Source organism: Scytonema hankhaensis NUACC26 (genome assembly GCF_045865695.1).
In the GTDB taxonomy this organism is placed as follows: domain Bacteria; phylum Cyanobacteriota; class Cyanobacteriia; order Cyanobacteriales; family Nostocaceae; genus Scytonema.
This window is the reverse complement of record NZ_BAACAP010000210.1, coordinates 1-57,671: the sequence shown is the minus strand read 5'-3', so window position 1 is coordinate 57,671 and position 57,671 is coordinate 1. Positions and strand designations below refer to the sequence as shown.

General features: G+C 41.5%; 51 protein-coding genes and 3 pseudogenes (1 of these 54 running past the window's edge). 29 read left to right on the top strand and 25 right to left on the bottom strand.

Annotation, left to right across the window (positions count from 1 at the left end; translation table 11 throughout):
• Positions 1-350, top strand: the 3' portion of a protein-coding gene (locus ACKTT2_RS26560; protein WP_407892205.1) for a metal-dependent hydrolase. It extends 700 nt beyond the left edge of the window; the window shows 350 of its 1,050 coding nt (coding positions 701-1,050); the start codon falls outside the window, past its left edge; its stop codon occupies positions 348-350.
• A gap of 220 nt (positions 351-570) precedes the next feature.
• Here ACKTT2_RS26560 and ACKTT2_RS26555 read toward each other — a convergent pair whose 3' ends face one another.
• On the bottom strand, positions 571-1,434 hold the full coding sequence (locus ACKTT2_RS26555; protein ID WP_407892203.1) for an HNH endonuclease signature motif containing protein: 864 nt from the start codon (positions 1,432-1,434) through the stop codon (positions 571-573).
• 106 nt (positions 1,435-1,540) lie between these two features.
• Between ACKTT2_RS26555 and ACKTT2_RS26550 the strand changes: the two genes are divergently transcribed.
• Together ACKTT2_RS26550 and ACKTT2_RS26545 are read left to right on the top strand one after the other, a co-directional pair.
• Positions 1,541-2,632 (top strand): ATP-binding protein, encoded by a 1,092-nt coding sequence (locus tag ACKTT2_RS26550; RefSeq protein ID WP_407892200.1) that lies wholly within the window; start codon positions 1,541-1,543, stop codon positions 2,630-2,632.
• Positions 2,616-3,860: an HlyD family secretion protein gene (locus tag ACKTT2_RS26545; protein WP_407892198.1), complete on the top strand. Its 1,245-nt coding sequence runs from the start codon at positions 2,616-2,618 to the stop codon at positions 3,858-3,860. The genes ACKTT2_RS26550 and ACKTT2_RS26545 overlap by 17 nt, the downstream gene beginning before the upstream one ends.
• Positions 3,861-4,003: 143 nt before the next feature.
• Here the strand turns inward: ACKTT2_RS26545 and ACKTT2_RS26540 are convergent, their stop codons facing one another.
• From ACKTT2_RS26540 to ACKTT2_RS26530, 3 genes are all read right to left on the bottom strand, one after another.
• Positions 4,004-4,969 (bottom strand): quinone oxidoreductase family protein, encoded by a 966-nt coding sequence (locus ACKTT2_RS26540; protein ID WP_407892196.1) that lies wholly within the window; start codon positions 4,967-4,969, stop codon positions 4,004-4,006.
• A gap of 82 nt (positions 4,970-5,051) precedes the next feature.
• Positions 5,052-5,252 carry a hypothetical protein gene (locus tag ACKTT2_RS26535; RefSeq protein ID WP_407892194.1) on the bottom strand — a complete coding sequence of 67 codons (201 nt, stop codon included), beginning with the start codon at positions 5,250-5,252 and terminating at the stop codon, positions 5,052-5,054.
• A 144-nt stretch (positions 5,253-5,396) separates the two neighbouring features.
• On the bottom strand, positions 5,397-5,636 hold the full coding sequence (locus ACKTT2_RS26530; RefSeq protein ID WP_407892265.1) for an aldo/keto reductase: 240 nt from the start codon (positions 5,634-5,636) through the stop codon (positions 5,397-5,399).
• 77 nt (positions 5,637-5,713) lie between these two features.
• On the opposite strand from ACKTT2_RS26530, the gene ACKTT2_RS26525 reads away from it, so the two are divergent.
• Positions 5,714-6,157, top strand: coding sequence for a helix-turn-helix domain-containing protein (locus ACKTT2_RS26525; protein WP_407892263.1), 444 nt, complete (start codon positions 5,714-5,716; stop codon positions 6,155-6,157).
• On the opposite strand, the gene ACKTT2_RS26520 is transcribed toward ACKTT2_RS26525, so the two are convergent.
• Positions 6,154-6,903 (bottom strand): SDR family oxidoreductase, encoded by a 750-nt coding sequence (locus tag ACKTT2_RS26520; protein ID WP_407892192.1) that lies wholly within the window; start codon positions 6,901-6,903, stop codon positions 6,154-6,156. The genes ACKTT2_RS26525 and ACKTT2_RS26520 overlap by 4 nt on opposite strands.
• A gap of 102 nt (positions 6,904-7,005) precedes the next feature.
• Positions 7,006-7,164: pseudogene (locus tag ACKTT2_RS26515) on the bottom strand (carboxymuconolactone decarboxylase family protein); the annotation flags it as partial.
• Positions 7,165-7,290: 126 nt separating this feature from the next.
• Between ACKTT2_RS26515 and ACKTT2_RS26510 the strand changes: the two are divergent.
• The 8 genes from ACKTT2_RS26510 to ACKTT2_RS26475 all read left to right on the top strand — a co-directional run bounded on the left by ACKTT2_RS26510 (position 7,291) and on the right by ACKTT2_RS26475 (position 16,590).
• Positions 7,291-7,575 (top strand): hypothetical protein, encoded by a 285-nt coding sequence (locus ACKTT2_RS26510; protein WP_407892190.1) that lies wholly within the window; start codon positions 7,291-7,293, stop codon positions 7,573-7,575.
• A 15-nt stretch (positions 7,576-7,590) separates the two neighbouring features.
• Positions 7,591-9,720, top strand: a complete 2,130-nt coding sequence (locus ACKTT2_RS26505; protein WP_407892188.1) for a putative bifunctional diguanylate cyclase/phosphodiesterase — start codon at positions 7,591-7,593, stop codon at positions 9,718-9,720.
• 49 nt (positions 9,721-9,769) lie between these two features.
• Entirely contained in the window at positions 9,770-10,000 is a 231-nt protein-coding gene (locus ACKTT2_RS26500) for a hypothetical protein (RefSeq protein ID WP_407892186.1), read from the top strand.
• 632 nt (positions 10,001-10,632) lie between these two features.
• Positions 10,633-12,072 carry an RtcB family protein gene (locus ACKTT2_RS26495; protein ID WP_407892184.1) on the top strand — a complete coding sequence of 480 codons (1,440 nt, stop codon included), beginning with the start codon at positions 10,633-10,635 and terminating at the stop codon, positions 12,070-12,072.
• A 379-nt stretch (positions 12,073-12,451) separates the two neighbouring features.
• Entirely contained in the window at positions 12,452-12,853 is a 402-nt protein-coding gene (locus tag ACKTT2_RS26490) for a hypothetical protein (RefSeq protein WP_407892182.1), read from the top strand.
• Positions 12,854-13,058: 205 nt separating this feature from the next.
• Entirely contained in the window at positions 13,059-14,393 is a 1,335-nt protein-coding gene (locus ACKTT2_RS26485) for an AAA family ATPase (RefSeq protein ID WP_407892180.1), read from the top strand.
• 7 nt (positions 14,394-14,400) lie between these two features.
• Positions 14,401-15,285: a hypothetical protein gene (locus ACKTT2_RS26480; protein ID WP_407892178.1), complete on the top strand. Its 885-nt coding sequence runs from the start codon at positions 14,401-14,403 to the stop codon at positions 15,283-15,285.
• A 75-nt stretch (positions 15,286-15,360) separates the two neighbouring features.
• A complete protein-coding gene (locus tag ACKTT2_RS26475) occupies positions 15,361-16,590 on the top strand; it encodes a glycosyltransferase family 4 protein (RefSeq protein WP_407892176.1) in 1,230 nt (409 codons plus the stop codon).
• On the opposite strand, the gene ACKTT2_RS26470 is transcribed toward ACKTT2_RS26475, so the two are convergent.
• A complete protein-coding gene (locus tag ACKTT2_RS26470) occupies positions 16,587-19,349 on the bottom strand; it encodes a GAF domain-containing protein (RefSeq protein ID WP_407892173.1) in 2,763 nt (920 codons plus the stop codon). The two genes, ACKTT2_RS26475 and ACKTT2_RS26470, sit on opposite strands and share 4 nt — an antisense overlap.
• Before the next feature lie 427 nt (positions 19,350-19,776).
• The gene (locus ACKTT2_RS26465; protein WP_407892171.1) at positions 19,777-20,292 is read right to left on the bottom strand and encodes a pentapeptide repeat-containing protein; all 516 of its coding nucleotides are present in this window, start codon (positions 20,290-20,292) and stop codon (positions 19,777-19,779) included.
• Positions 20,293-20,307: 15 nt separating this feature from the next.
• Here ACKTT2_RS26465 and ACKTT2_RS26460 point away from each other — a divergent pair, with 15 nt between their 5' ends.
• The gene (locus ACKTT2_RS26460) at positions 20,308-20,823 is read left to right on the top strand and encodes a YraN family protein (RefSeq protein WP_407892169.1); all 516 of its coding nucleotides are present in this window, start codon (positions 20,308-20,310) and stop codon (positions 20,821-20,823) included.
• A gap of 71 nt (positions 20,824-20,894) precedes the next feature.
• On the opposite strand, the gene ACKTT2_RS26455 is transcribed toward ACKTT2_RS26460, so the two are convergent.
• Entirely contained in the window at positions 20,895-21,284 is a 390-nt protein-coding gene (locus tag ACKTT2_RS26455) for a hypothetical protein (RefSeq protein WP_407892167.1), read from the bottom strand.
• A 226-nt stretch (positions 21,285-21,510) separates the two neighbouring features.
• Between ACKTT2_RS26455 and queA the strand changes: the two genes are divergently transcribed.
• Both queA and ACKTT2_RS26445 read left to right on the top strand, forming a co-directional pair.
• Positions 21,511-22,662 (top strand): tRNA preQ1(34) S-adenosylmethionine ribosyltransferase-isomerase QueA, encoded by a 1,152-nt coding sequence (gene queA, locus ACKTT2_RS26450; protein ID WP_407892260.1) that lies wholly within the window; start codon positions 21,511-21,513, stop codon positions 22,660-22,662.
• A 148-nt stretch (positions 22,663-22,810) separates the two neighbouring features.
• Positions 22,811-23,917: a tetratricopeptide repeat protein gene (locus tag ACKTT2_RS26445; RefSeq protein ID WP_407892165.1), complete on the top strand. Its 1,107-nt coding sequence runs from the start codon at positions 22,811-22,813 to the stop codon at positions 23,915-23,917.
• Between the two features lie 135 nt (positions 23,918-24,052).
• Here the strand turns inward: ACKTT2_RS26445 and ACKTT2_RS26440 are convergent, their stop codons facing one another.
• Entirely contained in the window at positions 24,053-24,748 is a 696-nt protein-coding gene (locus tag ACKTT2_RS26440; RefSeq protein WP_407892163.1) for a potassium channel family protein, read from the bottom strand.
• A gap of 42 nt (positions 24,749-24,790) precedes the next feature.
• Positions 24,791-26,125: a TrkH family potassium uptake protein gene (locus ACKTT2_RS26435; protein ID WP_407892161.1), complete on the bottom strand. Its 1,335-nt coding sequence runs from the start codon at positions 26,123-26,125 to the stop codon at positions 24,791-24,793.
• A gap of 145 nt (positions 26,126-26,270) precedes the next feature.
• Between ACKTT2_RS26435 and ACKTT2_RS26430 the strand changes: the two genes are divergently transcribed.
• The 8 genes and pseudogenes from ACKTT2_RS26430 to ACKTT2_RS26395 form a co-directional block, all read left to right on the top strand.
• Positions 26,271-27,113: a methyltransferase domain-containing protein gene (locus ACKTT2_RS26430; protein ID WP_407892159.1), complete on the top strand. Its 843-nt coding sequence runs from the start codon at positions 26,271-26,273 to the stop codon at positions 27,111-27,113.
• Positions 27,114-27,158: 45 nt separating this feature from the next.
• Positions 27,159-28,088 (top strand): homogentisate phytyltransferase, encoded by a 930-nt coding sequence (locus tag ACKTT2_RS26425; RefSeq protein WP_407892157.1) that lies wholly within the window; start codon positions 27,159-27,161, stop codon positions 28,086-28,088.
• A gap of 69 nt (positions 28,089-28,157) precedes the next feature.
• Positions 28,158-28,619: a tetratricopeptide repeat protein gene (locus ACKTT2_RS26420; RefSeq protein ID WP_407892155.1), complete on the top strand. Its 462-nt coding sequence runs from the start codon at positions 28,158-28,160 to the stop codon at positions 28,617-28,619.
• Positions 28,620-28,714: 95 nt separating this feature from the next.
• Positions 28,715-30,379 (top strand): uroporphyrinogen-III C-methyltransferase, encoded by a 1,665-nt coding sequence (cobA, locus tag ACKTT2_RS26415; RefSeq protein ID WP_407892153.1) that lies wholly within the window; start codon positions 28,715-28,717, stop codon positions 30,377-30,379.
• A gap of 109 nt (positions 30,380-30,488) precedes the next feature.
• A complete protein-coding gene (locus ACKTT2_RS26410; RefSeq protein ID WP_407892151.1) occupies positions 30,489-30,635 on the top strand; it encodes a hypothetical protein in 147 nt (48 codons plus the stop codon).
• 91 nt (positions 30,636-30,726) lie between these two features.
• A complete protein-coding gene (locus tag ACKTT2_RS26405; protein WP_407892149.1) occupies positions 30,727-31,581 on the top strand; it encodes a hypothetical protein in 855 nt (284 codons plus the stop codon).
• A gap of 50 nt (positions 31,582-31,631) precedes the next feature.
• Positions 31,632-34,328, top strand: a complete 2,697-nt coding sequence (locus ACKTT2_RS26400) for a two-partner secretion domain-containing protein (RefSeq protein ID WP_407892147.1) — start codon at positions 31,632-31,634, stop codon at positions 34,326-34,328.
• 90 nt (positions 34,329-34,418) lie between these two features.
• Positions 34,419-34,502: pseudogene (locus tag ACKTT2_RS26395) on the top strand (type II toxin-antitoxin system HicB family antitoxin); the annotation flags it as partial.
• Positions 34,503-34,508: 6 nt separating this feature from the next.
• Here the strand turns inward: ACKTT2_RS26395 and ACKTT2_RS26390 are convergent.
• Positions 34,509-34,943, bottom strand: coding sequence for a DUF6006 family protein (locus tag ACKTT2_RS26390; protein WP_407892145.1), 435 nt, complete (start codon positions 34,941-34,943; stop codon positions 34,509-34,511).
• Positions 34,944-35,125: 182 nt separating this feature from the next.
• On the opposite strand from ACKTT2_RS26390, the gene ACKTT2_RS26385 reads away from it, so the two are divergent.
• A complete protein-coding gene (locus tag ACKTT2_RS26385; protein ID WP_407892143.1) occupies positions 35,126-37,846 on the top strand; it encodes a CHAT domain-containing protein in 2,721 nt (906 codons plus the stop codon).
• A 38-nt stretch (positions 37,847-37,884) separates the two neighbouring features.
• Here the strand turns inward: ACKTT2_RS26385 and ACKTT2_RS26380 are convergent, their stop codons facing one another.
• The 4 genes from ACKTT2_RS26380 to ACKTT2_RS26365 form a co-directional block, all read right to left on the bottom strand.
• Positions 37,885-39,066, bottom strand: a complete 1,182-nt coding sequence (locus ACKTT2_RS26380; RefSeq protein WP_407892141.1) for a calcium-binding protein — start codon at positions 39,064-39,066, stop codon at positions 37,885-37,887.
• A 95-nt stretch (positions 39,067-39,161) separates the two neighbouring features.
• On the bottom strand, positions 39,162-39,899 hold the full coding sequence (locus tag ACKTT2_RS26375) for a peptidylprolyl isomerase (protein WP_407892139.1): 738 nt from the start codon (positions 39,897-39,899) through the stop codon (positions 39,162-39,164).
• 9 nt (positions 39,900-39,908) lie between these two features.
• On the bottom strand, positions 39,909-40,256 hold the full coding sequence (locus ACKTT2_RS26370; RefSeq protein WP_407892137.1) for a hypothetical protein: 348 nt from the start codon (positions 40,254-40,256) through the stop codon (positions 39,909-39,911).
• Between the two features lie 500 nt (positions 40,257-40,756).
• Positions 40,757-40,993 carry a hypothetical protein gene (locus ACKTT2_RS26365; protein WP_407892135.1) on the bottom strand — a complete coding sequence of 79 codons (237 nt, stop codon included), beginning with the start codon at positions 40,991-40,993 and terminating at the stop codon, positions 40,757-40,759.
• 381 nt (positions 40,994-41,374) lie between these two features.
• Here ACKTT2_RS26365 and ACKTT2_RS26360 point away from each other — a divergent pair, with 381 nt between their 5' ends.
• From ACKTT2_RS26360 to ACKTT2_RS26345, 4 genes are read left to right on the top strand one after another with little or no spacing between them, the layout of a single operon-like run.
• Positions 41,375-42,007: a helix-turn-helix domain-containing protein gene (locus ACKTT2_RS26360; protein WP_407892259.1), complete on the top strand. Its 633-nt coding sequence runs from the start codon at positions 41,375-41,377 to the stop codon at positions 42,005-42,007.
• A gap of 28 nt (positions 42,008-42,035) precedes the next feature.
• Entirely contained in the window at positions 42,036-44,789 is a 2,754-nt protein-coding gene (locus ACKTT2_RS26355) for a peptidase domain-containing ABC transporter (protein WP_407892133.1), read from the top strand.
• A 21-nt stretch (positions 44,790-44,810) separates the two neighbouring features.
• The gene (locus ACKTT2_RS26350) at positions 44,811-46,361 is read left to right on the top strand and encodes a beta-barrel domain-containing protein (RefSeq protein ID WP_407892131.1); all 1,551 of its coding nucleotides are present in this window, start codon (positions 44,811-44,813) and stop codon (positions 46,359-46,361) included.
• Positions 46,362-46,409: 48 nt separating this feature from the next.
• Positions 46,410-47,171 (top strand): peptidylprolyl isomerase, encoded by a 762-nt coding sequence (locus ACKTT2_RS26345; RefSeq protein ID WP_407892129.1) that lies wholly within the window; start codon positions 46,410-46,412, stop codon positions 47,169-47,171.
• Between the two features lie 261 nt (positions 47,172-47,432).
• On the opposite strand, the gene ACKTT2_RS26340 is transcribed toward ACKTT2_RS26345, so the two are convergent.
• The 4 genes from ACKTT2_RS26340 to ACKTT2_RS26325 form a co-directional block, all read right to left on the bottom strand.
• On the bottom strand, positions 47,433-48,161 hold the full coding sequence (locus ACKTT2_RS26340) for a DUF928 domain-containing protein (protein ID WP_407892127.1): 729 nt from the start codon (positions 48,159-48,161) through the stop codon (positions 47,433-47,435).
• A 78-nt stretch (positions 48,162-48,239) separates the two neighbouring features.
• A complete protein-coding gene (locus tag ACKTT2_RS26335) occupies positions 48,240-50,540 on the bottom strand; it encodes a CHASE2 domain-containing protein (RefSeq protein ID WP_407892126.1) in 2,301 nt (766 codons plus the stop codon).
• A gap of 28 nt (positions 50,541-50,568) precedes the next feature.
• Complete coding sequence (locus tag ACKTT2_RS26330; RefSeq protein WP_407892124.1) at positions 50,569-51,501, bottom strand: DUF1822 family protein; 933 nt, start codon at positions 51,499-51,501, stop codon at positions 50,569-50,571.
• A 187-nt stretch (positions 51,502-51,688) separates the two neighbouring features.
• On the bottom strand, positions 51,689-52,648 hold the full coding sequence (locus ACKTT2_RS26325; RefSeq protein WP_407892122.1) for a hypothetical protein: 960 nt from the start codon (positions 52,646-52,648) through the stop codon (positions 51,689-51,691).
• A 176-nt stretch (positions 52,649-52,824) separates the two neighbouring features.
• On the opposite strand from ACKTT2_RS26325, the gene coaE reads away from it, so the two are divergent.
• Positions 52,825-53,427, top strand: coding sequence for a dephospho-CoA kinase (gene coaE / locus ACKTT2_RS26320; RefSeq protein ID WP_407892120.1), 603 nt, complete (start codon positions 52,825-52,827; stop codon positions 53,425-53,427).
• 273 nt (positions 53,428-53,700) lie between these two features.
• Here coaE and iscB read toward each other — a convergent pair whose 3' ends face one another.
• The 5 genes and pseudogenes from iscB to ACKTT2_RS26295 all read right to left on the bottom strand — a co-directional run.
• Positions 53,701-55,074 carry an RNA-guided endonuclease IscB gene (iscB, locus tag ACKTT2_RS26315; RefSeq protein ID WP_407892118.1) on the bottom strand — a complete coding sequence of 458 codons (1,374 nt, stop codon included), beginning with the start codon at positions 55,072-55,074 and terminating at the stop codon, positions 53,701-53,703.
• A 285-nt stretch (positions 55,075-55,359) separates the two neighbouring features.
• Positions 55,360-55,680, bottom strand: coding sequence for a thioredoxin (gene trxA / locus ACKTT2_RS26310; protein WP_407892116.1), 321 nt, complete (start codon positions 55,678-55,680; stop codon positions 55,360-55,362).
• Positions 55,681-55,979: 299 nt separating this feature from the next.
• On the bottom strand, positions 55,980-56,669 hold the full coding sequence (locus ACKTT2_RS26305; RefSeq protein ID WP_407892114.1) for a Uma2 family endonuclease: 690 nt from the start codon (positions 56,667-56,669) through the stop codon (positions 55,980-55,982).
• 73 nt (positions 56,670-56,742) lie between these two features.
• A pseudogene (locus ACKTT2_RS26300) lies at positions 56,743-57,087 on the bottom strand (Uma2 family endonuclease); the annotation flags it as partial.
• Between the two features lie 4 nt (positions 57,088-57,091).
• Positions 57,092-57,671 (bottom strand): type II toxin-antitoxin system PemK/MazF family toxin (locus ACKTT2_RS26295; RefSeq protein WP_407892112.1); only part of this gene is annotated, 580 nt, incomplete at its 5' end.

Sequence of the window (57,671 nt, the reverse complement as noted above, 5' to 3'; positions counted from 1 at the left end):
AAGCGGGCAAAGAACCAGACTGTCAAATTATCATCGAGCAGATTACAGCGGATGTGGGTCAAGTGGCAATCACCAATGTCGAATCTATCACCTTAGACGACGAAAACTTAGGCTCATCCTTAAACCGCTTTTACCGTCCTGGGGTCTTGACTTTTGTCACTGGCGAAATTGCGATTGATGACCCCGAAGACATAAAACTCACCCCCGATCCCCACCAGTTCCCTTTTATCCGGCTGAGCGGTTCATCCATCAAACTAGAATCCGCCCCCCTTGGGTTTGTGATTCAAGTAGCAAAAAATCAATTTGCAACGGGTCAATTATCAATCAAGAGCATTACCAAAAATGGCTAAACCTTTACCACCACAAGTTCTCCAACCGGGAGGGAAAAAGACACCCGCATCATCCAACATCAAAACAGGAATAGTTCTGGGGGATAATGTTGTCTGGAATCCAGCTTCTCTACCCAACGCTCATGTAGTTTTGATTGGAGCATCGGGGAGTGGCAAAACCCAGACTCTTAAGGCGATTGCTTTCAGTAAAGCAATCGCCTGTGAACCACCTAGATTACTATTAACGCCCTGTCACATGATCCTTGATTTTTTCCCATCGCCTTTCTGTAAAGAAAGACTGCTGACGATACCATGCCGAGGCATCTTGAGAGTTTTTACTGAGATTACAAGAGGGGCAGGCAGGAATCAGGTTATCAATAGAATCTGCTCCTCCCTTGCAAACAGGCACAAAATGATCCAATTGACACTGAGTAGCCTTACCACAGTACGCACAGCAAAGCTCAAATTTAAACTTAAGCAAAGCCACATCTTCAGTCTTGTAAGGAATGCAAGGATTACCCACTTTTTTAGCGCGACGAACAGCAGTACCACGACGCGATCGCTCTCGATTCCACTCCACGTTTTTGCTTACGTAAGCCCTCTTAGCTTCTTTGCCTTTACCCTGATTGTAACGAGCGTACTTTGCCTTACCAACTGGAGATTTATCGTAACGCTTTCGAGCTACTTTTCCCTTTTCAGATTTTTTGTAGCGCTGTTTAGTTATCCTGAGACACTCTATGCAATGACCGTATTTATTTCTAAGGGAAAAACCCGTACTTTTGTAATCGTGTTGGTGTATACAGATTTTTCCCAAAAAATATCCGAGTGGAACTACGTCTGCTACAGCTTTTTTTCTTTCTTCCTCTTCTCTTATCTGTTGGAGTTTTTCCGCTCTTGCCTTCTGAACAATAAGTTTTTCGTAGCGTCTTCTGAACTCCCTTCCCTTGTCGCTTTCCCTATAACGTTTCTGGTAGATATAGTTGCACTCTACACAAATATCCCCCTTATTTCTCAGAGAAAAGCTAGTGTCTTTATAATTATGTCCTCTTACACACAGTTTACCCAAATACCATCCTTTTGGGAAAATTTCATCTACAATATCCATGTGATCTACTTAGTCAATATGCTAGGTTACCAGCCTCGGAGTGTTACCAGCACTGCCGAGGCAATTTTATTTTAACAAATTACTGTTCACTAATCAACAATAAATTATGTTTAAAAGTAAGCCATTACCTGCAGCAATTCTATCTCCTAAACCGAAAAATAGTTCTGCTAAAAAAGTTAATTCATCTGGAATACTTTTAGGAGAAAACGTGTATTGGAATCCTACAAGTTTAGCTAATGGACATATAGTGATTATTGGCGCTAGTGGTAGTGGGAAAACTCAAACGTTAAAATCTATTTCATATGAATTACCAAAGCTGTTTCCAGATATTCGCTTAGTTGTCATAGATTTTCATGGCGACTTGACGCTACCTTCAGAACTCTGTTACCCCCTAGATATGGAAAGTCCCCACGGGATTAATCCTTTGGTGCTGGACTTGGATACTAAAGGCGGGGGACCCAATTTACAGGCGATCGCAGTCGCTGCCATTTTAAAAAAAGCTTTACTATTGGGCGCGAACCAAGAAGGAGCTGTCATAGATATCCTTAACAGTTGCTACAAACAAGCTGGCATTGTCCAAGATGACTTTAATACTTGGGCTTTTGAACCACCTACCTTTGCTCTCGTGCGTAATGAGATTGAAAGCAGAATTAAGTCAGGGTGTAAGGAATCACAAAAACTAGGCTTGAAGCTGGCTGCCACTTTTCAATACGGTATCTTTGACCGTCCTCAGCCATCTTTAAAAGACTCAATCATCCGATTTAACTTATCAGCGTTAGGCAAGGTACCAGGGCTATCAGCTATTGCTGCTGAAGCACTGGTTAAGCAAATTTTGGATTCTCACCGCATCATGGGTGAAGTATCTGATAAAACACCGCGTACTTACATTTTTATTGATGAAGCAAAAGAAGTTAAACTGTCAAGGTCTGTAAAATTGGTTCTGGGGGATGGACGTAAGTTCGGTTTATCAATGGTTCTAGCGTCTCAACGAGACTCGGAAATTAGCGAAGAAGCGATCGCAAACTCCAGCACAAAAGTTGTTTTAGCAGTAGACCAGACAGAAGTTTCGAGAGTTGCAAAGCGTTTTCGATTTGCAGAAAGCTTAGTATCTGGGCTACAACCATTAGAAGCCTTAGTACGCATGGGAACGGAAGGACATCGATGCAGGGTGAAGCCATACTATGAACGAGTTAAATAACATTCTTTTTGTAGTCTTTGTCACTGGGTTAATTGCACTTGGAACATCACAAACATTATCTAATAGTGCTGCAAGGGCAACAAATTCAACGAAAACTTGGGACACTACGGCTCAATATTTAGTGTCCCCCTCTCAAGAGAATACAGAACCTGTTACAAAAGAGAACCGAAATCTCAGACTGGCGCTGACAGTCGATGACCCCAGTTTTCTCAAGGTAAAAGAGGGTGACAAGATAGGCATTGGTCAAATTTTGACAGACAACAGTATCGAGCGTAAGCGCTTGACTAAGCAGCGTCAATCCATAGCCTTGCAAATCCAAAACTTACAATCCAAAAAAATCCCCGAACCCATTGCCCCAAATCCACCATCACAAATTAATCCCGTACCACCAGCAAGCTACGCCGAAGAAGAAGCCGCGATCGCCCAAGCTCAGATGAAGTTAACTCAAGCCCTCAGCTTAGTATCCGCACGAACCCCTTTACTCAAAAGCGATAATTCAGAACGACGAGCGGAAGTAGAAAAATCTGATGCCGTCTTTCAGGTGGCGACTCAAAAAGTAGACGAGCAACGACAGCTCTTGCAGTCGATGAGCGATTTAAAATTACAGACTGAAATTATCCAGCACGAGCAAGCAAAACTTAAAGCCTTAGAAGGAGAGCAGGACCAAGCTCGCTCCTCCCTCGAACAAGCACAAGCCAAACTTAACGCTTCGGCAATTGACCAGCAACAACAATTACAACAGTTACAACTTGCCGTTCGCATTGCCCAATCGGAATTGGAATTAGCCCGCTCTCGGTTACTCGCCTCACAATCGCGCCGTCAGATGGTAGAGTATTCTGCCACCGTAGATGCAGCAGAACGCAATCAAAAACAACAACAACTGCAACAAGAGCACAACCGCCAGTTACAAATCTACTCGCAATCGGTTAGCGATCGCGATTACCAACTCGCACAACTGGGCATTTCACTCACTGCAATTGACGACAAACTCGCCCAGATACCCGTAGTTCGGTCTCCACGGGATGGTTTTATTAGAAGGATTAAGTCTTGGACGGGGAATAATGGCAAATACAGCACGACAGTTACTATTAGCGCTAACAATATTGATAAGCCTACAGATGAAAGTACAAGCTCAAGTGCCAATTCCAGTTCCTCCAGCACAAGCACCAACTCAAAACAATTCCTCAAACGTTCCGCCTCCACCATCAACGACTCAACCGACAACTGAGGGAGAAGTCAACTAGCTATGTACACCAGTGGTTCATGCGCCCGGTTTGCTCTGGCGACAGATAGCTTCGATCGCTCTGAGCACTTCATCTCCAGTTGGGTGCAATATTAAAGTTCTACTCGACTAACTTGACAATGCCGCTCTTATTCGCCGCTCACGCGCAACACGATTTTGCCTAGATAATGCTTTTTCATCGCTTCCTGCGCTTGCGCGGCCTCTTCAAGCAGAAACGTCTGGGCGATGTGAACTTGAAACTCACCGATACTCACCAATCGGTTGAGTTGGTCGAACAACATTGGGTCGGCGAAGCCATTTGCCTTCTTGAGTTCCACAGCGTCGGGCGCTTTGGGTTCGGGCATCACGCCGTTAGGAAAGGCGATGATTCCGCCCTGACGCACCAAACTCAGCGTGGATTGAACGTCGTCGCCGCCCACCAGCACCAGCGCGGTATCGAAGCCGTCGGGCGCAAAGGCGCGGGCGCGTTGCGCAACGTCGTCGCCGCGTCCGTCCACCGCTTCATCGGCACCCAACCGCTTGGCCAACTCTACACCGTCGGCACCCGATGCGATGGCAAACACGCACGCCCCCATGCGCTTGGCCAGTTGAAGCGCGACGTGACCGACGCCGCCGCTCGCGCCCCACAGCATCAATTTGGTTTCGTTGCCTGTCCCCAGCGCCTGCAAATTGCTTAGCGCCGTCGCACCGGCAATGGGTAGCCCGCCCGCCATCAACATATCGAGACCATCGGGCATCGGCGCGACCGTTTTTTCGGAGACAACGACGTATTGGGCATAGCTACCGCCCTTATCGTTCATGAAGCTCTGTGCGTAAACGCGGTCGCCGACGGCAAAACGCTCAATGCCGTCACCGATGGCGACAATGATGCCCGCACATTCGCCTCCCAGCACGCGCGGAAAGTGAACTTCGTTGTACACCAGCTCACCTTCACGCTCCAACGTGTCCCAGATGCCAACTCCTGCGATCTCGATGCGAATCAAAACTTCGCCCGCGTCCACCCTAGGCACGGGTAAGGTGTGCAAAGTCAGCTTGTCAGGGCCACCGAACTCGTCAACAGCCATTGCTTTCACTTGTTGGGAAGTGTTTTGCATCAGAAGGTTCTCCTGTAATTGCTTTGGCCCCCTGAAGGGCAAAAATTGTTCCGTCTGACGACAGTGAACGTCTTAATAGATCTTAATAGAGCGGTGTAGCAGGACTAATTCCTGAGAACAACCCACTGGTGGCTGGACTGATAATAAATCCTGAACCAATTGCAGCAGTGAGAAAAGCAAAATAGCGAGTACGGATGCTTGATTCAGTTGTATCTGCCACATAGGAATAAGCGGTGGCAATCCAACAGTCAAACACACCTACGATCGTCCAGCCAACGAACAATACCCACAATAGGCGAACGTTACGAGACTGAAAGGTGAACGCTTTAGATTGCTAAGAATGATTGTTCTCATTGCTTACGTGCTTTATCATGTTTCCTCCAATTTAGTTTTGGTTTAAGTTTAGATTGTGTCGCAAAGATCTTTTCTAACGATTAATCGAATGCATGAATTGTGCAGGGTAGCGAGTTCCGGCAGCAGAGCCGATCGGTAGAACTGCTTCGATTTGTTGCAGTTCGTCAGCAGTCAATACAATGTCTATTGCACCTACATTTTCACGCAGCCGTGCTTGACGCTTCATTCCTGGAATGGGGATGATGTCCTCGCCCTTTGCTAGCAACCAAGCGAGTGCAAGTTGAGCAGGCGTACATTGCTTTTGGGCGGCGATGTCCTTGATTTTTTCGACCAGTTCTAAGTTACGATAGAAATTCTCGCCTTACCAAACTCTTAGATACGCCGCAACATATCCCTATACTAGCACCGATAATCATTCGGGAACTCTATTATCATCTGCTCGTTGGCGAACAAGGTGAAGCGGTTCGCCAAATTGCCACATCGGGTAGCGCGATGCAGCGAATTGCTTCAGCCATCAAACTGATTAAGTCTGATTTTACCAAACCGATACGGATCGAGGATTTAGCAGGGCGGGTTAGTATGTCTACTTCGTCGTTTCACCAGCATTTCAAGCAAGTGACCTCCATGAGTCCGCTTCAGTATCAGAAGCAGTTAAGACTTTTGGAAGCGCGTCGTTTGATGCTTACCGAAAACGCTGATGCGACGTATGCTGCCTATCGGGTCGGGTATGAAAGTCCCTCGCAGTTCAGCCGCGAATACTCGCGTATGTTTGGTGCGCCACCAATTCGAGATATTGAACGGTTGCGAAGTGCTTCGGTGTCGGCTAGTACTTAGCCGCTTTGTCCGATGGGTCGAACGACAATCTCATTGACATCCACATCTTCTGGCTGCTCGATGGCAAAGGCAATAGCACGCGCGATCGCATCTGCTGAGATAATTGATTTGCGAAATTCCTCCACCCACTGCGCCGCGTGAGCATCGGTGATGGTGCTGGCAAGTTCGCTTTCAGTAGTTCCGGGCGAAATGACTGTGACCCGAATATCTGTTGATTCCTGCCGCAGTCCCTCCGAAATCGCCCAGACTGCAAACTTAGTAGCGCAATATACTGCTGCCGTTGGGTACACGTTGTGTCCGCCGATTGACGATAGATTCACAAACTGTCCAGATTGTTGCTGCTTGAAGATGGGCAAGGCGGCAGCAATGCCGTGAAGTACGCCGCGAATGTTCACATCAATCATGCGGTTCCATTCATCGATCTTCAACACCTCTAGCTTAGAGAGCGGCATTAAGCCTGCATTGTTCACAACGACATCAAGGCGACCAAACCTATCTTTTGCCAACTCTACAAAGGCTTGCATCTCTTCAAGGCTAGTCACGTCGAGACCACGATATTCGGCTGTTCCCCCTTTCTCGCGGATGTCGGATGCGATCGCTTCGAGTCTGTCGGTGCGCCGTGCCCCCAATACAACCCGTAAACCCTTGTGAGCGAGTAATCTAGCAGTAGCTTCACCAATGCCACTGCTCGCTCCTGTAATTAAGACGACCTTCTGTTCGTTGATAATATTTTTCTCACTAGCCATAAATCCTTATCTCCAAGTTGTTTTACGTTTGTTAAATTTTGTCTTCCAATTCGCACTTGAGTCGTTGAACTAAATCACGATATTTGCTCCATCTAGGTACATTCATTTCTGTGATGTCACTGGAAAATTGACCTTGTTTTCCTGAAATAGCTCTTTGAGCGTTCCTGCTGCAATTAACGCACGAGGGAAGCCGGATGTAACTGTGGTAATATAGACGACTTCCATCAACTCTTCTGGTGTCACCCCATAGTTCAGAGCATACTGAGCATGAAGTTTGAATTACGGCATCGTTCCTTGTGTGTCTTCATCCTACGAATTCGAGTTAGCTTTTCAAATACCCAAATCTATCCAATGATTGCCTAATTCTCCAAAACAATTCATATCTATTTGCTCCATTCGTCCCATGCTGCCTTTGCTACTTTTGCGATCGCTTCATCCCTTACGCAACGGTTACAACTTCAATTGTGCTTTCAGTTCCAATTGCCAAACGAACTATCAGCGTTGCAATCTTCCCGAAAGCGCCACAAACCGATTAATGCGATACGGTTGTACTCCGTTAAGCCAGAGGCTTATCGCGAAAGCATACATTACACTACACTTCAATCTCGTATCCAGTTATTTGCTAGTCTTACTGTTAGTTATTATAATTACCAGTGTGTGCGTCAGGCGTAAATCCAGTGAGAGGCTATGCAAACCAGTGAGAAAATTAGGGCAGAAATTGAGGAAACATTTGGTTTTTTCCCACCTTTCTTTGAGCCAGCAGAAGGAAACGTACAGGTGTTGGAAAATTTATGGCAACAAACACTTTCTGCTTATGTTAATAATCCCTTGTCACCTTCATTTAAAGAAAAGCTTTCTGCATACCTCTCGCGTTACTGTGCTGTTCCCTACTGCATGATTTGTCATAGTTGTTCTTTATACGCTCTTGGGATGAAAGCACGGAAGGTGTTAGAACTACTTGAATCACCTCCCCCAACAGAAAAGGATATTGACTCATACCTCCATATACTCGCACGTACAGCTGGTCATACAATTTCTTTATCCGATTTAGATCCAGTCCTTGAAGAAAGTCTACTCTACTGTTCGATATTTGTCTTTTCGGAAGGAGAGCAGACTGAGTACTGCCGGACTGAAGTGCGTCGTCTGCTTGGATTGGTGAATTACCAACATTTAATTACATTTGTAGCTTACGTTAGAATGTGCCATACATGGATGGAAGCTCACCCTGAAGTTGCTTATAAAGCAGATAAGCGAGCTATTGAGTTTTTAGGTAATTTACTTGAGGAAGAACCTAGTTTAGCTGACTTCTTTAGCAACCATATGGAGAAAGTCAGGCGCGAACGCCAAATTTGGATAGAACGACAAGCCCTAATCGTCGAGCGCCAACGAAATCAGGAAGCACTACGACAAGCTTACAATGAATTAGAAAGACGGGTTGAGGAACGCACTACCGAATTATCAGAATCTAATAAGCTCCTCCAACAGGAGATTAGCGATCGCCAAAGGGTTGAGGCACAATTACTCAATATAGCTTTTCACGATCCATTGACCGGGTTGCCAAACAGAACCTTATTCATGGAACGGCTAGAACAGACACTTGAGCGTACTAAAGGGCGTAAGGATTTATTTGCTGTTCTTTTTCTGGATTTAGATCGCTTCAAAATTATTAATGACAGTCTCGGACATACAATTGGCGATCGATTGCTCAAAGCATTAGCTGACCGACTTCAAACTAACCTGCGCTCTAAGGATACATTAGCACGTCTCGGAGGAGATGAGTTTGCCATACTGATAGAGAATATGGAGTCTGTTAACGATGCCATTCACCTTGCCGAACGACTCCAACAAGAATTGACAGTACCTTTCCGTATTCATGGTCACGAGGTGTTTACTACTTTAAGCATTGGTATTGCTCTCAGTACAGCCGGCTACGAGCTCCCAGAGAATCTTTTACGAGACGCCGATCTTGCTATGTATCGTGCCAAAGCTTCAGGTAAGGCGCGTTATCAAATATTTGACACAGGTATGTACACCGAAACGAAAAAGCTGTTACGGTTAGAAACTGACTTACGGCGTGCCGTTGAACGGCAAGAATTTTGCGTATACTACCAGCCGATTGTTTCGTTATCAACTAACAAAATTACCGGATTTGAGGCTCTCTTACGGTGGCAACATCCAGAATGGGGTTTAGTGTTACCAACGGAGTTTATTTCAGTGGCGGAAGAAACTGGACTGCTCGTACCTATTGGCTACTTGGTACTTCGAGAAGCTTGTCGCCAAACATACTTATGGCAGCAACAATTTCAGGACAAAAGTTTGACAATTAGCGTCAATCTTTCTAACAAACAATTTTCACAAATCAATCTTGACCAAGAGATTTACAAAATTTTACAAGAAACCGGCTTAGATGTACAAAGCTTGAAGTTGGAGATTACCGAAAATGTCATTATGGAAAACACTGTTGGAGTAACAGCAATGCTTTCACAATTGAGAGAACTAGGTGTTGAATTACATATGGACGACTTTGGTACTGGTTATTCATCCTTAAGTTATTTGCATCGCTTTCCAGTAAATGTTTTAAAAATTGACCGCTCTTTCATCAACAGTAGCGAATACTCAGAGATTGTGTGGACAATTATTACACTTGCTCACAATTTGAATTTAGACGTAATAGCAGAAGGTATAGAAACAATAGAGCAATTGGAAAAACTTAGGGGACTGCAATGTAAATATGGGCAGGGATACTTCTTCTCCAAGCCAGTTGAAGCATCAGCAGCAGAAGCTTTAATTGGGCAAGAGTTGCGCGTTTTATGTTGATGAATTAATTATAGGAATTCGACGCTTTTGGACTCCTAATCATTTAGTAATGGAAGGAAGACTACCTTTAGTTTCCATGTCCGCGATCGCTTGGATTATTGGTACGATTGTGGGCTTAAATCGCGATAAGCTGTTCATCGGGCTTATAGTAATTATAGCGGTAATTCTATACAATGTTTTGAGGTTAATTTTAAGTTATATTGGTATAGCTATTACAGGTAAATTAATAGCTGTTTACCGTACAATTTCGATTATGTGGGAATGCAAAATTCTGGTTTAGCCGTGGCTTTAGCGATAAGCCTCTGGCTTAATGGCTAAAGCCATATCGCACATTTTGAACTAGAAGCAGCGATCCCAGGAGCTATGTTCAGCGTCTGTCACAATCTTACAGGTTCTCTGATAGTTGCCATTTGGCGTAAAAGTTCATAATTCTCATCAGAGACCAAAATAAATTGGAAAATTAATAAGTGTGTAATTATACGATTTGGAATATTTATAAAAGTTATACTAAATGTTAGGTTCTACCTGGGAATTACTTAGAAGTGGCTCTGCCACTTCTTTTTTTGAATTACCCTCGACTTTATTTGGCAATAGTTGAAAATACTCAAAATATATTTTTTACTTCGTGCTTTCGTGCCAAAATAAGGATTACAAATAAAAAAGCTTGCCACTCAAAAATTTTTGTGTTATTAATGTAGCATAGACATAAGTAGGAATTCTCCTGTCGTCTTCCCATACTATCTGGGAAAACGACTTCCGCTATTTAGTCGAGACGCGGCTGCTGAACCAAAGTCTCCTAACCTCTTCAAAAAAAATAAAGTTCTGAGATGAGAGATAATTTCTGAGTCTTATTTTCATGATTTCTGAAATTTAACATAATACTCTCTTCTTGGTGCTGAACGTGGAGTTTTCATGCAGCCGAAAAATTTAAAACGACTTTTACGCGCTCTAGCTAAGCAAGGACTTAATGTTAGCTACAGCAACAATACTTACTCTGTTCGTTTATCCAATACCTCAGATGCACCTGTAGCAGAAGTTTTACTTCCAGAGGGTTTTCCTGTAGAAGCAAAGGCGCTCAAACAACTAGCAAACTTAGCCAACGTGCGCCATCCTGTGGGTGGATGCGTTTGCCGTGCTTGTGCAACACCCGACTTCCACCCCGGTGATGCGGGGATTGCCATTGGTTCAGTCATCGAAACAATCGGTCAAGTCATTCCCAGTGCTGTCGGTTCAGATATAAACTGTGGAATGCGCTTGCACGTTGCCAATTTAACAATTGACCAATTTCTGGCAAAGCGCAACCAGTTTGTAGAACTCATGAAAGGGGACTACTTTTTCGGAACTCGTGATGTGACTATGAAAGCTCGTACCATGCAAGCGTTGTTTCAACATGGGGTTCCTGGTTGGGTAGATGCCATGTTAGATGAGCCTACAGGGAGTTTTGTCAAGTCCGATCTTCATGAATTGCTCACAGAGAGCGATCGCATCTTCTTAAATGGTTCAATGGAGGGAGATTGGAAACTAGCACCCGAAGAATTACTCCCTAAAGATGGGCTAGTACGCGATGGTGGGCTTGCAACGATTGGATCTGGAAACCACTTTGTTGAAATTCAAAGAGTAGAACGAGTAGAAAATAGAGCATTAGCCCATGCGTGGGGAATTAAAGAAGGACAAATTGCCTTCATGATTCACTCTGGTTCTCGGAATGTAGGTAAATACATTGGTGGAATGTGGCGTGACAAAGCAAAAGCAGCTTGGGAAAAAGGTGTAAAGTATCCAGACTCTCACATTTTTCCTCTATCCGTACATTTCCATCCCCAATTAGTAACTCAGTACTTGCAAGCAGAAGCTACAGCAGCTAATTATGGTTTTGTTAACAGACTTTTGTTAGCAGAATTGTTGCGTTTGCGTTTGCGCGAAGTGTATGGAGATGTAGAAGCACCATTGGTATACGACTTACCGCACAACATCACTTTACAAGAAGGTAAGGGATGGGTGACTCGCAAAGGTGCTTGTCCCGCCTACGAAGGACAACCCGTAATTATACCGGGATCTATGGGTACGCCATCATATTTAGTTGTGGGGAAAGGCAATCCAACTTTTTGCTCTTCTGCTTCCCACGGTGCGGGAAGGGTTTTTTCACGCTTTGAGCTTACCCGTAAAGGAGCATCCCAGAGTGAAGAAGCCTTGGGACTAACAGGTGTAGACTGTATCACTTTGCGGGAAGAACGCCGCATTGAGGAAGCACCAGCTGCGTACAAACCCATACAACCTGTCATTGATGTACAGGTACAGGCAAATATGGTGGGAATTGTGGCAAGATTGAGTCCGGTGTTGACGTTTAAAGGGTGAGGGCTTTTGTAAAGTTTTCACAAATACGTCAAATTTTAAAGACGTAAAATTTTGCATCTCGAATAATACTTAGGAATTTGAATTTAGGGATGTCCAAGAAATAAATTATCCATCTTGTGGTACGGGCTTCTAGCCCGTTCTTTGTTAGTGACTGGCTAGAAGCCCGTACCACAAGAGAAAGTTAGTTATTTTTTTATGTGGAAGTCCCTTAATAAAGTACAGGACTCTTGTGGGGTGGGCGTCCTCGCCCGCCCACTCTTTTGGACTGGCAAGATGTCCATCCCACAAGAAATGTAGTTTATTTACCTGCACCTACTTATTGCTTGGGAGTGCTTAGCTTGAAAACCTTTAGAATAAAGTTGAAGAGCAATTGAGTAATATGACAGAAACTGTTACTTTACAAATTCCGATATCACTGTATCAAAGACTTGTAAATACTGCTAGTGCTACCAAGCGTCCCTTAGAGGATATTATACTTCATGCACTAAGAGTGGGAAGTCCACCAGATTGGGATAACGTACCTGATGAATTTCAGGTTGACTTAGCAGCATTAGACAAAATGGAAGATGAGGCATTGTGGAAAATTGCTCATAGCCAAAAAAGTTTAGCAGAAATGGAACGGTATAATGATTTGCTGGAGCGCAATCAAGATAGTATACTTTCTGATGCCGAACGAGCAGAATTAACAGCACTGCGAATGGAGGCTGACTGCTTTATGCTTCGCAAAGCTCAAGCCGCTGCTATTCTTCGCTGGCGCGGACATTATGTACCTTTATCATAAAATTTTGTTTCTAAAATTTCATTTTCTTGGCAACTTCTAAGCAATCTTGGTAGCAACTATGAATATGCTACTCTATTTTTATAGATATTTCTGCTTGCTTTATCTAAGCTAGTTATAGAGTTACCACACTTTTGGGAAATAGGTTGTATCTACGCTCTTGTATCTACTCTACCTATCCTTCACAATTCAGGCAAGAGACGAATTTATGCATATCACCGACATAAATACAGCTAGCCCTCCTCTTTCTGTCATTCGTATTGAGATAGAACGACTATTTGGTAGATACACGTATATTCTGACAAGGAAAGATAACGTTCCTCAGATAGATTCATCTCTTACGATCCTTTATGGAGATAATGGTTCTGGGAAAACAACTGTTCTTAAGCTCTTATTTCATCTTCTTTCACCAAAACAAGAATGCGGTCACTACCTGTTTTTAGCACAAACTCCTTTTTCTAGGTTTTCAGTATTGCTTGCTAATGGAACAAGTATTATTGCTACCCGTACAGATGGTAATTTACTTGGTACATTTCAACTTCAGCTTTTACAAGGAAGTTATCTTTTTAAGGAGACCATTCAAGTTGAAGCAGATAACAGAGCTACAGATAGACAAGATTATGAATTTTATAAACATTTAACAAAACTTCAATTAAATTTGTTTCTTTTAGATGATGATAGGCTGTTAAAAAGCGATTTTTTTGAAGAAAAAACTATAGAGTATCAGCGAAAGTCTATTAAAAGCTTTCTTGTTATCGATCCTTTTTGCGATGACAAGACTAGCATAACTAGAGAGGCTGCTCTCAAACTCTCTATTACTAGAACTGAGGAATGGATACGCGAACAAGCACTCAAGGGAGCGAACCAAGGGGCAGAAAATATTCATAGTATTTATGAAGATATTATTACACAAATTATTCGGAGTTCTGGCAAAATAGATGATTTTTCTCAATCATCACAGTCTATGGACATTTTGATTAATGAACTTAAATCATATGAAATTCGTAGTAAGGAATTTTCTCATTTTGGTTTAATGTCACCATTAATGACTCAAAAAATTGTTCAAATATTACAATTAAATCCTCAAGTCAATGATTCTATTATAAGTAGTATATTAAAACCTTATCTTGATAGTATAGCAGCTAGGTTTAATGCTCTCCAACATACGAAAGATTTATTGAGCTTATTTGAGAACACAATAAATAAATTTTTCCATGATAAATATATAAGATTGCATATTAAAGATGGGATACGAATTGTAACAGATACAGGACAAGAGTTATTTTCTGAAATGCTTTCTTCAGGAGAGAAACAATTACTGCTTTTATTTTGTAATACATTAACTGCACGCGATAAAGCTACCATATTTATTATTGATGAGCCGGAAATATCACTCAATGTAAAATGGCAGCGTCAACTGATTCGTGCTTTACTAGAACTGACCAAAGATAGCCAAATTCAGTTCATAGTCGCTACTCACTCGATTGAGTTACTCTCGCAATATAAAAATAACGTTATTAAATTGGCTAATATTGGTAAGTAAGATAAAGATGGAGAATGAGATAAGACGATCGCTTAATGAGCTAGTTGCTAGATATGAACTTGAGCCAGAACTACGAGATATATATGTTGAAGGTAAGACAGATAAGCTATTGTTAGAATGGTTTTTAAAACAAAAAGGACAAGAAGGTTTTGCTGTTTATGAAATTGATACTGTCGATATTCCTGCTCAAAAACTTTTTGAGTTTGGATTAAATGATAGTAAGCGAGGACGTGTTATCTACCTTGCTTTATTTTTACAAAAGATGCTCTCAGAGATTCCACCACATCTTACTTGTGTTGCAGATAAGGATTTTGATTGGCTATTTGATATAGAATATATTTGTGATTTACTATTATTTACAGATTATTCTTGTTTAGAAATGTATCTTTATAATGAAATTACTATAGATAAGTTTTTGCGTTTATCATTGCGTTTAAATCAAATAAAAACTAGAAATGTACTTTATCAAGTCTCTAAAATATTAGAAAAATTATATCTTTTAAGAGCTACTAATGAAGCTTTTAAGTTACAAATGGAGTGGTTAGATAAGTTTGAGGATTGCTGTAGTATAAATGCAAATAAAATATTATTTGATATAGAAAAGTTTATTGGAAAATATCTAAATAAAAATAGAAGAAATACACAAAAGGATTTATTTATTAATAAATTTAATGAACTAGCAGCTAAAAAACTCGTAGATTTAAGATATAAAATGCATGGTCATGACTTCAATGAAGTTTTATTATGGTACATTAGACCCTATTTAAGAAAAGAAATAAGACATTCATATAATTCAGAGATTTTGGCAGGAGCTTTATTAGGATGTATTGATATAGAACAACTAGCTCAAGAAAGTCTATTTCAAAAGCTAGTATCTCGTATGAGTGTCTAATAAAATGCGACAATACTTATCATCAGCTAGTTTTTTTCATCTTATAAAATTTAATTCCACTCAACGAGGTAAGAAATGCGAATTCTATTTATCTCGATTCACTTTCCTGAAGATTTGAGTCAGAGTACTCTGGGGATCTACAAACGGATGTCGATGTTTATCGATGCGATTAAGTCCCTCGGACAACTCGATATGCTGTTTTTTGTACCGCCAGAAACTGACGTTTCTCCAGAAGCAGTTGCCCAAACAGAACGCTTGCTTTCCGAGCATTGGCAAACCCCTCTTAATTTATTTTTATGTCCTAAGAAGGAAGACAATTCGCTTCCTAAATGGAAGCAGCAATGGGAAGGTATTTTTAGTTTTTTTCAACAGTCAGATTTCTCGATCGCACCACAACAAATGCAAGTACTGGAAAACTGCTTGAGCCGAAAACCAGATGCCATTTTTGTGCATCGGCTTTCATCTATGAGTGCAGTTATGCAAGTACAGCAAGATTTGCCTCCTATTTTTCTTGACTTAGATGATATCGAACATATCAGTTTTATGCGGCAAATCCGACAACCACCTACTCGGTTGATAACACAACTCTATTATTTACAAGTCCCCGCACGGTTGCGTGGAGAGTTACAAGCGATTCAGTTAGCACGTCGCACTTTTGTTTGCTCGGAACGCGATCGCACTTACTTAACAGAACGGTGGGGAGCGCCCGGTGTTGTCAGCATACCAAATGCGATCGCAATTCCGGAGCCACAAACGATTACTTTAGAACCTACCTTATTGATGTTAGGAGGTTACAACTACTATCCAAATATCAACGCCGCCAACTTTTTAATTGAGAAAGTATGGGTTCAAATTCATCAAGCTATGCCCAATGCTCGATTGATTATTGCAGGACCATATCCAGAAAATATTCACAGTTATAATAAGGGTATACCTGGTGTTGAATTTGCTGGATTTGTCGATAATTTGTCAGAACTTTATCAGCAAGCGCGAGTTGTTTGTTGCCCTATTTTATCAGGAGGGGGAACTCGCGTTAAGATGGTAGAAGCTGCTGCTTATGGTAAACCAATAGTTGCAACTCGCGTGGGTTCTGAAGGATTGGAATTCAAAGGCGGACAAGAATTTTTGATGCGAGACAATCCTAAAGATTTTGCTGAGGCTTGTTTGGAACTTTTGCAAAATTACGATTTGTGCGATCGCTTAGGTAATGCTGCTCGTGCAACAGCGATTAAAAAGTACGATCGCGCCAACATAGTTCGATTAATTCGACAGCAAATTGAGTTTCAACTTCCCTCTTTGCTTTAAGGTATTGCTACAACATCAAGCAATTTAACAATCGCCTCTACCAATTTGTCTGGTTCAACGGGCTTGGAGAGATGCATATTAAATCCGGCGGCTAAAGCTTGTTGCTGGTTAATTTCTCCCGCATACGCTGTGAGCGCAATTGCTGGAATCGTTCCTCCCTGCAGGGGGGATAACTTTCTCACGTGTTGAATCAGGGAATAGCCATCCATTTCTGGCATACCAATGTCACACAGTAGCACATCGGGGACAGACTGATTCAAAAGATTTAATGCTTCCACAGCTGAACCTGCTGTCATCACTTGTGCGCTCGCTTGCGTCAGAATAAATTTTGCCAGATCCCGCATATCTTCATCATCATCCACGACTAAAATCTCAATACCAGCAAGGTGAATTTCACTCTCTGAAGGGCGATCGTTGGCAAAAGGCTCCTGCTCGATAACATTTAACGGTAAGCGAACAGTAAATGTTGCTCCTAAATTCTCTCCCGCACTACTTGCCAAAACAGTTCCTCCATGCAGTTCTGTTATCTGACGGACGATCGCTAGCCCCAATCCCAACCCACCGAATTGTCGCGTCATTGTACTGTTTTCTTGACGGAAGTATTCAAATACGTGGGGCAAAAATTCTGGGCTGATACCAATTCCCGTATCTTTGACTTGAATTTGAGCATAGGTACCGACTTGCTCTAGTTGCACTTCAACTCTTCCCCCAGGGAGTGTAAATTTTACGGCGTTAGAAAGGAGGTTCCAGAACACTTGTTGCAGTCTATTCTTATCGATCGCTAGGGAAGCACGGTGAGCTAGTTCTTCTGCTAGTTCCAAGTCAGTTGAATCGTATTGCCGTCCGGACTCAGCGCTGATAAAGGAAATAACACCCAAAATTCGCACTTGGGTTCGCAAGGGTACTGACATGACTGAGCGGAATCCAATCTGACGCAGAATTTCCAAATGTTCTGGATCGCGGGCTGCTTGTACGAGCAACTCATCTGGAATGTTTGGTAGTATATCGGACTGTCCGGTTCGCAACGTTAGTGCAGCACCCCGAGGCTCGTTGAGGTTCAAAGGGTATTTATGTCTAATTTCTTGCGCCCAATGGAGTTTGGCGGGGTCAGTGTGAGCTACGGCGATTTGCTCTATGGAGCCGTCTTCTTCTATCATATGCACCGTACACCAATCAGCTAACTCAGAGACGGCGAGTTGTGCAACTCGCTCTAAGGTGGTTTGATAGTCGAGGGAGGAAGCAAGAACTGCACTCGCTTCTGAAAGAAAGCGTTGCCCTTGCTCTAACCGGACTCGCTCTGTTACATCTACGACATAAACTAAAACGTCTTCTACTTCACGATGGGAGTTTGTTGTTGGCAGATAGTAAACGTTGTAGTAACCAGGAGTGCGATCTCTACGTCCGGGAACATTTACGGCAAAGTTTGGTGAGATAAAGGGGTTACCTGTGGTGTAAATGTCGTGAAAGACTTCGACTAATTTGGGATCGGATTGTCCAAAAAGTTCTGAAATGGAATACCCTAAGTGTTGTTCGCGTGTTAATCCATTGATTTGGGCTAACGCTTCATTAATGGCAATAAATCGCTGCTGTTCGTTTAACCATCCAATTCCTACCGGAGAGGTTTCAAAGATAGTTGCTAGTTGACGCTGTGCAGTTTCTACTTGAGCATGGGCAATTCGTTCGCGTTCTAGCAATTGTTCGCGCTCTTGTTCGGCTTGTTTGCGCTCTGTAATATCAATAAGAACGCCAATCATGCGGGTAGGCTGTCCCTCAGCATTGTATGAAAATTGTCCTCTAGCTTCTGTCCAATGAATGGAAGCATCTGCCCAAAGCGTTCGGTATTCGTGGTAATATTCCTTTTTCTCAAGCATGGCTTGTTGAAGTGCGGTTTCTGCTTGCACTATGTCATCGGGATGAACGCTCTTAACCCAGACTTCATAACTTGGCTTGCACTCGTTTGGTTGAAGTCCCATGATGGTATATTGACCTTCTGACCAGGTTATCTGATTCAGCTGCATATCCCAGTCCCACGTTCCCATGCGTCCAACCATCAACGCTAATTGCAGCCGAGCTTGACTTTTTCTCAGCGCTTCTTCTGCTTGCGTTCGCTCGACTGCTAACCAAGTTTGTTCGGCAATTTGCTCCATGAGTGTCACATCTTCTTCCGTCCAGTGACGGGGGGAAACATGGTGTAACACAAAAAGCGCTACAAACCGTCCTTCTTTGACAAGCGGTACGCATAAAACAGCTTTTGTTTGAATTGTCGCAAAAGCAGCCGCACCAGAACCGGACGTGCGCGGATCGACATCCACATCGTCGATAACTAATGTCTTACCCTGCTTGAGTTCAGCAATAATTTCAATCCCGAAAGAATCTAAGTAGTGATTGCCTACTACGCTGATAACGCCATTGCAATAGTCGCGCTTGACAATAACGTATTCTTGTGCGTCATCTATTTCACCATAGGTACAGCGAGTCACATTGAAGTACTGACCCGTTGCACGCTCGACTTGCCACATAATTTCTTTTGGGTCTTGAATGGCAAGAATCATGTCGTTCAACTCAATCAAGAATTGCTGTTGTCGCTCGTTTCCAAAACTGCGAGCAACCCGTTCAATGAGTTCCGAGCGAGAAATCCCTTGCCGCCGAGCTTCCTCATCAAGCGATCGCCATGCTGTACTGGTAAGAGAAACACACACTCGTTGTTTCGATTCTGAGTCCCAATTGCTAACAAACTTACCACTAGCGTCCCGCTTCATTAAGATTTTCCGTATGCATACACGGTCATTTCTATTGAATCTAACTCACGCCTAACGAGGATCTGCCTGAAGACAGAGGTTTGAACTTAAGTAAGTCATCCCAAATAAAGCTAACTAGTTAGAGGATATTTGAAAAGTCATGCTTGATGTATCAAATATTTTTTACCCCACCCTAGCCCTCCCCTTGTAAAGGGGAGGGAACCGGAAATTCAATTTCCCCCCTTTATAAGGGGGGATTAAGGGGGGTAATAGTCTCTTTTCAAGATATAGTAAATTTTCCCGCAAGGTTAGTTTCTTTTGCTACTTTAGTAGAAGAACTTATAGTTTTACATATGGGTCAGTACCCCGCACTAAAGTGACGGGGCTTCCATACTCCCGGAGGTTTACGGTGACATATTTTATTTAATCTGAAAGATTTTGACTGCAACTACCGACAGAATAGAGTATCGCGAGTGTCACGTCCCGTAATTGGATTAGTGCCTTTAGCGACTTTACACAATTTTTCTTGCTCATCTTTACGTAGCAAGACATCAGTAAAATCTGCTCCGTCGATAATAGCACCATCAAATTTGGCATTGGCAGCAAATGCACCATTCAAAACTGCATTGGTCAAATTCGTTTTACTTAAACGGGCTGAGTCTAAAGTCGCATTTGTGAGATCTGCACTCTCTAAATTTGCCGATTCGAGATTAGCAGCAAAAAAACTAACACCGTTTAAGTTAGTGTTACTCAAATTGCTGTAACGGAGATTGGCATGAGAAAAGCTGGAATCTGTCAGGTCACGTCCTGAAAAATCTTGATTTATCAAGTTTTCTTTGTTGTAGTCAAGTGCCAGTGCTTGTGGCGCAAATGCCGCACAAGTTACAGGGGTCGTCAGAAATGCTACTGCCCAAAGCAGTAAACAGACTATCCTTGCCCAAATCCGATTGCTTAACCTAGTCATCGTAATTTTTTACTAATGGCAAACCATCCTCCATCTCATTATCCCCGTATAGGTATCGCAGGAGAAGACCTAGTTGTTAATTGGTTAGAATCCCAAGGCTGGATTATCTTGCATCGCCGATGGCGTTACCACAGAGGAGAAGTTGATATTATTGCCCAATTTGGCGAACAAGGACAAAATACGGGGAATAAGAAAAAAATTCCTCCCTCATCTCTCTTATCCCCTGTTTTGGCATTTGTCGAAGTGAAAACGCGCAGTCAAGGGAATTGGGATGCAGGAGGAAGAGGTGCTATAACGCAACAAAAACAAGCAAAACTTTGGCGCACTGCTCTTATGTTTCTGGCTCAATATCCTGAAAAAGCAAATTACTCTTGCCGATTTGATGTTGCTATTGTTGGTTATCAACAGACATCACAAGAATCATATGTAGTTAAAAATGCCCGAGGAGAGCGAAGCAGTCCTTTAGAGAATCAGTATAAATTAGTACTATATGAATACATTCCAGCAGCTTTTGATTGTCCGAGCAGTTGATAGCAGGTAAAAGATAGCAAACAAAAGCTTTAAGATTATCAGTTACCTGCTGTCAGTGACTAAAGCAATCATCATGCTAGTGTTTCTGGACAGTAGCCCAAACCTCTAACAAACTGCTGTCGAAATGCCTCAATTTCCTCTTTCTCTGGATTTCCGTGAGAAACGATCGCGACTTGATAGCGACGCATCACATCTACAGGGCATTGTCCTGCTTCTAAACTCCAAAGTGCCATTTGCACGCGCATGGGTGGTTCGTAACTAATACCCAATTCATTCAAGAAAGCTCGAAAATCACCATCAATTTGAGCTGAAATGCGACCCTTTAGTTTGATCCTAACCACCCAACCATCAATTTGATGAATTACGGTGACGAATGAAACGGGCATCTGGGGTCTGCTATGTAAGAATTGAACAACCCTCAGAGTTAAACTGGCATTGGCCAGGTAATACAAGTATTCCATCTTGGTGCTTGGGATCAAAGCTAACCCTACATTTCTATTATTTGTAGATCGACCCCGATCCTTGCTAGGGTAGAAGCCCCCGTTTTTCCATGGGGAGGTTTACCCAATTATTATCAGTGACCAGTAACCAGTGACCAGTGACCAGTGACCAGTAACCAGTAACCAGTGACCAGTAACCAGTGACCAGTGACCAGTAACCAGTAACCAGTGACCAGTGAACTATAAAATGCAGGAACCATCAACTAGAAACAATGACAACTCTGTCTTTGACGTTAATCGGGAAGATTCAGATTTAGACACTTGTTTGGCGGGATATGACTATGAATTACCTCAAGAACTGATTGCCCAAAATCCTGTAGTGCCGAGAGATAGTTCTAAGTTACTAGTGGTCAATCCAGATGCAGGATTGGAAGCAGCTTCCCAACATCGTATTTTCCGCGATTTGCCCGACTTACTGCAATCCGGAGATTTACTTATAATGAATGATACGCGAGTTATTCCGGCTCGGTTATACGGTTATAAACAAACGGGTGCAGAAATAGAAGTTTTGCTGCTAGAGGAGCGACAGCATAATTGCTGGTTAGCTTTAGTTAAACCGGGAAAGCGTTTTAAACCTGGAGCAAAGATTGTTTTTGAACCCAGTCCCCAGTCCCCAGTCCCCAGTCGCCAACTCACAGCCACAGTTCTAGAAACAGATGAAGCAACTGGGGGGCGTTTATTACAATTTGATTTGCCAGAGGGATCATCCCTAGTGCAATTATTAGACGTATTTGGTGAAGTTCCTCTACCACCCTACATTACGGCTTCTGATGCCAAGAGCGAACAGTATCAAACAGTATACGCACAGTATCCGGGAGCAGTTGCAGCTCCTACAGCAGGTTTACATTTTACTCCAGAATTATTAGATCGATTGCAACAACGCGGTATCGAGCGAGCCTTTGTGACGTTACACGTAGGCGTGGGGACATTCCGCCCTGTAGAAGTGGAAGATATAAAAACCCACAAAATGCATGAAGAATGGATTGAAGTACCTTCCGCAACAGTAGAAAGAATCCGCATGACTCAAGCATCTGGTGGTCGGATTATTGCTGTGGGTACAACAGTAGTACGCGCACTTGAAGGTGCAGCATCTCAAGGAGAATTTAAACCATTTTGTGGTAAGACGGATATGTTTATCTATCCGGGCTATAAATGGCGTGTTGTTAATGGCTTAATTACTAACTTTCACTTACCGCGTTCTAGTTTGTTAATGTTAGTGAGTGCTTTAATTGGTCGGCAAAGATTGTTACGTGTTTATCAGGAAGCTGTCGCCTCTCGTTACCGCTTCTACTCTTTTGGAGACGCTATGTTAATTTTGCCACATATAGTAAGTAGTTAGTTGTTAGTGGATAGTGGTTGGTGGTTGGTGGGTGGTGGGCATTGCCCACCCTACTAGCAACTAACCACTAACCAATAAGTTAATTTTAAATTTTGTTCTGGGTAACCTGACTTATAAGCCTATTGCAATAAATGCAGGTCTGCCAGTCATGTCTCAAAAATATCAATTGTCTCAGTGGTTTCTCGGTTTCCTTAAAGTAGTTCTTCATCAAAATCGCCGGAAGCAAACTTTTGGGCTTCTTGTTACTTTCTCTGCTTTTTTGGTGGTAACACCATCAATGATGGTAACTTCTCAAACTAAGCTACTTGCTGAAACTTTTGTCCCTTCTCAAAATTTGGAAGCAGCAAGTTTGTTTCAGCAAGGAGTTATGCGCTATAACTACAAGGACTTTCAGGCGGCGGAGAATGCTTTCCGTCAAGCCTTACAGCGCGATCCAAATATAGCTGCTGCTTACAATTACTTGGGTAGTATCATGTTGCAACAAAATCGCTTGGATGCAGCAGTGCAGGAGTTTAGTGAAGCAATTAGAATTAATCCGAATGTTGGCGAAGTTTACTATAATATTGGGTTAGCGCTGCACAAACAAGGACAGAAAGAAGCGGCGATTACTGCTTATCGTCAAGCTATAGTTATCAACCCAACAATGGCAGCGGCTTATTACAATCAAGGATTGGCTGTGTACGAACTCGGACAGGTTGATGCAGCCATCGATTTATATCAAAAAGCTATTAATTTAGATAGCACTAATGTTAATGCTTACTCTAACTTAGCAAAAGCTTTAGAACAGAAAGGACAAACATCGGAAGCGATCGCAGCCTATGGCAAGATTGTAGAAATTAACCCTGAGAATGCCGACGCTTATAATAACATGGCAGGGTTAATGGCGAACCAAGGTCAAGCACTAGAAGCAATAGCTGTTTATCAGCAAGCGATTCGCCGAATTCCTAAAGATGCTGAAGCGTACTATAACCTTGGTGTTACTTGGTACAATCAAGGCGACTACAAAAAAGCCAATGGAGCTTTGAAAGCGGCTCGCGATCGCTACCGCAAACAGGGTAATATCGAGCAAGCGAGTAAAGTAGAGCAATTGATGCAACAAATTGTCCAACTAGCAGCATACAAAAAAACTCAAGTTGGTCAAACTCAAAACACTTTGCCCACTCAAACTCCTACAAACAGTGTAGCTATCCCCGAACAACAGACAGCAGATCCGAGCGTACCTATTCCCGTCGAACCACCAACTTTAGATCGATAGGATTGGGGATCGGCGATTAGCGATTGGTGATTAGGGATTAGAAATGAGTTCTACCTTTTGTCACTCTTGTTTCAGTCTCCAGTCCCAGTCCCCATTGCCCCTCAACAAGGAGGGGGCCCCGAGTTCCCCAATCCCCTAAATTGGCAACTTATTGATATCTTTGTTGCAGCCAATAACCACCATCGCCGAACCGCGTTCAAAACGATTGTAAGGATCGGGGTTGATTTGAAATTTTCCATCCTGACTCACAGCAAGTAAATTCAAACCGTAGCGGCTGCGAAGTTGGAGTTCGGCGATGGTTTTGCCGTGAAACTCATCGGGTACAATCACTTCTACAATACTGTTATCAGGGTCGAGGTCAAATCGATCTAAGATAGAAGGCTTAGTCAACGTTCGTGCTAAAGCACAACCTGCTTCATATTCGGGAAAGACGACATGATCTGCTCCTACTCTATGTAATAGTTTACAGTGAACTTCACTAGAGGCTTTCGCCACCACATGAGGTACACCACCCTCTTTAACATTTAATGTCGTGACTATACTTTCCTGAACGTAATTTCCAATTGCCACAATCACCGTATCAAACTCAAAAATGCCTGCTTCTTTTAGTGCAGCTGACTCTGTTGAATCTAGTTGCAAAGCATGACCAGTTATTTGCTCTGTCAATGCTTGGGATACCCGCTTTTCATCTATGTCCGTAGCTAGAACTTCATAACCAAACTTATGTAAGGTAGAACAGACGGAACGCCCAAAACGACCCAATCCTATGACAGCAAACTGACTATTATCTTTACGCAAGCTCCGAAAAAATCCTAATGATGACAAATTCACCGTTCTAATCCTTATAAAATATGACTGCTTTTTTATGGATAACTACCCCACAAGTAAATTTTCTTCAGGATAGTGAATATTGGTAGGACGAGGATCTCCTAGTATTGCTGACATAAGCAACAAAATGCCAACCCTTCCTATATACATTGTGAAGATGAGTACTAGTTTTGCTCCTGTAGAAACACTCCCTGTAATTCCTGTAGAAAGACCTACAGTTGCAAAAGCTGACACTACTTCAACAAGAATTTGAATAAATGATATTTTTGGATCTGTGAGCGCAATTAATATTGTAGCTAGGATGACGGTAGCAATTGAGCCAATTAAAACCCCAATAGCCTTTAAAATTAAAGGAACTGCTATCTTGCGTTCGTACAGCAAAACTTCTTCTTTGCCTTGAAGAATTGCCTGGGTACAACTTGTAAGAACTCTCAACGTTGTTGTTTTGAGCCCACCTCCCGTTCCACCTGGACTGGCACCAATAAACATCAGTGCAATAGTAATAAACAGCCCCGCCGTTGTCATTTTGCCTATATCAATAGTGTTAAATCCAGCAGTCCTGGGTGTTACTGATTGAAACCAAGCGACTAATAATTTATTTTGAAAACTGAGATTGCCAAGTGTTGCAGGATTTCTTAGTTCAACAAAGAAAAATGCAATAGTTCCCAAAATCAAAAGAAATACTGTTGTACTAACTGCAACCTTAAAATCTAGAGAAAACATGAGTTTAATCTGTCGTTTTTGCCAAGTATCGCGCAGCCAAACAAAAGCTTCTAAAATGACTTGATAACCAATGCCGCCAAAGATAATTAACCCGGTAACGACAAAAACTACTAAAACCGATGATTGATATTTGATTAAGTTATCTGGAAACAAACTAAAACCAGCATTATTCCAAGAATTAATGCTGTGGAAAATAGATATCCAAAGCCCTTTGCTCCAGCCATAGTCGGGTACAAAAGCTGGTAGCAGTAAAAATATTCCGGTGATTTCAAAAATTAAGGTAGTGGCAATGATGGAACGAATAATTTGGACGCTACCTTGCATTCCTGGTCGATCTAAGGCTTGTTGGATGGCAATTTTTTGCCGCAAGTCAAATCTACGACCGATCAACAAAATGAGAAAGGTTGTAGTGGTCATGTAGCCCAAACCACCAATTTGAACCAAAAGAGCCATAAATAATTGACCCCAAAAGGAGAAGTAAGTACCAGTATCAACAACTCCCAAACCTGTAACACAGACTGCTGAAGTTGAAGTAAACAAAGCCACAATAGGGTCATTCCAATTTCCACTACTGGTTGAAAAAGGCATCATCAGTAGGATAGTCCCCACAGTGATAACTGCTAGAAATCCCAAACAAATTTTTCGAGAAACAGTCATAAAATGGTTAAATTTGCAACACCCTAGGGAGTAAACTTGAATCACTCTTACCTAGATGTAAAAATACATTACCCTAATTTAAATAAAATCACACATGGTAGCCTACGAATGTGTCTAAATTTTTGTCTTAATCACTGCTTTTTTCATGAGTGCAACACTTTACCAGCAAATTCAGGAGTTTTACGATGCTTCTTCCGGTTTATGGGAACAAATCTGGGGAGAACATATGCACCACGGCTACTATGGTGCAGATGGCAAGGCGAAAAAAGACCGCCGTCAAGCACAAATCGACTTAATTGAAGAACTACTGAAGTGGGCTGGAGTTCAAAAAGCTGAAAATATACTAGATGTGGGGTGTGGAATTGGTGGAAGTTCGCTACATTTAGCAGAAAAATTTCATGCTAAGGCTACAGGAATCACTTTAAGCCCAGTGCAAGCAGCAAGAGCAACACAACGCGCCCAAGAGTTAAATTTGGTATCTCAAGCTCATTTTCAGGTTGCAGATGCTCAAGCAATGCCTTTTGATGACAATTCCTTTGATTTGGTTTGGGCGTTAGAAAGCGGCGAGCATATGCCTGATAAAACTAAGTTTATGCAGGAGTGCTATCGGGTGCTAAAACCTGGTGGAATGTTAATTATGGTGACTTGGTGTCATCGACCTATTGACAATTCACCCCTCACAGCAGATGAGGAAAAGCTTTTGGCGGAAATTTATCGAGTTTACTGCTTGCCTTACGTCATTTCTTTACCAGAGTATGAAAATATTGCCCGTCAACTCGGCTTGCAAAATATTCGTACTGCTGATTGGTCAAAGGCTGTTACACCATTTTGGGATGTGGTGATTGATTCGGCGTTTTCTCCACAGGCAATTTGGGGTTTGCTACTTTCGGGTTGGACTACAATTCAAGCCGCCCTGTCTTTGGGTTTAATGCGTCGGGGTTACGAACGTGGATTAGTTCGATTTGGTTTGTTGTGTGGAACGAAATAACGAGCTGCGCTCTTACGCCGAGGAGGACACAGAGAGAGGAGATTTATGAATCAGATTTCGCAACGAAGGTTTAAGGACAGTTGGCTTTACAGTTTTTGGAAGTTTTCACGTCCTCACACGATTATTGGTACAAGTTTAAGTGTGTTGGGATTATATCTGATTGCAATTTCCCCACTCACCACTCACTACTCCCCATTCCCCCTTATAGGAGCATGGATTGCTTGTCTATGTGGCAATGTTTATATTGTGGGCTTGAATCAACTTGAAGACGTAGCAATTGATAAAATTAATAAGCCCCATTTGCCTATTGCCTCTGGAGAATTTTCCATGCAAACAGGTAAGTGGATTGTTGGTATAACTGGTACTTTGGCACTATTTCTTGCAGGTATTCAGGGACCTTTTTTGTTTGGAGTTGTGGCTATTAGTTTAGCAATTGGTACTGCTTACTCTTTACCACCCATTCGCTTAAAACAATTTCCTTTTTGGGCGGCACTTTGCATTTTTTCGGTTCGAGGTGCAATAGTGAATTTAGGACTCTTTTTACACTTTAGTTGGGTTTTGCAAAAAAGTCATATCATTCCTTCCAAGGTTTGGGTTTTGACGCTGTTTATTTTGGTTTTTGCTTTTGCGATCGCAATCTTTAAAGACATTCCCGATATTGAAGGAGACCTTCTATACAACATTAAAACTTTCACCATTAAACTTGGCAAAGCAGCAGTTTTTAATCTTGCACTTTGGGTGTTAACTCTTTGTTACACAGGCATGATTTTGGTAGGCTTGTTTAAGCTAGCAGAAGTCAACTCGATTTTCCTAGTTCTGACACAATTTATTGCCTTAATTTGGATGTGGTGGCGGAGTCAAAAAGTTAGCTTGCAAGAAAAAAGCGACATTGCTCGATTTTATCAGTTTATTTGGAAGCTATTTTTCGTGGAATATTTAATTTTTCCCATTGCTTGCCTTTTCAGTAATCAGTGACCAGTAACCAGTGACCAGTGACCAAATGTAGGGTGGGCAATGCCCACCATTTGATTAAGGAATAAGATAATGTTTGACACTTTTCAACTGAGTTCTGTATTTGCTGTAGTTGCTGTTCTTTCTAGTCTTGCATTGCTTGGCTATTTTTCTTGGAAAACCTTAAGAACTTCCAACCTTTTCCAGAAAGGAATCACACTTTACCAGCAAGAAAACTACAAAAGCGCCGAAGCTACATTTCGGCAAGTCATTGCTATAAATTCCACAAATGACGTGGTTCGCTTACTTTTAGGAGATACTTTAATGCAGCAAGGAAAAGTAGAAGAAGCAACCCAACAATTTCAAGATGTCATTAATCGCGCACCAAAAAAAGTGGACGCTTACTTACGCCTCTCCAATGCCTTGATGCGACTAGAAAAAAAAGAATCAGCTATTGCCACACTCGAACAAGCCAGAGACTTACTCCAAGCACAACGCCAAGCGCAAAAACTAGAAGAAGTAAATCGCGTTCTTGAAAAACTCAAGAAATCATAACCGCAGCCTGTAGCTGATGAACGCGGATACTTTGCTCTTCTATCTGCGTCCGTCTGCGTTCATCAGCGGTTCAAAAAATAAAAGTTGTAATACCTATGAACAAACCAAAAGGCAAAGTCTATCTTGTCGGTGCTGGACCCGGAGATCTTACATATCTAACAGTCAAAGCATACAAACTTTTATCGCTCGCTGAAGTCTTAATTTACGATGCTTTAGTAGACACAGATTTATTACAACACATACCACCAGATTGCCTACAAATCAATGTAGGAAAACGAGGGGGTCAACCCAGTACACCTCAAACCGAAATTAACAACCTACTCGTGCAGTATTGCCAATTGGGACGACAAGTTGTGCGCCTCAAATCAGGAGATCCCTTTATTTTTGGTCGCTGTACTTCTGAAATTGAAGCCTTAAAAGCTGCTGATTGTGCTTTTGAAGTTATACCAGGAATTTCCTCAGCCCTCGCAGCCCCTTTACTTGCTGGAATACCTCTCACAGATCCAGTCATGAGCCGATGTTTTGCTGTTTTGACAGCCCACGAACCAGATGCTTTAGACTGGGAAGCCTTATCCCGCCTAGAGACACTGGTAATTTTGATGGGTACTCAGCAGCTAGGTGAAATTATACATCGACTTGTGCGGCAAGGGCGATCGCGTTCAACACCTATTGCCATTATCAAATGGGCAGCAACTCCTCAACAACAAATTTGGACGAGTACATTAGAAAACATACTCGAACAAACCACTGGTGTCTCGCTGTCACCAGCAGTCATCGTAGTTGGCGAGGTTGTGGAACTACGCAATTATTTGCAACCAGCCACAATATCAATAGATAATACCCCAGTAGCTAAGGCTTTGCAATCCATAACTATGCAAACAAACTTCCCCCCCTCTCCCTCTCCCCCCATTCCCCCCTCTCTTCCCCTCACAGGTAAAACTATTCTGGTGACACGCGCCGCCGGACAGTCGAGCCAATTTACACAAGCCCTCGCCTCACAGGGTGCAACCGTTATTGAAATGCCAACCATAGAAATTGTTCCGCCCTCAAGTTGGGAAGGTTTGGATAATGCTATTTCACAGATATCTGACTTTCACTGGTTAATTCTCACTTCTACTAATGGTGTGGACTATTTCTTTGAACGGTTGTTTGCACAAGGTAAAGATGCTCGGACTTTATCTAACCTAAAAATTGCTGTTGTTGGAGAAAAGACAGCTCACAGCCTGAGACAACGCTGTCTCCAAGCAGATTTTATCCCTCCCAACTTTGTTGCAGATTCTCTGGTAGAAAACTTTCCTGAAGAACTCACGGGTAAAAAAGTTTTATTCCCCAGAGTAGAAAGCGGTGGACGGGAAATTTTGATACAGGAATTAACTGCAAAAGGAGCAGTGGTTGTAGAAGTGGCGGCTTATCAATCTCGCTGTCCCGATAATATCTCGCCGTCAGCAGAGTTAGCACTTCAAAATGGCAGCGTGGATGTGATTACTTTTACAAGTTCTAAAACAGTACAATTTTTTTATCAACTGATACAAAAAGTGTTCTCTAAGAATTTTCAAGAAGATTTATCATTTGCGTTACGCGAAGCGTCAAGCTCCCAGCTTATCGCAAAATCTCTAGAGAACGTTTGTATTGCTTCCATCGGTCCCCAAACCTCCAAAACTTGTCGTTCTTTATTTGGACGAGTGGACGTAGAAGCAGAAGAATATACCTTAGATGGATTAACTCAAGCACTCATAAAATGGACAACTACTTCAGTTTGATAAGGTTATAGGCAGAAATGTGTTAAATGTTTGTTAAAATAGTATATTTTTTTCATGAAGATACTTTGAATAGCAGGGTAGTTACCAGTGAGTATGCTTTATTGGTTAAGTGTCAAAGCTTCGTGATAGACCGGAAAACTGGAGTAAAGCTTCTGTAATAGCAGCAATCCATTTGGCATGGAATACTTCCATTGATAATGTCTCAACTCCAGGAACAGTAGGTGAGAAAAACTTTCTCTTTCAAACGGTGAGTTAGGGAGAGATTGAATGTGCAAAATTTAGATACGCCCTGCTTGTGTCAGCTATGACCGCTTCATACCAAAGTGTAAAAATTCGGAGGTGCTTCAATGGGTTATTTATTAAATTTAAGTAACTTAAAGAAAGTTATAGCGGTAGGCATAATTTTCTCTGTCGCAACGATTTTAGCTCCTGCATCTGCTCGAGCTATTAGTATCGGTAGAGCTTCTGGAAATTCAATTAACACTGGTTATTTTAATTTTGATGTAGTTACTGTTGACGATCTAACTAAAAATGATGATAGTATAGGAGTCTTTCCTGAAGCTATTCAAAACTTTAATATCTATACAAGAGATTCTAATGGAACATTTGTTTCTGTCAATTCTGATATTTGTGGTAATCCAGTTTGCCCCCCAGGAAATGTGACGGTTACTAAACTTAAAATCGACCCTGCGTCCGGCAATGTTTTAAATCTCAATATTGGCTCTGATAATCAGCAAATTAATTTAAAACAGCTTCAGGAGTTATTCACTACCGTTAATAAGTTACCGTCTGAGTCTGATTTTTTTGAGAGCAATGACATAGTGAGGTATGACGTTACATTTGATAGTAATTCTCAACCTAATTTAATTTTCTTTATCCAGTCAAATGATTCTAATATCATTAATGATTTATCAACATTAAGTCAATTTAATAATACAAATATACTAGGTTTGTTTCCCAGTCGTGTTGTTGCTTTCAATGACGATCGCAGTGTTGGAAATACAGGCGGTGTATTTGACTTTAAATTGCAATTGCCCTCTCAATCTGTCCCCGAACCTAGAGCTACTGCTGGATTGCTTGGTGTAGGACTATTGGGTACAGTGTCATTAATCAAGAAAAATAGGCGTTTGAGGAAATCTGTTGAACACAAAAAGTATCAGATCGCTTGTCATAAAAATACATTACTCAACAGGCTAATTTAAAGCAGAATAATAAATAGACCCTAAACTGGCAAATAGGGGGTATTTAGCCCATGAACCCCTTGAGACTTCAGTCTTGGAGTTTTATTGGGAGCTTTTTGCTTTGGCTGTTAGCCTTAAACCCAATAGCAGCAGAAATCATCCCAGATACTACACTCCCCAACAATTCTACCGTTACTCCCTCTACTAATACCAGAATCATTGAGGGAGGAACTCGAAGAGGTAACAATCTGTTTCACAGCTTTCGGGAGTTTTCGTTTTCTGCCCAAACTGCTAACACTACTGGAGACACTGCCTTTTTCAATAATGATTCGGCAGTTAGGAACATCATCACTCGGATAACAGGTGGGTCACGCTCTATTATAGATGGCAAGATTCAAGCTAACGGCACGGCTAATCTATTTTTTATCAATCCCAATGGCATTATCTTTGGACAAAATGCTAGTTTACAGATTGGGGGTTCGTTTGTAGCAAGTACAGCTACCAGCTTAAAGTTTGCCGATGGTGCAGAATTTAGTGCGATCGCTTCTCAAACATCTCCGCTATTAACAGTGAGTGTTCCCACAGGTTTGCAATTCGGTTCCAATCCTAGAGACATTGTTAACCAATCTCAAGCAAGTCCAGCTGGAGCAGTTAATAGTCTTGGTTTTCCAGTTGGATTGCAAATTCCTAGCGGTAAGACTTTAGCGTTGGTGGGGGGTAATGTCTCCCTTGTGGGAGGGAATTTGACAGCAGCAGGTGGAAGAGTTGAACTAGGTAGCGTTGCTGAAAGTGATTTAGTCACTCTGAGTGAAATTGAAACAGGCTTTGCACTGGATTATGCTGGTTTTCAGAACTTTGAGAATATTCAGCTTTCACGTGGTTCTCAAATCGATACTAGTGATTCTGGAAGTGGTGCTGTTCAGTTACAGGGGAGAAACGTAACTCTCAGTGAGAATTCGCTAATTGTGGCGATCGCTCTTGGGTTAAAAAGAGGGGACAATTTAGCAATTAATGCCACCGGATCTGTAAACCTAAGTGGAGGTTCACAAATTGGAACTTTTGCTGAGAGTCAGGGTCAAGCTGGGGATGTCTTAGTAAGAGCCTTAGATTCTGTAGAACTGGTGGGAACAGCGTTTCTAGGTTCTCAAGTCTGCGTAAGTTCTTTAAACTGTGAAAGCGTTACGGGCAATGGTGGTAACTTAATCATTGAAACTAGGAGACTGCTAATTCGAGATGGCTCGATAGTTGATGCTTCTACGTTTGGGGCGGGTCAAGCAGGGAATGTCATTGTGAAAGCTTTAGATACTATAGAACTCGTTGGCACAACACAAGATGGATTACCTAGCGGTATTTTTGCTCAAGTTGCCGATCTAGCCATTGATAATCCTGGCAATGCAGGAACTCTGAGTATTGAAACTCAACGGTTGATTGTCAAAGGAGGCGCACAAATATCCACGGCTGCTCGCAAAGGGGGAAATGGTGGAAATTTGACTGTCAACGCCACAGATATGATTCAACTGAGTGGAGCTTCATCATTTGCCACAGCTTCACTTCTGGATAGTCATCGCAGTGGAATTTTTGTCTCAGCCGAGCCAGAAGCTACAGGTAATGTTGGAACCTTGAATATTAGTACAGGAGTACTTACTGTCGAAGATGGAGCTAGAATATCAGCTGATAACTTGGGTTCAGGCAAAGGAGCAATACAGAGTTTAAACATCAGGCAATTAGTGATTCAGAATGGAGGAGAAGTTAGATCGGGTTCATTTGCAGAAGGTTCAGGGGGAACTTTGACCATCAAAGCTGCTGAGTCTGTAGAAGTCACGGGTAGGGGAACAATTGGCTCTGATGTGATTCCCAGTACTTTGTTTACTAGAGCTGAAGCTACCGGAAAGGCGGGTAACTTAGCTGTGACAACTCAGCGTTTGAATGTTAAAAATGGTGCAGAAGTTACTGTCAGCAGTACAGGCTCAGGACAAGCAGGTAATTTGGAAATTATAGCGCGTTCTCTTACATTAGATAACGAAGGCAAGCTCATTGGTAAAACTGCCTCTGCTGATGGTGGCAACATTGCACTTAATCTACGGAATTTGTTGCTACTGCGTCGCAACAGTGAGATTTCTACTTCTGCTGGTACAGCTTTTGCAGGCGGTAATGGTGGTGCGATCGCGATCGATATTCCTGATGGCTTTATTGTTACCGTACCTTCAGAAAACAGCGACATTACTGCTAATGCATTTAGTGGTAAGGGAGGCAGTGTTACGATCGATGCGACTGGCATCTTTGGGCTAGTGCAACGGAGTCGAGACGAACTAGAGCAGCTTTTAGGAACAACAGACCCGACTCAACTAGATCCTAGTTTGCTACCTACCAATGACATTACCGCCATTTCACGACAAAATCCTTCTTTAAATGGACAAGTCATTATTAATACACCGGATGTTGACCCCAATCGGGGGTTAGTCCAGTTACCAACAGAGCCAGTCAACGTGGAAGTGGTACAAGGCTGTCAAGCGGGAGGACAGCAGTCGTCATCTGTTGCATTTTTTAACACTGGCAGAGGAGGTTTACCAGTAAATCCTTACGAACCTCTTAGCAGTAGTAACATCTGGGAAGATGTGTCAGCACCACCTCAAGTTACAGATGGGGAGACAAGAAGACAAGCAACAAACTTAGCAAACCTACCTGACAAAATTGTGGAGGCTCAAGGGTGGGTCATTAATAAAAAAGGGGAAGTTGTCCTTGTAGCAGAGATACCTGATTGCAGGTAAGGATGGCAGCGATACAAAATCATATTTAGAAAAGCAAGTCAACGATGCACTTGAGCAGTTGAAAAAAATGGAAGAAAAGGAACTAGAAGAATGAAATACACAATTCTGATTCAATGGTCAGATGAAGATCGATGTTATATAGTTTTACTGCCTGAATTTAAGAATGTTATGCAACTGCTTTTACTGACGAGAGCAAGAGATCCCATAAACACTGCCATTCCATTTTGAAAAACCACTGGCATAACGCTGATCCCACGTATGCATCATTAAAAACCACGGCGTGTTTTTTTGATCTACTAAAGTCAACACATGATCTTTACGGTCAGTACGTAAGTCGATTGAAGAATCAAAATTTCTTGGCATAAGAGCGTGAAGATTGCCATCAATTAGCCCACTTACTTCGGTACGAATGCTATCCGGCTCGCCGAGCCGAGCTATCCAATAATAATGGAAATCTACCGTTACTGGACGACCGTCGAAATTGCAGTTCCATATTCCTACCCAATCATCTTTAGTTACCGCCTCCGCTTTTTGGGTGAACGAGAAACAGACAAATACTACATTAGTTACACATAAACCTAACAGAAGTGGTAGTAGATATGTTATTTTTTTCATACAAATCTGTTGACTGAATAAAATGCAATTACGTGTTTGAACGAAGGATTAAGCTTTTTTCCTTGGTTCTATCTATAACTCATCTAAAAAACTAGAGTTTTCTGCAAAACTTTAAATATTAATTTGTGTGAAAATACATCTAATACTGAGCTTCGGCACGAGTAATAGTTGAGAATATTATCATGCTGTACCACCGATTACTCAAACTCACTCTTCTAGCATTGCTAGCATTCATAACAACTTTAGGTGTCCCAGTTCTCTCATCTCAACAAGTTGTAGGCACTTCAGTTGTAAGTCAACAGATTTCAAATGCCTATTTGTTACTAAAGCAGGGCATAGAACTTTATGATGCTGAACGGTTTTCAGAGGCGGTAGAAGTGTGGAAACAAGCTGCTTCAGTCTTTGGAAGTCAAGGAGATAGTCTAAACCAAGCGTTGGTATTGCGCTATCTTTCGTTAGCTTATCAGCATTTAGGACAGTGGAAAGATGCAGAAGAAGCAATTCGTAAGGCGATCGCTTCACTTCACTCTCAAAATAATAAAGATAGATATGATACAAAACTCTACTTTGACATCTTTGCTAAAACTTTAAACACTCTGGGTCGTCTGCAATGGTCAAAAGGAGAGTGGTCTAAAGCTGTAGAAACTTGGAAGCAAGCAGCAATTACCTACAAAAAAGCTGATAATTATATTGGTATTGTTGGTAGCTTAATTAACCAAGCGACTGCACTACAAGCAATAGGATTAAATACTCAAGCAGAAGCAGAATTACAAAATTTAGAAAAAATTATACAGCAGCAATCAGATCTAAATATCAGAGCAACTGGTTTGCAGAGTCTAGGTGAAGCGTTGAGAAGAATTGGCAATCTCAGACAATCAAGGGAAGTTTTGCTCAAAAGCTTGCAAGTGGCTCAAGAATTTCAACTCTCTAAAACACAAGGTTCTGTTTTACTGGAATTGGGCAATACCGAACGTGCTTTGAGTAACAGAGCGATCGCGACCGGTAAGGACGAAGACGCACAAAAACAAACTCAAGCTGCGATCGCATACTATCAACAAGCAGCTAACTCTCCTTCTGTGCAACTCCAAGCTCAGTTGAATTTGCTGAGCCTCTTTGTTGAGATAGGACAATGGTCAGAAGCGGCGAAACTGCAACCAAAAATCCAACAGTTGCTGAGTCACTTACCTCCTAGTCAAGCAAATATTTACGCCCAAGTTAACTTTGCCCAAAGTTTAACTTGTTTATTGCCTGGTATTGACATTAAGCAAGTTTCATGTATAACTCGCGAACAGTGGAGCAAACTGAAAGAACATCCCCCGCAGGCTCTCAGTACAACTTCACATTCAGAAATAGCCAAGATTTTGATCGCTGCTATCGAGCAAGCTCGCAGTTTAAAACAGCAAAGAGCCGAATCCTATGCTTTAGGACAATTAGGAAGGCTCAATGAACTGACCAAACGGGAATCAATTGCCCAAAACCTAACTCAGCAAGCTTTGCTGATAGCTGAGGAAATTCAAGCTCCTGACGTTCGCTATCGTTGGGAATGGCAATTGGGGCGTTTATGGGAAAAACAAGGGGATAGAAAAAGAGCGATCGCAGCTTACAAAGATGCGCTAACTTCTCTCAAATCTATTCGCAGCGATTTGCTTACCATCAATGCAGATGTACAGTTTTCCTTTCGTGACAACGTAGAACCAATCCACCGTCAGCTAGTGAATTTGCTATTACAGACGAAAGACAAGTCTCAACCAAGCCAAGAAAATCTGAATGATGCTATTGATGCGATCGACTCATTGCAGCTTGCTGAACTAGAAAATTTCTTGAACTGTAACCTGAGTCAGACAACACAGATGACATTGGACTTGACTCGACAAGATTTAAAAGCAAAATTTGACAAGTTAGATCCACAAGCTGCATTTATTTATCCCATCATTTTAGAAGATCGATTAGAAGTTCTAACCAAACTTCCCAAGCACTCTTTCAAGCACCATGCAGCTTTCGTAAATCAGCTTGAAGTTGAAAAAACTGTACTAGAACTGCGAACGAGTATATTAAAACGCAATCGACCAGAAGAAGTTAGAGAAAAAGCTGCAAAACTATATGAATGGTTGCTCAAGCCATTAGAGCAAGACTTAGAAAAGAATCAAGTTAAAACTTTAGTGTTTGTACTTGATGGGGTTTTAAGAAATGTGCCCATGTCAGTACTTTATGATGCCCAACGGCAAGAATATCTGATGCAGAAGCCCTACGCACTTGCCTTGCTTCCCAGTTTGCAACCTTTTGACCTCCAACCGTTGCACAGAGAACAGTTAGAAGTGTTGACAGCCGGAGTCAGTGAAGCGCGATCGCCATTTCCACCACTACCCAACGTGGTAGAAGAATTACAACAAATCGGAAGTATAGTGCCTGCAAAATCACTACTAAATACCAAATTTACTACAGCCAATCTGCAACAGCAAATTAGTGCAGGAATTTTCTCTGCCGTTCATATCGCCACTCACGGTCAGTTCAGTTCCGACCCCGAAGAGACCTTTATCCTAACTTACGACAAGCTGTTGAAAACAAACGACTTAAACAACTTGCTAAGAATGAACAACACTAATCCATTGAGAAAGATAGAATTACTTGTTCTCAGTGCGTGTGAAACAGCACGAGGAGATAACAGAGCGACTTTAGGACTAGCCGGAATAGCTGTGCGAGCAGGAACCCGCAGTACCCTAGCAACCTTGTGGCAAGTGAACGATAGTTCTACTGCTGAATTTATGGGGCAGTTTTACAAAGAGTTAACCAATCCTAAAGTCGCGAAAGCTGAAGCACTTCATCAGGCGCAATTAGCCTTATTTGAGAGGTACAAAGCTCCTTATTACTGGTCGCCCTATATTCTAGTTGGAAATTGGCTTTAACGTGCCTGAAGCAAACCTAGAAATAGCACAAAATATGTTCATACGAGAGCAATGTCGTAAGAGGGTATGAAATCAGCAGGCTTATTATCGCTTTGAATTATGGCAAATTGATTTCCAAGGAAGGATAACGCACCAGTGTTATTGTCGTAGCTGAACTGGTCGGTAGAAGTAGCGCCAAACCAATATTGAGCAATTTGAATCTTGTCACCCTCTTGCCAGTTAAAATCTTGAATGGTGTCAATACCTTCAAACTGAGAATAAAAGATAAAATTATCCGCACCAGCACCACCACAGAGAATATCGTTACCATAAAAGCCATCCAGTAAGTCATCACCAGCTCCACCATACAAAGTATCATTGCCTTCGCCACCGAACAGGGAGTCATTACCACCACGTCCATAGAGGGTATCATTACCGACTAACCCGTCTAGAGTGTTGTTAGCATCATTACCCGCGATCGTATTGTCGAAGACATTGCCTGTGCCATTAATTGCACTAGTATTATCAAGCAAAATAAGATTCTTTTCGCTTGTATTCTCCAGGCTTGAACTTTGTTTCGAGAGAATGGTATCTAGAATTTGTGCAGTGACTTTGAACTGATATTTTGCATCAGCACCAGTCGCTAAAAACTCTGCAGAATTATAGTCCTGTGATAAAAGTACTGTTTTTGCACTTGCATCTGCAGTCCAAAGAAATTGTGGTTTTCCCTCTGTGTTGTTAACACCAAAAGAAAATGTTCCTATAGATTGGTGTTTCGTGTCATCTATGGTTTTGTACAAAGAATATGCAGACTTTCCAAAATCAACAATCGCTTGTGCACCTAATTTAGGATCTTGAGCAACATATGCTGCATAGCCTTCTCCGATTGCCTTGACTGTAGATATAACACCTTTGGCTACATCACCCCAAGAAGGACCATCTTGTTCGCTAACATTAACAGCAAGCCCTAAACTTTCTTGATTACCCAAGTTGAACTGAAATAAATCAATATTATATGCTTTATCTCCATTTTTAAGACCGTAGTAGTCTGCATTATCACCTGGTAAATCTGCTCCCTCTTTTGGAACTCGTTTATCAAATGGCTGAATTTTTGTACCTCCTCCTGTTACCACAAAGTATACCTCATCACGGTCGTTGCTACCTATACCAAAGAAGCCTTTACTTTCTTCTGTTGTATTAATTGCATCAATTTTATCAACGACAAGTTTAATATCAAACATTGTTTCCTCCAATGAATAAAAAGTAAAAGGCTGAAGTTTTACGTAAATAGAGATAGTTACGGACAATAGGTGTACGTCATACAACTAAAAATGGCTTAGTTTAGCGATATTAGTCCACCATTTAGCAATTCAACAAGTTGCTTTTGCAACCAGCTTTTATAAAGTTCATCAAGCAGTTGCTGGCGTATGACTTCGTTCAACTGAGCCGGTATGAATCTTTCTAGTCGCACAATAACCACCCATTCTCCTAAGCGAATAGGAGACAAAAGTTGACCGGGTTGACTAACAAACAGTATTTGAGCCAAATTTGAGGGAACTTTACCCAGTTCGGTAGGACCAAGTAAACCGTTGGTTTGCGCCTCTAGACCTTGAGAGTATTCTCGGGCGAGTTCACCAAAAGACTGCTCTCCTTCCCAAATGCGGAAATAAAGTTCGTTAGCAATATCTATATCTTTTGTCCGAATTAAAGAATAAATGACCTTGTCTAGCGATGGCTTGCGACTAAGGAAATACGATCCCAGTTTATACCCCCAACTTGCTCGTTTAAATTTTTCAATTCTTAGTTCTCTTGTAGTTAGGGATTCTAATTCTTCCTGGGTCATTTCGTAAAGCTCTAACCATTCTTGACGTTCTGACTCAGAAGTCAGCTGATGCTTCTCGTAAAATTGCTGGCGAGCATTAGCTTTTTCCTCAGATGTACAGGTAAAGGAGGCAATAGCTTGATCTATAATGACCTCACACAAAAATTGTGGTAACATCTGATAATTGGCCAGTAAAGTGATGACTTTGTTTGTTGAGATTGTTTGATTTCTAACTTGTAAAACTTCAGCCATATTTTTCTTTTAAATTGTAACTTCGTATGCTAGTTGATAGCTAGCTCCATCTAGATTGAAGAAGGCTAGTTGGTCTCCTCTCCCAATCTCTTGATTTGTGACTGTCCAACTGCCTAGAAAATCATCGCGATCGTACCAATGGTTACCATCGCTATCATATAAGCTAATAACAGCCTGTCCATTGAAAGCAATTTGCAATGGGTTACCGTTCTTGTCAAATAAATCAACATCCTGTCCGGTATTTAAACTTTTACTGCTCCATTTTGTTGAACCATTAACACGTAAGTAAGGTTCGTCGGCTCCAGCAAAATCTTCAGTCTCGAAGCAATGAAGATTTTTGAGTGTCAAGATAGCCATAATATTTCTTCTCCAAAAATAGAATGCAATGTTCGGGTGACTGTTTGAAGTGAAGATTAAACTTATTTTCCTTCCTTCTGTTTATAACTCAACTAAAAAACCTAGAGTTTTCTGCAAAACCAGTTCAATCTTTGTCAAGAACTTATCAAGAGTAAGCGCCTAACGCACTCCGAAGCCAGTCGCTTCTGTGGAAAGTTTCGGGTGATACTCCGTTCCTCGCAGTTGTCCTTACACCTTAACCGAGATTTTAGACAATTGTTTCTATCCAGGTGCTCTGAGTGAATTAGTAGACAAATTGAAGTGGTGAAAGCCTAACAGCAGCACTCGCTATTAGGCTTTTGGACAAGGGGAAAGAGTGGTGAATTTTACAGTCCTAGCTATTACAATACCTAAAACTTGAAGCTACAAAATTATTGATTTTAAGCTTCCAAATATCACTCAAAGACACACCTTTCCTTTTCTGCTATTGTAAAAAAAATTCACAAATCGAGGTAAATGGACTATGAACTAGAAATAGCGTTATCTTCAATTCCTGCTAAAGCTATCCCTCCAAAGAAAAATTCAGGCTGGCCAGTCGCAATAGTAGCAGCGGTTGCAACAGCTACAGTTGTGGCCATTACCGCAGCTTTCGCCCACTTACGTAAGCTCCATCCACCCATAATGTATTGAGCTTCTTCAGACTCAATCAACATTAAATCATCTGTAGGTTGTAAATCAGAAATTTTGATGCTTGCCATGTCTATAAACTCCTTTAAATTAGCGTAGTTGGAGGATAAATTCCTACTTCAATATTCCACTTCAATAACTAAAATTTCAAGGTTTTGAAACTGATTTTCCCTGCATAATTCATTGAGTTATGCTTTACTAATTTAAATATTTGTTACTGAAAAGCAAAGAGACTTTGAACTCTCTCATTTTGTTTTACTCCCGAACCGCCCTAAAGCAAAAAGGCATCCCGCGTTATCTAGGTGTGTAAAGTTTTGTAATTTTGCATAATTGCCTAACATAGGTTCGGAGTAATAGACAAAGGTTTACCAGTTTCTTTTTGCAGTTGAATCAAATTTACTCAAAAAACTTATTAACGCATTTAAGCTGAGGTACTGAAAACCGTGCAGACTATGATTTCAAAGAAATATGAACAAACATCCCGCCCTGTTAATCAACTTCTACAACCAGATATAGCCCATGAAAAGCAAAGTCTATACCTAACACCTTTTCAACGTAAGTTGCTGGTAAAGAATCTAGAAACCGACCTGCGTCCCGAATACCGTCGCCGCATTGAAATCATGCTGCTTGCAGATATGGGACAATCTCAGACACAAATTTGTGAAGTGCTTGGATGTTCTCAAGAAACAGCACGGTATTGGATTGGCATGGCAAAGGCGGGTCAAGCGCACCACTGGAGCGATCGCCCAATGGGACGTCCCAAAACAGTGAACAAGCAATATCTTGAGAGTTTGAAAGAATTGGTAAGCCACAGTCCTCGCGATTATGGCTATCCATTCCAACGCTGGACAGCACAATGGTTAAGCAAGCATCTGGAAAAAGAATTTGGGTTGAAAGTGAGTGATTGTCATATCACCCGTTTGCTGAAGTCAATGGGACTTTCTACCCGTCACAAAGGTGATGGAGCACAACAAGTAGCTGCACTAGACAACAGTAAAAACTCTAGCATTATGATTCGTGATTTGCGCTCTGAATTACTAACTGATATTTTTTGGTTTTTCAATCCCATCGATTTTACTCATTAGAAATTTATACTGACTTGCGAATTGTAAAATGGTCGTCTCTACACAAAATCTCCATCAACACCTTGTCCGGGTTTTAGGGCAATCTCTATCAGAACAAGATTTATCCTGCTACTGCAAGCAATATGAAATTCTCGAACCAAGTGCAGGTAAACGGTTCTGGCAATCTGTAGGAGCTAAACCTGGTATCTATATAGTTTTAGAGGGTAAAGTTAGACTGCTCGATCGCACTGATAACTTAATCGCGTCTATCAGTACAGGAGAATCATTTGGTGAATTATCCCTATTTCCAGAAAAGCAGTTCCAAAGTTATGCTGCTAGAGCTTCAGTCAATCTAAAAGTTGTCTATTTTCAAGGCGAAATTTTGCAAGCCATATTTCGTAAATATCCTATAATTCGCAAGCGTCTTTACGAGCAGGCTGTAGCATTTGATTTGCAGTTATCTCATAAAGCTCCTACATTGTCCGACATTTCTGTAGAGGGGAAAAAGACAGAAGAAGAACAAATTTACAGGTCAAAAAAATACTTTGCAAGCGCAAGTCCAAATTTACACGTTCAAGCACCTAAGAACACGATCGCTAAAGCTTACTTTCCTAGCCCAACTTTAAAAATAGGTCATTGGTGGCAGCATATTACCAAGCACTATCCATTCTTTCAACAACAGAGTGTATCTGACTGCGGTGCTGCTTGCTTAGTGATGGTTGGTCGCTATTGGGGTAAGAGTTTTAGTGTGAACCGTTTGCGAGATATTGCTAATATTGACCGAAATGGAGCATCATTGAGAGGTTTGGCAGTAGCAGCAGAAAGCATTGGGTTGACAGCCCGTCCTGTAAAAGCCAGTCTCGAGCGACTTGCACAACAGACCTTACCTGCTATTGTCCATTGGGAAGGAAAACATTACATTGTTGTTTACGAAGTGACACGCAGTCGTGTGATTGTTGTCGATCCTGCCATTGGTCAACGTACCCTTACCTATGTAGAATTCAAAGCTGGTTGGAATGGCTATACCTTGTTACTGCAACCTTCAGCCTTGCTTAAAGAAGCAAAGGAAGCTAGCACACCTTTTTGGCAGTTTTTGGAGTTAGTCAAACCTCACTGGCTAGTACTAATAGAAGTATTTGTTGCTTCAATCTTGATTCAGATTTTTGGACTAATTACGCCGCTGTTTACTCAATTGCTGTTAGACAGAGTAGTTGTCCAACGTAGCAACTTAACTTTAACTGCTGTTGGATTAGGACTGCTCATCTTTAGCCTTTTTCGTGTAGCGATGACTGGGCTGCGGCAATATCTTTTAAGTCACACGGCCAACAAAATAGATTTGGCGCTAACACTTGGTTTTATTAGCCATACTTTCCAGTTACCCCTCTCTTTCTTTGAGTCCCGTTATGTGGGAGATATCATCTCCCGCATACAAGAAAATCACAAGATTCAACGCTTTCTTACAGGTGATATCCTATCAATTATTCTAGATTTATTAACAGTATTTATTTACCTGAACTTGATGTTTTTCTATAGTTGGAAATTGGCAGTATTCGTGTTAGCTATCGTGCCGCTATTTGTCTTAATGACTCTAATTATGACACCTTTTCTGAAACGAATTTCTCGTGAAATCTTTACTGCTTCCAATGAAGAAACTGCTTACTTAATCCAATCCCTCACTGGTATTCGTACTATCAAGTCTATGGCAGTTGAACAGATGGTACGCTGGCATTGGGAAGAACTTTTTGGGAAAGCGATTAAAAAAACTTTTGCCGGACAAATGATTGGCAACAACCTACAAATAGTTAGCTCGACTATCCAAGCAGTTGTAACCACAGCTTTACTGTGGTTTGGGGCATGGCAAGTGATTCAAAATGAACTCACCATAGGGCAACTGGTTGCTTTTAATATGTTGCTAGGCAATGTAATTAGTCCCTTTCAAAGGTTGACTGTATTGTGGAATCAATTACAAGAAGTGGTGATTTCTCTTGAGCGTATTCATGATGTCATTGATACGGAAATTGAAGAGCATTTCCAACATCAAGTTCGCCAGGTTTTACCACTCATCCACGGTCACATTAGCTTTAAGCAAGTCACTTTTCGCTATCATCCAGAAAGTGATGTTAACGTTTTGGAAAATGTCAGTTTTCAAGTACAGCCAGGGCAAATGGTAGCACTGGTAGGACGTAGCGGTTCTGGCAAGACGACTATTTCCAAGCTGCTTTTGGGTTTGTATCCGCTCACGGAAGGGAAGATTTTAATTGATGGCTATGATGTTAGCAGTTTGTCATTGCGATCGCTTCGCTCTCAGATAGGCATTGTAGATCAACATACGTTTCTTTTTGGCGGTACTATTCGTGAAAACATTAGTATTGCTTACCCATCAGCAAGCCTAGAAGAAATAATGGAAGCAGCCCGACTCGCAGGCGCAGATGAATTTATTCAGAAACTGCCAATGGGCTATGAAACTCAAATTGGTGAAGACGGAGGAATGCTATCCGGAGGGCAAAGACAACGATTAGCTATTGCCCGTGCACTGTTAGGAAATCCGCGCTTGTTGATTCTAGATGAAGCCACAAGTCATCTTGATGCTGAATCTGAGCGAATTATTCAGACCAATTTAAATACGATTCTCAAAGGTCGTACTACATTCATCATCGCCCATCGCCTCTCTACTATCCGCAATGCTGACGTGATTCTGGTGTTAGACAAAGGTGTCTTAGTTGAAAGTGGAACTCACAGCGAGTTAATGATGAAGCACGGACATTATTACTATCTCAATCAACAGCAGCTACAGGTTACCTAATTTTAGATTTTGGATTTTTATATGCCTCATGTATTTAATAATTCCCATGTTTGGCAAGAGCAGAACTTTGATGACTATCGCGATTATGCAAATTCTACTCACACTCATAATGGAAAGACAGCGTCACAAATGTTAGTTACATTCAGTGATGACTGGTCTTACACTACCCAAGAACTTCTTGATATATTGCCACGAGTTTGGACGCGAGGATTTCTATATTGTTTGGTAGCTTTTGCAGCGATCGTCCTCCCTTGGGCAATGCTGTCTAAGGTTGATGAGACAGGTATTGCCAGAGGGCGACTTGAGCCTCTTGGTGCAACACAGAGATTGGATACTCCTGTTGCTGGAACCGTCATTCGTGTATATGTCAAAGAAGGACAAACTGTAAAAGCAGGACAGGTTTTGTTGGAATTGGAGTCTGATTTAATCCGTACAGAGCTTCAGGGAATACAAACGAAATTAGAAGGTCAATTGAATCGGTTAGCACAATTAGAGTCGATCGAAAACCAATTGCTAATTGCTATTTGTACCCAGCAACAGCAGAACCAAGCTCAAGAATTGGAAAAACAAGCTCAAATTCAGCAAGTGCAGCAAAGCGTTACTGCTAGCAAAACTGCTTACACTTTACAGCAAGACAAACTAGCGCAAATAGAGCAAGCAAAGGCTAGCCTCTCTGCTGGTAAGACTGCCTATTCCTTAGCTAATAATCGTTTTGTCAAAGACATGATAGAAGTCCAACGCTACCGCAAACTCTGGCATGAAGGCGTTGTTCCAGAAATTCAAGTAGTTGAAAAAGAAAAGCAGGCAGACGAAAGCCGACAGTTGCTTGCTACATCTAAAGCCGAGATTCCCCAAGCAGAATCTCGTGTGAAAGAGCGACAAGGCAGCTATCAAAAAATAATTCATCAAGCCTTTACTGACATCAAGCAGGCAGAATCTCGGCTCAAAGAGCAACAAAGTGGTTATCAAAGCTTAGTACAAGCAAGTAAACTGGCTGTATTGAGAAGTGAGGAACAATTAAAAGACTTGGAAGCACAAATCAGTTCTCTCAAGATAGAAATTTTTCAAAGCAAAAGTCAAATTCAATCTTTGAAATTGCAGTTAAAGCAACGTGTCATACGTACTCCAGTCACCGGCATTATTTTTCAGATGCCTATCCAACAGGCTGGATCTGTAGTACAACCCAGTCAGATGGTTGCTGAAATTGCACCCCAAGAACTACCTCTAGTACTTAAGGCACAAATGGCTACCAGCGAGAGTGGTTCTTTACATCAGGGAATGCCTGTGAAAATGAAGTTTGATGCCTATCCTTTTCAAGATTACGGCATAGTGGTAGGTCACTTGAGCAAGATTGCACCAAGCTCTAAGGTCACAGATACAACTCAGGGTCAAATAGCTACCTATGACCTAGAAATCACCTTGGAGCAATCTTGTATTCCTTCTCCCCAGGAATGTATCACCTTAACTCCAGGACAGACAGCAACCGCAGAGGTCATTGTTCGGCAACGTCGTGTCATTGATTTTATCCTCGGTCCCTTTAAAAAATTGCAAAAAGGTGGTTTAGAACTTTAAACACTTCCATCTGCAAACTTTCCCACTGAACGAAATGGTGATTTTATTATGCTAACAACAATCTCTATTTCCCGTGATGATATTTTTCATCAATTGAAACTATCCTGTCAAATTCCCACTATCATTGAGGGTACGATCGCCCGCAAAATTATTTTGTCTACTGCCAAAAGTTTAGGTATTAGTCTCCAAACTGAAGAACTTCAACAGGCAGCAGATAACTTTCGTATTCTTAAAAAACTCCAAGGTGCAGAGCAAACTTGGAATTGGCTGCAAACACACAGTCTATCACTAGATGATTTTGAAGAATTAGTTTACATCAATGTGATTTCTGTCAAGTTAGCAGAACATTTATTTGCCGATAAAATTCAACAATTTTATATAGAAAATCAGTTGAATTACATGAGCGCATTTATCTATGAAGTCGTGTTAAACAATGAAGATTTGGCAATGGAACTTTTTTATGCACTTATTGAAGATGAGATAAGTTTTCCTGAAGTTGCTCAAAAATACATTCAAGAACCAGAATTACGTCGAGTTGGGGGATATCAAGGAAAGGTAAGTCGTAAAGAGATGAAGCCTGATATTTCTGCTGCTGTTTTTGCTTCCAAGCCGCCTCAAATTCTCAAACCTATTATCACTTCACAAGGAGTTCACCTAATTTTTGTTGAGGAACTTGTTGAACCAAATTTAGATGAAAACTTACGCGAGCGAATTCTCTTAGATTTGCTTTCCAAATGGTTAAAACAACAAGTAGAAAATATGGAAGTCATAATGAATTTGAATTCAGATGCACCAGTAAATTCTAATTAAACAATTTCAAGCAAAAATTTAAGCTCATGCTACCCCTAAAGGAGGGGAGCATCCCAATTTTACACTCTTGCCACTCTGCCCTCACCCCCAACAGCATAATTCGTAATTCGTAATTCGTAATTCGTAATCAAAAGTCATGATATGAATCGCTCTTCAAAGAATGGCTGAAAACAAGGGTTTAGCTGCCTCGCTCTCCTATCTATAACTCCACTCAAAATGCCAAATTTTTATGCAATATTCCACAAATTAACCAATTACCATTTACTTAGCAATAGGTGCTTGTGCTAGTCCTTCCAAACCTACAGATTTCAAAAATTCCTCCCAATCTTTCTTAATTTGAGAATTTTTGGGATTGGAGAAAAGGCGTTTAGCTAAATCTGTCAGCCGATCGTACCATGTAGTTTGATTTATGTTTGGCTGAACTCGTGTCACCCAACCATCTAGAACAATTTCATTTTCAGGCTTTTCTTGAGGATCGCAATTCACTTTAAAGTACCAGTGGTAGGGTTCATTAAGTTTTAAAGCTTTTTCTGGATTTGGCGGCAAGGATATGCTAAATATTCCTGGTGTTTTCGTCAGTTGGAGGGGAATTCGGTAGAGGGTAGTCGTCTCCTCCCAATCGTGCAGTGAAAACTCAATGGCGTGTACGTCTTCGGGAGCATAGGGAATATAAAACCACAAGACAGGATGCTCAACTGTTGTTAAACCATTACCATTTTCAGGAACCAAGGCAGTCAGCAGTTTATCAGTCGGCTTGCAAGCTCCTATCTTTCCATCCACCTTTCCATCAGGAGTACGAGTTCCACCAGGTGTTCGTTGACCATCAGGGGTACCTCGATCGGGCGCTGGTGGCAAAGCAGCGATCTTTTGTAAACTAAACAATTTCGATTTCAGTATTGGGCTAGCCAAGCTATTATTCTCATAGCTTGCGCTCAAGGCGATCGCTAAAATAGTGACAAAGGCAAATTTGATAGTTGATAGATCGATCATTGCTTTACTCTTTGCGCCTTTGCGCCTTTGCGTGAGACAAAAATATTTATGACAGGATCTGTTGGTTAGAATTGCTCATTATAGAGATTGAAATGAAATGCAGGCTATAATTCCACCCGTACTCACTAGAGCTAATACCGCCGGGACAAGCGGGAGCCAGCCACCCTGTAACAAGAAAACCCAGCATATCCCATATACAAAAGTAACAGATATACTAAGTACTAGCACTAGGTACAGTCGTCTTACTACAGGGCGGGTACTACGAACACGCACCTGCCAAACAAGTACTCCACCCGTTAGCGACCAAACCCAAACCCAAAGTGCATCACCCCATTGAGGTAACCACCAAATTAAAGGGCGTCCATCCTCCACTGCGCTGAGAATCTGACTCACCATATGTGCATGAACTTCCAAACCTCGCATTTTGCCGTAAGGGGTGTTGTGCTCGTCTTGAACACTGACGGCGGTGACACCAATAAGAACGACACGATTCTTCACCCACTCAGATTTTAACTTTCCAGTTAAAATTTCCTTAATCGTGACAGTATGTTGGGCAATCCGATCCGTAGCACGGTAATTTATTAAGATTTGATTTCCCCGTGCATCCAGGTTTTGATACCCTCCACTACGCGGTTCTAAATTTTTCAAGACGACTCGATCGAACTGCCAGTCTTTCTGTAAAGCGATCGTTGCTGATATAGGCTTTGTTTGTGCTTCCAGATATTGATTTGCTAGTTGTAAGCTGAAGGAATAGCCCGTGTTGCAGGAGGATATTTCATTGGGAGTACGGGATAGAAGATGGCGACGAACGGTATTGTCTGCATCTTGTTCTAAATCATTAAAACCTACTTTTCCATCTGGGCTGTCGGGCGGAGGTGCAACAGCCTTTTCTTGACTGGTACCAAACGCGCATACAGTAAACAGACGTGTTTTTTTCTGTAACTGGGCAACTAGTAACTCATGACCGTCCGGTACGGGTTGGTCGCGAAAGATATCAAGACCAATTGCTACAGCTCCATACTGTTCCAGCTTTGCGATCGCCTGAGCGAGGACAGCATCAGGAAGCGGGTACTTATATTTTTGAATATCTGCTTCATCAGCTCCTACTATTAGGAGGCGAGCATCTGGTAATTCCGGCGGACGTTGGCTAAGAATCCGGTCATAACTCTCTAACTCTATCGGTTGCAATACGCCTAGCGATCGCGCTCCGATAACTAAGCCAGTTACAAACAAACTTGTCAGGAAAACTGTTTGCCAACGACTCCAAAAGGTCATTTTTGGACGCGCCTTTGCGCAAACAAGTAACTTTGACCATGACAGAGACACCGTTACTGAATTTTGACAAATAATTGGTAACCAACTAGCACAAGGAAATTCATCTTCTAGACCTTGCAATCTTTGTCGCGCTTCCTGAACCGCTATATAAAAAGACTTGCCACAGGCAAACCCCTGAAGAAAATACTTCAAAAACGTTTGTGCTACGAGGTCTGGTACTGGCTCACGCATCACAATCATTTGTGGGATGTGAATTTTTTTTAGCTCGTTTGCCAATCCCAAGCCATCACAAGAGTTAAAAATGGCTAACTGCAACCCACTGCTAACTGCTTTTTTCAAAGCATATTTAAGTTCATCAAGGCTGAAACTATCGGTTTGATTGAGACATATTTGACCCGTTTCACCCTCCGTCCAACTGTGACCTGCAAAAAATAAAATATCCCAGCGTTGTTCCCAAAGCCGGTCGTTTAACTCTTGGCGTTGTGGTTCCACCAGAAATGTGACTTCTGCACCGAGAAAATTCAACAGTTGTTGTCTGTCTTCCTCAACCTGAATACCTTCGCTATTACCCAAAATCGCTAATATTCTTAATTGATGCTCGCGGTCAAACCTTTCTCGCTTTGGAGGTGGTTCGGAATTTAGAGTACTGAATCCAATTTCCACTTGGCTGTAGCGTTCCAATAAATCCCATTGATGCCAGGGTAAGTGCCAAATTTGTTGATTCTCTGCACGAATCATCACTCGTACTTGTTGAGATGTACTCGCAGTTTCTAGCAACTTGTCCCGAATTGGGAAAAACGACTCAACTTTCAGCCAGATATTGAGTTGATTGCTTAACTCCAAGGCTTTGAGACGGCACTCCTCCCTCCCCTTTTTTAAGGAACCATCTATCTTAGCTCTTTTCGGTTTAATAACGCGGGTTACTTTCCCCAAACTGCGATAAGTTGACTGCCAGCTCGTATACTGTTCTACAAGTTCAGTTGCGGGAGGCAAATTACCCATCGTCTCCACCTCAGGGCGTTCACCTTCTAACCCTATTTCTAAGGTTGCCCGAAAGCCCTGTGAAAAATCACCATCTAACTTGAGGACAATTAACTTTGCCATCACGACTCAAGCACAATAGTACTGCTACTTAAACGACAAAATTTTCAATGACGCTGACATTACCTTGAGTTACCTTAACACCAAAACAGTCTCCGACTTGTCCGCTAAACTCCAATTCAATCGTCTTGTTATTGCTTCCCGCTTGAATATCCATCACAACTTCTCCCTTTTCATTCAACACCATCAACTGTAGATTGGTGAGAAGATATGTTTGACCTTTTGGCGGCTGCACTTCCACAGCAATGTCAATTTCTTTCTGAGATTTTCCAGCAACGGTGACCATCATAACTACTGCTTGTTCTAAGCTTCCCAACTCTATCAGTTTGCACCGACTTACGTATGCTTGGGGAAGACTTCTAAAGCTAAAAGCCAGATCGGTCGGGTTTGGAGCTAAAATCGCCTCCACAGTTTGCCAACCAGTCTCAAATAGACTCTCAAGCCATTGGCTCAGGTTAACCACGGGTCTCATTTTATTCAAATACCCCGGTAACTCGCTAAGAGAACGCAATTGGATCAGGGGTAGCTGCGACTTTGTCGCTTTATCGACAAATCCTAGCACCGTTGCTTCCCTCAATGATTCCTCAATCTGTACGGCAATATAACCAATTCGTTCTAACCACACCTCTGGTGGAATGTAAAGAGTCTTTGCTTTTGGCAATACAGGTCTGCACTCCAACTTGCCATAATTTTTCACTCCCAGATCGGCAACATCCATCAGTGTTTGCATGGTGGAATTCCAACTGTCGCTTTGCTCCCAATCTGTCTCAAATCCCCGACACTGTAAATAATTATTCACTGCATAAACTGCTAGGGTGTTGAGATAGACCTGTTTGCCTTTGTCAGGATTGGATTGGTAACAGCGGAATTGTTCCGCTAGCGAATGAGCTTTCAAAGTCAGTGGTACTGTGAAAGTCCAAGGTTCTAGATCGGGGGTGGTTGCTGAATGAATAGAAGTAGGCATATCTTGTAAAATTTGTGCAAATCTAGGAAATATAAGCGAACGCGCACTCAAGATGTTATATACTAACTTAAATAGTAATGAAATATACAGACTTTTGTCTGAGAACTTATTCCCAATCCACGCATCCAAACTCTAAAATCCAAAATGGTATAACCTTATTGTGGATATCTCTCTAAAATTGTGGGAATTATTGCCTTAACTGGGAGTAGAATTTTTGGCAACAGCGTTGGAAGAAAACGCTTAAAGTTGGTATGGAAATTTTAAATGATGTTGAAATTTCTTCCCAGGTTTTACCAGATAACCTTGCCAAGGCTATAGCTTGAAAATTAGCATCTGGTCTATGTCTGATAGACGCTTTTTTAAAAACATTATCTGCATCTTCTTCTATTCTTTCGCGAACAATTTCAAATAATGAGGGTGGTTTTTCCTGCTGTAATATTCTTTCTAAATCAGAGATAGCAGGTAATTGGCTGATAGTGGGGTTGCTAAATTCATGATATAATTCTATAACACTTCTATCCAAACGAAAATTAACCCAGTTCATAAATTTTTTATCACCTCGCTCTGGGTCGTAAGTGTGAATTTTGCGGCAGATGTAGGCTAAGGTTTTGTTAACGGCTTCTTCATAAACTAATTTATAGAAATGCGGTGACGAAAACCTCATTTGATGCGGATGAGCAAGTTTGCCTGATAACCGAATTGCCTCAACCAGTTCCCCTAATGCATACTGATGTAACTCAGTATGATGTGGATGCTTTTGGGCTTCTAGTGCCATATTCTTGAGTTGTTCGTTATCTAAGATTTTTTGAAATGCTCTATCTCGCAGGTTGTTAACCCACACTCTTACAGAAAGGTGTATTGGGTTGTAATTGTCAAGTTCTTCGCTTAAATACTGTAAAAGTTGTAGCCATGCTCGCTCATAAATATCCTTGTAAATACCAAATAGAGGTTGACTGACAGGTAAACGAGCTACTCTGCGCGATCGCAGTATTTCATCAACAAGACGAGTTAACATCAACTGTCGCTCTTGAGACTGAGGAACCTGTTGTTGTGCTTGTATAACCTCTTGTTCGAGGCGCTCGTCAATACTTATCAAAGTTCTACCCTTGGGAGAACCCGTCAGTAGAGCGTTCCCTTGTGTTTTCATGTGTTTGAATAACGAGAGTGAAGCAATGGGCGATCGTTGTAGACTTTATGTTTAACTCAGTCTAAGCAACTAATAATTATGTATTTAGTTACGAAAATTAATATTTTGGATAAAGATAATCTACGAGGTGGGGAACATCAATTCTAAAATGAACTCTGAAAAGTGGATTTGAATGGATGATTAAACATATTATTGGATTAACTGGTGGGATAGCCACAGGCAAAAGCACTGTTGCTAATTATTTGGCTAGTGCTTGCAATGTACCTGTTTTAGATGCAGATATTTATGCTAGAGAGGCGGTATCTATAGGTTCGCCAATTCTTCAGGCGATCGCCCAACGTTACGGAGAACAAATTTTACTTGCAGATGGCAGTCTTAACCGTCAGAAACTGGGTGAGATAATTTTTAACAATCAAGAGGAGCGCAAATGGGTAGAGAATTCGATCCATCCTTACGTGCGCGATCGCTTCCTCCAAGAAATAGCCATATCTCCTGCACAAATATTAGTGTTAGTTGTCCCTTTACTATTTGAAGCGAGAATGACAGATTTAGTAACAGAAATCTGGGTAGTGAGTTGTTCTGAGGAACAGCAATTAGAAAGATTGATGCAACGGAACAAATTAACATTAGAGGAAGCACAAGCTAGGATTCACAGCCAAATGCCAATAGCAGAGAAAGCTGCGAAGGCAAATGTGGTTTTAGACAACTCTTCCACCTTGGAAAGGCTTACAAAGCAGGTGGAGCAAGCTTTTATAAATGTAAAAATACCTGGCGAATAGAATTCGCAGCTGTACAAACGCTCGTCCGCCGACGCGGACTATAGAATAGGCGGGCGAGGACGCCCGCACCACAAGATGAAGATAATTTATTTCTTGGAAAAGTCTGGAGACCATAAATCTCAGGAAAATATCCGTCCTAAATAACAGAATTGCGCTAATATTTATACTTCAACAACCCAGAAAAAATCGCTACAAAAGTGGATACAGCTTTTAGCTCTGCTTGGTAATGTCCGTTTTTTCTACCCAGGGGCACCAGAACTTAATGTCATGTTATTAAATAGCGTTAAAACGTAGTAAATCGGTAGAAATCGCAGTAAAACTGTATTCATAGCCGTCATCGCGATGAACTAGTTTAATGTACTGTCGATCTACGGCAATACGATGACCGCTAATTAAGACTTCCACTCCTTTTTGAGTAGGCGTTTTAACTCTGGCGCAATAAATTCCTGATTTGACGTGTTTGCGATCTTTTAGTAAAGTGCAAACAACATAATCACCTGCTGTTGCATGAGTGTATTTCTGATTTTTGCTAACTAGCTTAACTTCTTTTTTACCAGTCATCGGATTCTTTTTAATGCTGGCTATGGCAGGAAAGCCACTCGCATTAACCCTTTGAACTTGTCTTGTCCCATGTCCAGTACAAGTAACTCGTAATGGTTGGCAGATTCGCAATTTAACAATTTGGTCGGTTGCCACACACGAGCTATCAATCCAGTGGGCTTTGGGTAATCCACTTTTAATCCTAATCATCTTAGTAGATGCACCATCACCACTAATTACAGGTAATCCGAATTGCTGTGCCATTTCAAATATTGCTTTACGAGTAGAGTTAACAGCAGCTGCATCTGATAATGATTTTTTTTGGTGTGCTTTAATTTTTTGGAGAATTTCGGGTTGATCTTTGAGAAATTGTTCTACTGGCTTATCCCCTTTTTTTTGGTTACATTTTTCACAGGATAATGTGAGATTTGAGAATCGGTCGCTACCTCCGTTAGAGTATGCATTGATGTGTTCTATTTGCAGTGGCACATCCGTCTTGCCACAATAAACACATTCTCTTCCCCAGTGTTCTAGCAGTGCTTCGCGTAGAGTGTAGCCGAATAACGTACCTTGCTGATATTCAATCCCCTCGATATCTGGTGTCTCCATTTTTTGCAAATCGAATTTCACAGATTCTATTGCTATCGATTTAATTGGTGCAACTTCAAGTAATCGTTTAATCCAAGTTTGGGTAGTTAACAACCGATGTCTTAAAGATGGTGGTAACCAACCTTGTGGCTTTTTGCGGTCAAATCTCTTTTTGCGATAACGAAGTCTTCTTGACCTTCTAGAACGTCGAACGCCTGCTCTTTTGATTAAATCCATTTTTATGGCTAATCCCCGGTGTTCCAGTTCCATTGCCCAGACTACTTCATTTTTATTTAAGTCTACGAGTGTCATGCCTGTAAATTTTGAACCGGGGTCAATTCGTAATTCTAAATAAGGTTCTACATTTTCATCAACCTCCTTATCCAGAATTATAGTAAATGGGAATAGTTTAAGTGTTTTAGCCTTGCTTTGGGATTGTAGAATCCTAGCTCTAACTGGTGTTGTCGGTTTTAGTATTTTTCCATTTTTACTCAGAACGAATACAGAGTTGGTAATCATTTGATTAACTCCCAATTGGGGTATAGTTTGCCTTGACACGGCTTAAGAGCTTCACATTAGGTTATGGTTTTGCACTGTCGTGATGCAGCCATGTTCCTTCCCCGACGCTTGAGGCTGGCTAACCTCATTGAGTCATCACTCTTAAGCGGACTTAAATCCAAAAGGATAATGTAGAATGAACAGTTCTACACTGAGTCTTGGTGAAGTCAGTTAATCGAATTACTCCGATTAACTACGAATTGCTCCGTTTCACGAACTTCTCACTGGGTTGGTCTATACCTGGCATTAAAGCAGCTTTGTTAGAGCTGTTGTGAATGTTTCATAAGGGGTTACCCCAACAATGGTTTCCATGAGAGTTCCATTTTTGTAAATCATGACTGTGGGAATACTGCGAATGCCCAACCTTTTAGCAAGGCTTTGGTTCTGGTCAAGGTCTACCTTGACTACTTTTGCACGGTCTTCATATTCTTCAGCCAATTTATCCATTAGAGGAGCAATCATCTTACAAGGTCCACACCATGTTGCCGTAAAGTCAAACACAACTAGTCCGTTGGCTTTTAAAAGTGAATCAAATTCTGGTTCAGCGATGTATTCAACTGTTTTCATTGATACTCCTTTTTATTGAGGCTTTAAATATTGTATATAGTTCATAAAAGTTAGTATAAAGCAACTTGAAGATGGATTTTAATTTGAGCGCTATTTTTCTAAAAAGAAGGCACAACAAGAACTAAGTTTTGATGAAATTCAACAGCACACTGATATAGTACCCATTCATTATCAGCATCTTGCAATTGAGGCTTTAGATCGGGGACTCATTACTGAAGGGCGGTTTGCAGATTTCCTTGGCGTCGATCGCTTGGAAGCTCGGCGCATAGCAGAAGCATTGCGGGAGCATCCCAATTTTACTACAGCAACTTTTGGATAAAAGCGACGTGTTCTGAAGACTTTACCCCTTGCTGTAGCACCGCTAGAACTTGAACCATATTTCCTATTAGGAGATCTGACACAGCCAACCACAAACCGGGAAAAATCAGACTTTTGATGATTCCATTTGCATCTGCTTCCAGAGGGACATATTCCCCGTTTTGCAAGCTGAACCAGTTGAATTTATTGTCCAAAACCTGCCAGACAATATATTCTTGTACACCATTGCGACGATATACCCACTTTTTATCGTGCATATCGATTGATGAGCTACTTGCTGCAATTTCTGCAACTAATTCTGGTGCGCCTTCAATATAATCATCGTCACTAATGCGTGCTTGTCCCCCTAATTTACTGTCAATTAAAAGCACAACATCAGGCTGTGGTTCATTATCCAAATCTAAGCGAACTGTGGCATTATCAGCTAAATCCAATCCTGGAGTAGCAACTTTGTAATTCCCCAACCAAACAATCAGATCTCCATGAGGTTGTCCATGACTTTTGAATCTTAGGGGGGACGCCACGTAAACAACTCCTTCTATTAATTCTGCTTTCTTCACATGCGGCCTTGCCGTATAACGACGCTCAAATTCAGGGCGTGTGAGGCGATCGCCACTTTCTAAAGGAGGTATTTTACCTACAGTTGAACCATGCTTCACAGAAGGTGTCATGTATGGGTTCCTCGTTTTGCAAGGCGTTAGCTTAAATGTAGCACGGTACTTCTTTCCCTTGTCCTTTATATTTTTACTGAGGATGCTGTAGCAACTTTTGGATAAAAGCGACGTGTTCCGAAGAATTTATTCCTTGCTGTAGTACAGCTAGAACTTGAACCATATTTCCTGTTAGGAGATCTGACACAGCTAACCACAAACCGGGAAAAACTTGACTTTTGATAATTCCATTTGTATCTACTTCCAGTGGAATATATTCCCCGTTTTGCAAGCTGAACCAGTTGAATTTATTGTCCAAAACTTGCCAGACAATATACTCTTGTATGCCATTGCGACGGTATACCCACTTTTTATCATACATATCAATTGATGAGCTACTTGCTGCAACTTCTCCAACTAACTCTGGTACGCCTTCAATTTTATTATGAGCCTAAATAGTTGATTAATTCTTCTACTGCTAAACTCTTTGTATCTTCAGGTAGATAATCAAAGACTTTTTTTAGAAGTTCTGGAGACGCATTTTGAGCAAACCAGTCCTCACTAGGATTCTCTTGAATGTTCAAAAAATACTTTAAACGTTCTTCTATAGCTTCTTTATCTGGTTTATCTAATTGTCCAATTCTATTTAACCAATTGGTTGATAAGTCTTTAAAGCAATTAGCATCAACACTACATATTTGATGAACCAAAGCGTAAGAATTTTTATCAAGACCATTTCTACTTGTAGAGTTAATTGGATATGTGGTTGGTAAACCGTTAAATGTGGTTTGTGAAGTCAGAGGAATGACAGAAAAAGTTGCTATATATCCAGATTCATCTTGAAATCGATCGCTTGTCCAGATGACATAAGGATGTAGCCCTCTAAAAACCCTACTTGAATTAATATTCTCGCTACAAGTTTGACATCCTACTTCACCTGGCCCATCTAAATTATAAATATGGACATGACCCAGTTTGCAACGAAGAGATACCCTATAGGGATTTATGGAATAGATCCAACCT

Coding starts and splice junctions, on each gene's coding strand:
- ACKTT2_RS26555 (WP_407892203.1), bottom strand. CDS start 1,434: ATGGATATTGTAGATGAAATTTTCCCAAAAGGATGGTATTTGGGTAAA.
- ACKTT2_RS26550 (WP_407892200.1), top strand. CDS start 1,541: ATGTTTAAAAGTAAGCCATTACCTGCAGCAATTCTATCTCCTAAACCG.
- ACKTT2_RS26545 (WP_407892198.1), top strand. CDS start 2,616: ATGAACGAGTTAAATAACATTCTTTTTGTAGTCTTTGTCACTGGGTTA.
- ACKTT2_RS26540 (WP_407892196.1), bottom strand. CDS start 4,969: ATGCAAAACACTTCCCAACAAGTGAAAGCAATGGCTGTTGACGAGTTC.
- ACKTT2_RS26520 (WP_407892192.1), bottom strand. CDS start 6,903: ATGGCTAGTGAGAAAAATATTATCAACGAACAGAAGGTCGTCTTAATT.
- ACKTT2_RS26505 (WP_407892188.1), top strand. CDS start 7,591: ATGCAAACCAGTGAGAAAATTAGGGCAGAAATTGAGGAAACATTTGGT.
- ACKTT2_RS26500 (WP_407892186.1), top strand. CDS start 9,770: ATGGAAGGAAGACTACCTTTAGTTTCCATGTCCGCGATCGCTTGGATT.
- ACKTT2_RS26495 (WP_407892184.1), top strand. CDS start 10,633: ATGCAGCCGAAAAATTTAAAACGACTTTTACGCGCTCTAGCTAAGCAA.
- ACKTT2_RS26490 (WP_407892182.1), top strand. CDS start 12,452: ATGACAGAAACTGTTACTTTACAAATTCCGATATCACTGTATCAAAGA.
- ACKTT2_RS26485 (WP_407892180.1), top strand. CDS start 13,059: ATGCATATCACCGACATAAATACAGCTAGCCCTCCTCTTTCTGTCATT.
- ACKTT2_RS26480 (WP_407892178.1), top strand. CDS start 14,401: ATGGAGAATGAGATAAGACGATCGCTTAATGAGCTAGTTGCTAGATAT.
- ACKTT2_RS26475 (WP_407892176.1), top strand. CDS start 15,361: ATGCGAATTCTATTTATCTCGATTCACTTTCCTGAAGATTTGAGTCAG.
- ACKTT2_RS26470 (WP_407892173.1), bottom strand. CDS start 19,349: ATGAAGCGGGACGCTAGTGGTAAGTTTGTTAGCAATTGGGACTCAGAA.
- ACKTT2_RS26465 (WP_407892171.1), bottom strand. CDS start 20,292: ATGACTAGGTTAAGCAATCGGATTTGGGCAAGGATAGTCTGTTTACTG.
- ACKTT2_RS26460 (WP_407892169.1), top strand. CDS start 20,308: ATGGCAAACCATCCTCCATCTCATTATCCCCGTATAGGTATCGCAGGA.
- ACKTT2_RS26455 (WP_407892167.1), bottom strand. CDS start 21,284: ATGGAATACTTGTATTACCTGGCCAATGCCAGTTTAACTCTGAGGGTT.
- queA (WP_407892260.1), top strand. CDS start 21,511: ATGCAGGAACCATCAACTAGAAACAATGACAACTCTGTCTTTGACGTT.
- ACKTT2_RS26445 (WP_407892165.1), top strand. CDS start 22,811: ATGTCTCAAAAATATCAATTGTCTCAGTGGTTTCTCGGTTTCCTTAAA.
- ACKTT2_RS26435 (WP_407892161.1), bottom strand. CDS start 26,125: ATGACTGTTTCTCGAAAAATTTGTTTGGGATTTCTAGCAGTTATCACT.
- ACKTT2_RS26430 (WP_407892159.1), top strand. CDS start 26,271: ATGAGTGCAACACTTTACCAGCAAATTCAGGAGTTTTACGATGCTTCT.
- ACKTT2_RS26425 (WP_407892157.1), top strand. CDS start 27,159: ATGAATCAGATTTCGCAACGAAGGTTTAAGGACAGTTGGCTTTACAGT.
- ACKTT2_RS26420 (WP_407892155.1), top strand. CDS start 28,158: ATGTTTGACACTTTTCAACTGAGTTCTGTATTTGCTGTAGTTGCTGTT.
- cobA (WP_407892153.1), top strand. CDS start 28,715: ATGAACAAACCAAAAGGCAAAGTCTATCTTGTCGGTGCTGGACCCGGA.
- ACKTT2_RS26405 (WP_407892149.1), top strand. CDS start 30,727: ATGGGTTATTTATTAAATTTAAGTAACTTAAAGAAAGTTATAGCGGTA.
- ACKTT2_RS26400 (WP_407892147.1), top strand. CDS start 31,632: ATGAACCCCTTGAGACTTCAGTCTTGGAGTTTTATTGGGAGCTTTTTG.
- ACKTT2_RS26390 (WP_407892145.1), bottom strand. CDS start 34,943: ATGAAAAAAATAACATATCTACTACCACTTCTGTTAGGTTTATGTGTA.
- ACKTT2_RS26385 (WP_407892143.1), top strand. CDS start 35,126: ATGCTGTACCACCGATTACTCAAACTCACTCTTCTAGCATTGCTAGCA.
- ACKTT2_RS26380 (WP_407892141.1), bottom strand. CDS start 39,066: ATGTTTGATATTAAACTTGTCGTTGATAAAATTGATGCAATTAATACA.
- ACKTT2_RS26375 (WP_407892139.1), bottom strand. CDS start 39,899: ATGGCTGAAGTTTTACAAGTTAGAAATCAAACAATCTCAACAAACAAA.
- ACKTT2_RS26370 (WP_407892137.1), bottom strand. CDS start 40,256: ATGGCTATCTTGACACTCAAAAATCTTCATTGCTTCGAGACTGAAGAT.
- ACKTT2_RS26365 (WP_407892135.1), bottom strand. CDS start 40,993: ATGGCAAGCATCAAAATTTCTGATTTACAACCTACAGATGATTTAATG.
- ACKTT2_RS26360 (WP_407892259.1), top strand. CDS start 41,375: ATGATTTCAAAGAAATATGAACAAACATCCCGCCCTGTTAATCAACTT.
- ACKTT2_RS26355 (WP_407892133.1), top strand. CDS start 42,036: ATGGTCGTCTCTACACAAAATCTCCATCAACACCTTGTCCGGGTTTTA.
- ACKTT2_RS26350 (WP_407892131.1), top strand. CDS start 44,811: ATGCCTCATGTATTTAATAATTCCCATGTTTGGCAAGAGCAGAACTTT.
- ACKTT2_RS26345 (WP_407892129.1), top strand. CDS start 46,410: ATGCTAACAACAATCTCTATTTCCCGTGATGATATTTTTCATCAATTG.
- ACKTT2_RS26340 (WP_407892127.1), bottom strand. CDS start 48,161: ATGATCGATCTATCAACTATCAAATTTGCCTTTGTCACTATTTTAGCG.
- ACKTT2_RS26335 (WP_407892126.1), bottom strand. CDS start 50,540: ATGGCAAAGTTAATTGTCCTCAAGTTAGATGGTGATTTTTCACAGGGC.
- ACKTT2_RS26330 (WP_407892124.1), bottom strand. CDS start 51,501: ATGCCTACTTCTATTCATTCAGCAACCACCCCCGATCTAGAACCTTGG.
- ACKTT2_RS26325 (WP_407892122.1), bottom strand. CDS start 52,648: ATGAAAACACAAGGGAACGCTCTACTGACGGGTTCTCCCAAGGGTAGA.
- coaE (WP_407892120.1), top strand. CDS start 52,825: ATGATTAAACATATTATTGGATTAACTGGTGGGATAGCCACAGGCAAA.
- iscB (WP_407892118.1), bottom strand. CDS start 55,074: ATGATTACCAACTCTGTATTCGTTCTGAGTAAAAATGGAAAAATACTA.
- trxA (WP_407892116.1), bottom strand. CDS start 55,680: ATGAAAACAGTTGAATACATCGCTGAACCAGAATTTGATTCACTTTTA.
- ACKTT2_RS26305 (WP_407892114.1), bottom strand. CDS start 56,669: ATGACACCTTCTGTGAAGCATGGTTCAACTGTAGGTAAAATACCTCCT.